Source organism: Paraburkholderia sp. MM5384-R2 (assembly GCF_014201025.1).
Taxonomy (GTDB): Bacteria; Pseudomonadota; Gammaproteobacteria; order Burkholderiales; family Burkholderiaceae; genus Paraburkholderia; species Paraburkholderia tuberum.
Window position 1 is genome coordinate 1 of sequence record NZ_JACHDI010000034.1, and the last position, 57,671, is coordinate 57,671.

Sequence of the window (57,671 nt, forward strand, 5' to 3'; positions counted from 1 at the left end):
CGTCCGCACCGTGCGGCTCTGACAGCAATGCTAACCCGCGTTTGATTCCGTTGCGGCAGGCCAGCCTCTGTCCCGCAGGAAGTCATACTGCCTACAAGGTCTGGCCGGCCAGTTCGATGGCAAAATCCCGGTTTCCTTTTTTCACCGGGGTGTCACTGCTACCGGATCGGTGGTTTCCGGGTCGAGCCGCTTGCCGACTGTTTGCGCCGTCAGCTATTGCGTTCCATTGATCACCGCTGCGACGGCCTCCGATACCAGGTCGATCGTCCGCTTGCCGCTCCGTTCGGTGTTGTGATGCGCTTTCATCCTGAACCCTCCTGAGTAGCAGATAGCCAGCCGGTATTGACCCTGCGGAACGCGGCTGGCGCAGAAGCTGGACTCCCGGCCGGCAACGTGCAGCCGGATCCCGGCAACCTGAGTCGAGTCGACGAGGTGCTTGATCGCAAGTGCGGTATCAGCCGTGCCGTGATTCGTTGCCTGAATCGCGAATTGTATATTCCGCCGACGTGCGCATGGGACAGGAATTCAGGAGCGGGGTGACGTTCTGGAATACGCCGCCAGAATTCTATGGCGTCAAGCAGCATGGCCGGTCGGCCAACGTGATCGTCGCCGTATACGCACTACGCCGCGCGTCGTAGATTACGGCAATGGCGCTGCCTGGAGCATATTGCGGTTATAGACTGGAGTTTGTCGAGGCTGCATTTGCATCCGCCGGTCCGACCGGAAGAGGGGCTAACGTGCGAAGCGACTCGCGAACATTCTGTCCAGCCGTACTTGCACGGTGAACAGTGAAAAGACAGGCGGCGGTCAGTGACGACGCCGACCGCATCCAGTATTTGGAGCGATTGGGTGCAGGCAATTGGGGCATCGGCTAAACGCTCGGAATAGGAACAGGAATTCACGAGTACCAAGAACCGCATCAGGTATCAGGCGAAAGAGGGCGATCGGCCAGGATGGGATCTCTACGCCGAGATTTTTGAGCCGGAGGACGTCGTGTATCTCGAGCTCGACGGTGTAGCCGCTGAAGTCACCATGCTCGGGAACATGGAACGCGGGCCGGGCACGGTGCTGTTGCGCCTGCCGGTCGACACTGCGAAGCAGCTTGGTCTCGTGCCGCCGGACTGGGAAAAGTCGGACTGGGGAAGGGGGTAGGTCATGCGCGAATACCGGGACAGGATGGTGCAGGAGGTCATGGCCTGCACATGCGACCGCTGCGGCCGGCGTATGACGCCCAATGACGACCAGTGGGAGTGGTACGAAAAGGTGTCGCTCGACTGGCGTGGAGGCTTTGGTTCGGTTTTCGGTGACGGCGCCCATATGAGCCTTGACCTTTGCCAGCAGTGTGTCCGCGATACGCTGGGGCCGTGGCTTCGTGTCGATTCGCCGTCCGCACCGGATGGCTCAATTCAAACTCTGAAGGGCGTCGTGTCCCGACCCGATGCGCCGGTATCTGTGGAACAGATGAACCCTTGGGATCTCAACGAGCGCGACTAGAGGCCTTACCGCCTGATGCGGCTCCGCGATCGCACAGGCTGCCGATCATGGATGCCATATGTCACGGGCATGCCGACATCACCGTCGATACGCTGGAGTAGTTTGCTGCCTTCAGTTGAACAAGTCAAATACCACCGGCAAAGCCGGTGGCTTGAATTTGTGAGCGCCTCAAAGGCGCCCATAAAACCGTGAGCCGCCGGTGGCGGCTTACTCCATGACCAGCTTCATCTGGTCGTATCGCTCATCCTCTTCCTCCTGATTGCGGATGTACGCTCGCACCATGTGCTCGTCCAGCCCCACCGTAGAAACGAAGTAGCCTCGGGCCCAAAAGTGTTCGCCGGTAAAATTTCGCTGCCGGGCTCCGTACTTTCGTGCTATCTGAATCGCGCTCTTGCCCTTGATGTAGCCGACCACATTCGATACCGCATACTTCGGCGGAATGCTCAGACACATATGAACGTGGTCTCCCATCAGGTGCCCTTCGACAATCTTCGATTCCTTGTGGGACGCCAGCTCATGAAACATTTCCCCAAGCTGCCGCCGCAACGCCCCGAAAATCCGCTTCTTTCGACGCTTCGGGATAAACACCACGTGGTACTTGCAGTCCCATCGCGTATGGCTCAGGCTTTGATACTCTTTCATCGTGAATCTCCTTCTCTTGGCAGAGATAGGAAATTCGCGCTGACCGTCGTAAAGGTCAAACCTTGGTGAGTCCCCCGGCAAAGCCGGGGGCTTACCTCATTGAGTTATCGTTATTGCTGAATGCGTCTTCTCGACCGCATGGCCGCCGGCCGCGCCGTCGGGAGTTCGAGCGCAGTTAACAGCATGGTTTGGTCACTCATGACGGCGTCTCAGAGACAGCAGTTCGGCCATTGCCGACGGTCGCCGACTCGACGGCGTGCGGCAACTGCGGGTTGCGTTGCTGACATTCGCAGACAGGTACCGGCGAATGTCAACTCTCGTTATTGACGAGTGAGTCTTTCCGACCCACAACTGCCCGTCGCGCCATTGTTGACACTATCCGCTTCGCATAGGCGGATTCAGCCGCTCGTTCAGAAAAGACTTTGAAGGCACTGCGGGGGCGAAACGCCCCCGGGCACTCATACGCACGCGGCGTGTCGCGGATTGATTCAGCCCGGCCGAGGCCGCCGTTCGGGTGCCCTCTGTAGGGAATCCGCGCGGCCGGCTTTGAATGAGTTGCGGCCGATGGACTGTCACCACGGCCGACGCGTTGAATCGGCGGCGGCCGTGGTGACAAAGAAGCCCCCCGGGCAGGCTGAAGGCCATCAAGCGACGGTATGCTGCTCGACCACACTGTCCTTCGTACGCCAATCAGCGAGCCAATGCGACAGACGGTCAAACCACAGGTGCACGACCGGCGTCGTGAACAACGTCAGCATTTGCGAAACAATCAGTCCCCCGACAATCGCTATGCCGAGCGGCACGCGCAATTCGGCACCCGCGCCGTGCCCGAGCGCGAGCGGCAGCGCGCCGAATAGCGCGGCGAGCGTCGTCATCATGATTGGACGGAAGCGCAGCACACAGGCCTGGCGGATCGCTTCGCGCGGCGACAGGCCTTGCTCGCGCTCGGCCACCAGCGCGAAGTCGATCATCATGATCGCGTTCTTCTTGACGATACCAATCAGCAGGATGATGCCAATCATGCCCATGATTGACAGAGCCTGACCGCACAGCATCAATGCGAGCAACGCACCCACACCCGCCGAGGGCAGCGTCGAAATGATGGTGAGCGGATGAATCGCACTTTCGTACAGGATGCCGAGAATCAGATAGACCACCACGAGCGCCGCGGCGATCAGATACGGCTCACTCGCGAGCGACGCCTGGAACGCTTGCGCCGTGCCCTGAAACGAGCCCGTCAGACTATCGGGGGTGCCTGCTGAGACTTCGGCCTGTTGAATCGCCGCCACCGCGTTGCCAAGCGACTGACCCGCCGCCAGATTGAACGAGATCGTCACGGCCGGGAACAGGCCCTGGTGATTCACCGAGATCGGTGACACATTGTTTTCGATCTGGGCGAGCGTGTTGAGCGGCACCAATTCGTTCGTGAGCGGCGAACGCACGTAGAGATGCGCGAGTGCATCCGTCGTCAATTGAAAGCGTGGATCGACTTCTTCGACTACGTGGTACTGATTCAACTGCGTGAAAAGCGTCGCAATCTGCCGCTGGCCGAATGCATCGTAGAGCGTGTCGTCGATGGCTTGGGCCGTGATGCCGAAACGCGAAGCCGTGCTGCGGTCGATCACGAGTGTTGCGCTGGTAGCGGCGGCTTGCTGGTCGGACGTGACGTCGACGAGTTGCGGCAGCTTCGACAGGCGATCGGTCAGCACGCCCGCCCAGTGATTCAGTTCGCTGATGTCGGGGTCCTGCAACGTGTACTGATACTGCGCAGCGCTGATGCGGCCACCCACCTGGATATCCTGGCGAACCTGCATCGACAATGAAATGCCCATCACCTTCGCCAGTTGCGGCTTCAAACGATTGATAACCTGCGCAGCACTGTCCTTGCGCTGCCCAAAGGGCTTCAGGTTGATCATGACGCGCCCCTGGCTCACTGTCGGATTGGCGCCCATCCAGAAGTAGACGTTGTCGACGGCAGGATCGGCTTCGATCAGATGGCCAAGCTGCTGCATCTTCTGCGACATCGAGCGCGGTGAGATATCCGGCGCGGCTTGTGCGACGCCCATGATCAGCCCGGAGTCCTCCTGCGGAAAAAATCCCTTCGGGATTACGACGAACAACGCGCCGGTCGCGACAACCGTCGCCACCGTGACGGCCAGCATCAGCTTCTGGCGGTCCAGTACCCAATCGAGGCCGCGCTCGTAGCGATGCTCCACGGCGGTGAAGACCGCTTCAAGCCCTCCTTCGAGCCTGCGCATCCAGCCGCCGCCATCCGGCTCGGGCAAACGGATCAGCCAGCCACACAGCATCGGCGTGACGGTCAACGATACCAGCGCCGACATCACAATGGCCGCGCTCACCGTCACCGCGAATTCGCGGAACAGCCGGCCGACGATGCCGCCCATCAACAGGATAGGAATGAACACCGCGATCAGCGAGATCGTCATCGAGATGATGGTGAAGCGCACTTCCATCGCGCCGAGCAGCGCGGCCTTCATTCTGGGCACACCTTCTTCGATATGCCGCATCACGTTCTCGATCACCACGATCGCATCGTCCACCACGAAGCCCACCGCAATGGTCAGCCCCATCAGCGACAGATTGTCGAGGCTATAGCCCAGCAGATACATCATGCCGAAGGTGGCGACCAGCGAAAGCGGAATCGTCAGGCTGGGAATGATGGTCGCCCATACGTTGCGCAGGAAGGAGAAGATCACCATGACGACGAGCGCGACCGTCAGCATCAGCGTGAACTGCACGTCGTGCACCGACGCATTGATGGTCTGCGTGCGATCGCCCACCACATGCAGATGCGCCGCCGCGGGCAGCGTCGCTTCGAGTGCGGGCAACTTCGCCTTGATGTTGGCGATCGTCTGCACGACGTTGTAGCCCGGCTGCTTGTGAACATCGAGAATGATCGCGCGTTCGTGCCGGAGCCACGCGGCTTGCTGATTGTCTTCGGCGGCGTTTATCACCGTGCCGAGATCGGAGAGGCGAATCGGCGCGCCGTTCTTGTACGCGACCACCAGATCGCGATACTGCGACGCGGTGGTAATCTGGTCGGTCGCGTTGAAGATCACCGAGCGGTCCGGGCCATTCAGGCTGCCCTTCGGTGCATTGACCGTCTGCAAACCGACGATCGAGCGCACATCTTCGAGTGTCAGGCCGCGTGCGGTGAGCTTGTCCGGATCGAGTTGGATGCGCACCGCGGGACGCTGCTCGCCGTGGAAATCAACCAGACCGACGCCGGGCATCTGCGATATCTGTTGCGCGAGATAGTCTTCGGCGTAGCTATCGAGTTGCGTGAGCGTGAGCGAGGGCGAAGTCAGCGCCAGTGACAGCAACGTGAAGTCGGCGGGGTTGACCTTCTCATAGGTCGGCGGGTTCGGCAGATTCTTCGGCAATGTGCCACCGGCCGCGTTGATCGCGGTCTGCACGTCCTGCGCCGCGCCGTTGATATCGCGCGACAGGTCGAACTGCACGGCGATGCTGGTGGTGCCGAGCGAGCTGGACGACGTCATCTGCGTCACGCCCGCAATCAACGAGAGTTGCCGCTCCAGTGGCGTCGCCACCGAAGTCGCCATGGTCTCCGCGCTCGCGCCGGGCAACTTCGCCACGATCTGGATGGTCGGAAAATCGACCTGCGGCAACGGTGCGACCGGCAGCAGAAAATACGCCACCGCGCCGGCCAGCAGCACCGCGATCGCCAGAAAACTTGTCGCGATGCGCCGTTTGATGAACAATTCCATGAGGCTCATGACGGATTGTCCTTATTAGCCTGGCTGTCTGCCGGGTTGGCATTGGCCGGCGCCTCGGCAACCGCCGCTACAGTGGTCGCCGTCACATGTACGCCCGGGTTCAACCGGCTTTGTCCATCGAACACCACCAGGTCCGTGCGCGCGACGCCGCTGCGGATCTCCGTCATACCGTCGACGGTGACGCCGGTTTGCACCGGGCGCATCTGCGCCGTACCGTTCGCGGTGATCACGTACAGTTGCGTGCCGTTCTGCGTGTTCACCACCGCGCGGCTCGGCACCGCAAGCCGCTTTGCATCGGTACGCATCAGCACACGCGCATTCACCAGTTCGCCGGGCCACAGCTTGCGGTCCGTGTTGGTGAACGAAGCCTTGAGTTTGATCTGGCCGGTCGTGGTATCGACCGTGCTGTCGATGAAGACGAGCGTGCCGTCGGCGAGCGGCGTGCTGCCGGAACGCGTGGTCACGTTCACCGCCAGCGGCGCTTTCGCCTGATTCGCGAGCAGTTCGGGCAGCACGTCCTGCGGCACGGAGAACAGCACGGTGATCGGCTCCATCTGCGTGACGGTGACGATGCCGGTGGTGTCGGCCGGATGCACGATCGCGCCGATATCGGCTTCGCGTGCGCCGACGCGTCCGGTGAACGGCGCGCTCAACGTGGTGAAGCTCAATTGCAGCCGGTCGCTTTGCACCAGCGCGGCGTCCGCAGCGACCGTCGCGGAGAGCGCTTCGACTTGCGCCTTCGCGGTGTCCACCGCCTGAGTCGTCGCCGCGCCGATGCCGACCAGTTGCGAGTAACGAGCGAGATCGAGCCGCGCGTTATCGAGCGATGCCTGGTCTTTGCGCTGCGCCGCTTCCGCTTGATGCAACTGGGCAGTGAGCGGTCCCTGATCGAGTTGCGCCAGCAACTGGCCGGCTTTCACGTCCTGTCCTTCGGTGAAGGCGACGCGCTGCAACTGGCCGTCGACACGTACTTTGACGTCTACGGTATTGAGCGCGAGCACCGTGCCCACCGCGGCGACGCGAATTGGAAAGTCGCGGCTCACGGGATGACCGGCGTTGACCGGCACGGCAGTCGCCGCCTTGACCGCCGGGTGCCGCGGCCAGAACCACACCGCCAGCATCGCGACAAGGACGGCGAACGCCAGAATGAGCGGCGCGCGGCCGCGTCCGCGGGGCGCCTCGTGGTTCGGAAGGTCTGCAGATTTCATGAGCGGGATGACGGAGAGGTGGAGGCGGTGCTGCTATCGCTATCGTCGGTCACGCCGAAACCGCCGCCGAACGCGCGAAACAGGCTCACGGACGCTTGCAGGCGCGCGAGCCGTGCCTGCACCAGCGTGTCTTCGGACTGATACAGCGTGCGTTGCGTATCGAGCACGGTCAGAAAGTCGACGGTGCCGAGCTTGTACTGGGCTTGCGCGAGCGTGGCGGCTTTGCGGGCGGCGTCGGCGGCGTTCTGGTCAGCGACTTCAGCGAGCTGCTGCTGTTGCGCCGCCGTGAGCGAGTCCTCCACGTCCTGCAGCGCGGTTATGACGGATTGGCGGTAATCCGCGACGCCCTTCGCTTCGGCCGCCTGGCTCGCGTGCAACTGGCCACGCAGCGCGCCGCCATCGAAGATTGGCGCCGCCAGCGAGGTGGCGAGACTGGCGAACGGGCTCGACAGGAAATGCGACAGCGACTTGCTGCTCAGCCCGCCGTCCGCGGTCAGTACGATGTTCGGCAGAAATGCCGCGCGAGCCGCGCCGACACTCTGATTCGCCGACTGCAACTGCGCTTCCTTCGAACGGATGTCGGGGCGCGTTTCCAGCAGGCTCGCGGGCAGATTCGGGCGCGGTTGGGGAATCGGGATGTCGGCAAGCGCGGCGTCGCTGACCGTGAATTGTTCAGGCGCGGTGCCCGTCAGCACCGCGAGCGCATGGATGTTGGTATCGAGCTGCTGTTGCAGCGCCGGCACGGCCGCCTGGAAGGTGGCCAGCGCGTTGCGCTGCTGCTGCACCTGCAATTCGGTCGCGACGCCCGCCTGCTGTTGCGCGAGCAGCAGCTGCAGAATGTGCGCGGCATCGTCGGAAATGGAACGCGCAATCGCGAGGCGGCGACGCAGGCTCTGCACCTGAAAATACGTGTCGGTGACCGATGCGGTCAGCGTCAGCGCCACTGTGTCGCGATCGAACCCGGAGGCGCGCGCGAGCAGGTCGGCGGCGCTGGCGTTGGCGGCGTTGAAGCCCCAGAAGTCCACCTCGTAACTGGCTTCGGCGAACAGGCTCTGGGTCTTGGTGGTCGAACCGCGCCCCTGATGACTGCGATCGAAGCTGGCGCCGAGCGATAGCGACGGATACTGCGGCGCGCCGGCTCGCTCGGCGTTGCCGCGCGCCTGTTCGACGCTCGCAATCGCGGACGCCAGCGTGAAGTTGTTGCGCAGGCTGCGATCGATCAGCGCGTCGAGCGCGGGGTCGTGATACTCGCGCCACCAGCCGCTTCTGACTGGCACGGTAGCGGCGAGCGAGCCACCGGCCGCGCCGTCGAAGGATTGCGCCAGCGGCGCGCCCGGCCGTTGATAGGCAGGCACAAGCGAGCAGCCGGCGAGCACCGCGAGGCCGAGCGCACATAAGGCGGCGCGCAGGCACGATACGCGCGCAGCTGGACTGACGGCGCGCGAAAGCGGCGCCCAACGGGACAGTCCTGACATTGGAGAACGCTCCGGCAACTAGAAGTGTCGCCAGATTAGCCAGCGGGTCCTGTCGGCGCTTTCGCCCATTAATTAAAAAAATTTAATGCGGCGCAACATGCCGCGTCGGCGCGCCGAGCCGGGGCTTGCAGGGCGTTCCGCGCGTGTCAGGGCGCCGGGTTCAGCACGTATCCGGCGCCGACTACCGTATGAATCAGCGCCAGCGGGAAGTCGCGGTCCACCTTTGCCCGCAGCCGATGCATGTGCATATCGATGATATTGCCGCGCGGCTCGAAATCGTAATTCCATGCCGCCTCGAGCAGCATGCTGCGCGTCACGACCTGCCCCTCGCGGCGCACCAAACATTCGAGCAGCAGGAATTCGCGGTGCTGCAGGCGCAGATCACGACCGCCGCGGTTTGCGGTCCGCGCCCGCGTGTCGAGTACCAGATCCGCACATTCGAGCCGCTCGCTCATCCTGCTGCGATCGGCGCGCCGCGCCAGCGCCTCGATTCTGGCCAGCGCTTCGACGAACGCATACGGCTTCACGAGATAGTCGTCGCAGCCTGCGCGAATCGCCTCCACGCGTTCGTTCAGGCCGCCGACCGCCGACAGCATCAGCACCGGCGTCGTATCCCCGCCGGCGCGCAACTGCTGGACGAGAGCCAGGCCGTCGAGCGCCGGCAAGCGCCGATCAGTCACAATCACGTCGTAGATGCCCTCGCGCGCATAGGCGAGCCCGGTCGCACCATCGGCCACCGTGTCGACTATCAGACCGCTCTCGCTCAGGCCACGCGCCAGGAACTGGCTGGCGCGCATATCGTCTTCAATCAGCAGGATTCGCATGCGCTGCGGCTTACGTTAAGGGGCTTACATTAAAATTTTTTCATGTTGGCGCGAAACGCCTGTGCAGCTTCGCGCGGCATACTGCGGACATCGTAGATACGAGCCTAGTGTAAATCGGCCGGCTAGCGCAGGTTCGACGCTCGTTCATTTCTGGAAAAAGGCATGACGAACGTATTGGTCGTCGAGGACGACGAGCAGACTCTCGCAGAGATCGTTGAAGCGCTCACCGATCACGGCTGCAAGGTCGAAACCGCGAGCACCGGCCGCGACGGTTTGATGCTCGCGGTCGCCAACAGTTATGACGCGATCGTGCTCGATCGCATGTTGCCGGGCGGCCTCGAAGGGCTAGGCATGCTGTCGGCGTTGCGCAGCGCCGGCGTGCTCACGCCGGTGCTGATCCTGAGCGCGCTGTCCGCGGTCGACGAACGTGTGCGCGGTTTGCGCGCCGGCGGCGACGACTATCTGACCAAGCCGTTCGAGTTCATCGAACTGACCGCGCGGCTCGATGCGTTGATGCGCCGGCGCGAGGCGGCGCCCGCTGTGCAGGAGTACCAGGTCGGCCCGTTACGTCTGGACCCGCTCAAACGCGAAGTGACCTGCGCCGGCCGCCCCGTACCGCTGCTGCCGCGCGAGTACCGGCTGCTCGAATACCTGATGCAGCACCAGGGCCAGGTGGTGAGCCGTACCATGCTGTTCGAAGCGGTATGGGACTACCGGCTCGACGAGCGGACCAACGTGATCGACGTGCACATCAGCCGTCTCAGGAAGAAGCTCGACCCGGACGGCACGGCTCCGATGATCGATACCGTGCGCGGTTCGGGGTACATGCTACATGCGCCTGACTGAACTGCACCGCACCACCGGCTTTCGCCTCGCCACGCTGTTTCTGGTGCTGTTCGGCGTGATCGCGCTGCTGCTGTTCGGTTACCTGTACCGCGAGATCACCGGCTTCGAACAGGAGCGCATCGACGACTGGCTGATTCGCGAGCACGCACAATTGAAACGCGAAGCGCCGGACGAACTGGTCGCGCGATTCGAACATCAGAACCAGTTCGATCCGCGCCGCCAGCGCCCGTTCGGCCTGTTCGAAGCCAGCGGCAAACATCTTGCCGGCGGCTATCCGGGCGATCTGCCGGCCATCCCCGTCTTTGGCAAGCCGTTTTCGATGCGACTCGCAAATCTGCCGGGCCACCCGCCTGGCCGATGCATCGCCGCGCACGTGCCCGATAACCGCATCGCTTTGCAATGCCAGAACACCCTCGAGCTCGACCACTTCGACGACGAACTGCTGCATGCGCTGCTCTCCACTGCGATGATCACGCTCGTGATCGGCCTGATCGGGGCGACCCTGATTGGCATTTCGGCGATGCGGCGGCTCGATGCGGTGACCGCGTCGATCGAGGAGATCGTCGCCGGCAATCTCGGCAGGCGTTTGCCGGTGCATTCGAAACGCGACGACGTGGATCGCCTGGTCGGCGTCGTGAACGGGATGCTCGACGAAATCGAGCGCCTGATGAACGAGGTCAAAGGCGTGTGCGATGCGATTGCGCACGATCTGCGCACGCCGCTTACGCGGGTGCTCGGCGGACTCGAACGTGCCCAACGGCGCGCCAGAACCGAGGCAGAGTATCGCGCGGCCATTGATGAAACCATCGTGGAAACCAGCGGCCTGCTACGCACTTTCAACGCCCTGCTGCGCATTTCGGAAATCGAAAGCGGCGTGCGCCGCGCCGGCTTCACCAGCGTCGATCTGGCCGCGGTGGCCGACGACGTGTTCGAATTCTACGAGCCGACCGCCGAAGACAAGCAGATTGCCTTCGAACTGCAGCGCACCGTGTCCGGGCCGCTGGAGATCCAGGGCGATCCGAATCTGCTGTTCGAGGCACTGGCGAATCTGGTGGAGAATGCCGTCAAGTTCGCACCGCATGGCGGAGCCGTGCGTATCACGCTGTGGCATGACACAAGAGGCGCCGGCGTGACGGTCAAGGACAATGGACCAGGCATCGCACGGGCCGAGCGCGATGCCGTCCTGCGCCGTTTTTATCGTGGCGAGGCGAGCCGTCATACGCCCGGCAGCGGCCTGGGGCTTAGTCTTGCCGCCGCCGTGGCCGGTATGCACGGCATGACGCTGGAGTTCCACGACACGAACGTTGGTTGCGAGATCAGCCTGTTCAAACCCGCCCAACGTACCCAACGTCATATTGCGGATAGCCGATGATCGATAACCTGCCGGTGCATTGACCTCGCTCCGTAAGGTTCTCGGCGGGCCTAAGCTTCTGCTCCGCGTACTGTTTTTTGTTACATAGAGCCTTGCGCGAAAAAAACGCTCAGATTGGCGCCCCGTGCACACGCTCACCTAACCGTCACACGCCAGAGCGCGCAATCGGGAATTCGGCGGGAGGTGCGCTGCGCGAAAGGATTGCTACCCTTTGTCAGATGCGAGGATGATGGGTGTCATCGCCGCGCAGCCGCTTCATAGCCTGCGTCCGACGTGAAATCAGCATTGGTGAATGTCTCGTGCCAGTCGAAAGTGGACGACCAGCGAGCTTCATCAAGTGGCTGAAACTGGCCGAGAGGAGCGGTGTCTCCGACGCGAATGCGGCCGCAGAGACAAACAGCCTGACGTACGGCCGCGGCGTGTTTTTAGATCTCAGTTTGCGCTGAGATCTCGAGCGCATCGTCGACCTCTATGCCGAGGTATCGAACGGTGCTTTCGAGCCTATGTCCCAGCAGAAGTTGGACCGCTCTGAGGTTCTTCGTCCGCTTGTAAATCAAAATAGCCTTCGTCCGACGCATCGAGTGTGCGCCGTAAGCGGTCGGATCAATGCCGATCGCGGCGACCCATTGATGCACCTTCCGGGCGTATTGTCGCGTTGAGATATGAGGCGACCGAGAAAGGCGGCTTGGGAAAAGATACTCGTCGGACCTCAGCTTAGCCTTCTCGATCCATGCAGCGACCGCAGCGCGAGGGGGCTCTGTGACCTCGAACTGCACGGGTCGTTTGGTCTTACGCTGCATTATCATCGCGCGCGGCAGTATCTGATTGCCGTGGGTTACGTCGCGGACATGCAGGTTGACGAGGTCGCACCCGCGCAGCTTGCTGTCGATCGCAAGATTGAATAGCGCTAGATCACGAACCGCGTGCGCGTTCTGGAGGTGAATCCGGATTGCCCAGACGTCTTTGGGCTTCAGCGGCGGCTTCTGACCAACCAACCTGCCTTTGTTCCAGAGCTCCCGGCTTTGATTGCTTCCCATGAGAGACTCCCATTGAGTTGATGGGAGTTACATTGTCTTCCTCCATTCTTTTTCGCCGTCACCGGTCGGAGCAGTCTCTTTGCCCAAGTCGGCCTTTGCCGTCATTCAGGTACCGGCTCTGGTCAGGCAGCAATACGCCGCTTTCCGGACGTTTGCACCTCGACGGTCGCGTGAACGGTCCACATCGGCCCCTCGCTAGTGTAGCGTTCGACTCTTGATTGAACGTAATTAAATGGTATCGCTCCAATGGTCTACTTCAGTTTGGTTTGGAACGAGCAAGTGCGAATTGCCCCGGTCGTTGTACTCAGTGAAGAGCAGGAAGCAGAGCTGACCAGGCTGGTGCGTTCTCAATTGACGAGCGTGCGTCTGTCGCAGCGTGCACGCATCGTGCTGCTTGCCGCGCAGGGCCTTCAGAACAAGGACATTGCCGAGCAGTTGGGCGTGGGCCGGGTACAGGTCGCACGCTAGCGCGAGCGCTATGTTGAGTCAGGCCTCGAAGGCATTGCACGCGACTTGCCGCGCGGGGCGCCGCCGGTGAAGTTGGATGTGCAAATGCTGGTGGAGTTGACCACGCAAACCAAGCCCGCAGCGGCCACGCACTGGAGCACGCGCAAGATGGCCGCGCGATTGGGCGTCGCTCCCAGCACCGTCATGCGGCACTGGCAGGCCAACGGCCTGAAGCCGCACATCGTGCGCGGCTTCAAGGTCTCGCGCGATCCGAAGTTCGTCGAGAAGCTCGAAGCCATCGTGGGCTTGTACATGTCTCCGCCTGAGCACGCCCTGGTGCTTTGCTGCGACGAGAAGAGCCAGGTGCAGGCGCTCGACCGCACGCAGCCGGGCTTGCCGCTGAAGAAGGGCCGCGCGCAGACGATGACGCACGACTACAAGCGGCACGGCACGACCACGCTGTTTGCGGCGCTCAACGTACTCGATGGGCAAGTCATTGGCCAATGCCAGCAGCGTCATACCCATGCCGAGTGGCTGAAGTTCCTGCGCAAGATCGACCGCGAAACGCCCAAAGGCAAGACGCTGCATCTGATCGCCGACAACTACGCCACGCACAAGCATCCGGCGGTGCAGGACTGGCTCGCCAAGCACCCAAGGTTCAACATGCACTTCACGCCAACCTCGGCGTCATGGCTGAATATGGTCGAGCGCTTCTTCCGTGATATCTCCGAGAATCGGCTGCGCCGCGGCGTGTTCACAAGCGTGCCCGAACTCGTGACCGCCATCGATGAATACGTCGCGCATCACAACACCGACCCCAAGCCGTTCATCTGGACCAAGAGCGCGCGCGACATCCTGCAGAAGGTCATTCGTGCCAACTCGCGCTTAAGTTCCAAACAGAACGAAACACTGCACTAGTGCAACGCTCAGACTAGGTCGATGGCGTAGAACGACACCGTCGCAACGGCAGGATGGAAGGTGCTCGCTCAGAAACTCGGCGAGCACCGATTCGTCGATGCGACAAACGTCCACACGACGGCGATGAATCCATTGCGCAAAATGATCGATGCTGCGTACGTAGGTGGCAAAGCTGTTATTGGCGTAACCGCGGTCCGCCAGGTACTGCACGAACGCATCGACATGAGGCGCCAAGGGCCGCTCGTTGAGCCAGTTGGTGAAGTAGCGTTGAGGAAGTCGGACGTTTTTCATGGCGGTCTCCTGAAGTAGGACCACCACTGGACTCCGATGCCGAAACTATGTCTAGAAGATCGCGAACCAGCCCGACGCCAGCCGCGCTGCACCTACATTACGCGAATTCGCAGCCAACAAACTATTCATAGTTGAATTCTATTCATAGGCGCCGAATACGGACGTTCGCAATTCGGTTCCGCAGCAATTGTCGGCGCTCTCCAACGTCGGTCCCGATGGCCACTTTGGCCAGCATCATGCACAAAAGCCGCTGTACTACGCAGAGGATGGCCTGGGGCGTCAACTTCGACCTGGATGATTTGCAGGCGTTTCGAGCCGTCGTATAGTTGGGTGGCTTCCGAAAGGCTACCGATGCGGTCAAGATCTTGTGGTCGGCTCTGAGCCGCCCCATCGACAAGCTCGAGCAGGCAGTCCGCGTGCGGCATTTCGAGCGAACGTCGTTTTCGGAACGATCGATGTCCGCTGGTTATCAATGGACGCGGGCGAAAGCCCGCAACTGCCCTAAAGCACAGCAGCCATGTGGTTGCCCCGCGCCGGTAAGACTCGCGCTCAGGCCACGAAGCGGCACTGGGACGCGGGCGTTCGGGTGTCCATGTTGCGTCCGCGGTTGAGATGATCGTCGATTTCCGCCGCGCAGCCGAGCATGCGCGGATAAAGGAAGATCGTGAACGCGGCGGTCTCCAGATCGGACTCGCTCAATTCACCGCGTCGCAGCGGCTGCCACAGCATCTTCAGCAGCAATGCGGCAATCACCGCATCGACATTGACGCAATAGACGTTGCGCGAGACGCCTGCCTCGAACAACGCCTGCACCAGCTCGCGGTAGTACGCATGGAACACGTTATATTCCCCACGCTTCTCGCTCAAGTCGGCGATGAACACTTCGCGCGGGTCGTGGTTGACCGGTCTGTCCTTGAAGACGGGATGGTTCACGCCCGGCAGCTTCGCGATATCGAGGCTGCCCGCATGCTTCTGCCGCGCCTTGTACTGCGCATAGCGCTCGACGGAGCGCTCGGCGAGCGAGCGCAGGTCCACGCCGTGGCCGGGCTTCGACGGATCGTCCAGCGCGGTTTCCCTGAAAGCATCCATCAGGAACGCGATACCCTCGTACCCGTTCCCGCCGTGCGTGTAGCCGGTATGCGAGAGAAAGCCGACAAGCGCCTTGTTGAGCTGCACGCGCTCGGGGCTTTCCGGGCCGTCGGCGGATACCGCGCCCTTCGCCCCCTGCGCCGAGATCGCACCCGGACCGTTGGTGAGCAGCAGGCCGACGAGCGTCTTGAAGGCGAACAGGTCGTCCGGACCCGGCTTCAGGTTGAGCAGCGCGGCGAAGCCGATTTCGGTGAGACTGCGCTCGTTCAGCAATTCGTCGGTGGAGAAGCCGCAGAAACCGTCCGGGCCATGCCGCGACGCATCGGCCGATGCACCGATGAGCGTCCCAAATAGCATGCTCCACCAGGGCAAACTTTCGGCGGTCACGCGCGAGATGCGCTTGCGCATGAGCGGTCCCCACGCCAGCGTCGTCGTGATCGCGGCCAGCACCGCGTCGCCGGTCGGGTGAGCGGGCTGCGACGTCAGCCAGCGGACGAACGCCGATTTCGCGCCGCGCGCGGCGAGTCCCGCGAGCATTGCTTCGGCGAGCGGATCGCGAGAGTCGCCGAAGAACTGTTCACAGCCGCTTGCGTCGATGCGTGCGACGTCGAAGGTTTCGTTCAGCGCGTCGGCAAGACCAGCGGCCGCAAAACGATCGATCAGCCACTTGGTGACGTCCCGCGCCGCGCGCTGACGATTCGGCCCGACGATCGACGCCGCGGCGGCCAGAACGGCGTTGGGTGCATTGCCGGCCTCGCGTGCGGCTTGCGCTGCCGCGAGTTCCGGCGTTCCGTGCAGATTGACGGACGCAGCGATCGCGACATCGATGAGCTTCTCGTCGTTTTCTCCGCCGAATTCGTGCAGCAGGGCAAGGCCGACGTTCGCTTCGAGCGAACGCGTCGCGGCCTCCAGCATCGACGCGCCGTGCAGGCTGCTCACCTGCGTCTTCGCGTCCATCTGCGATGCGCCCGATGCGTCCTTGAGCGCCTGGCGTGGAGCGATCACGCCGATCTGCCGATTGACCTGATGGACCTGCTCGTTATACGGCGCAACAGCTTTCACGACCGGAATCGCGAGGCCGTCCGGCAGCGCGATGCCCTGATCGGAGCCGAACCACGGCTTGAGGGCGAGACTGCCCTCCGAGTCGAAATCGGGCATCGTCGCGTTGGCGCGCATCACGGCGCTCAGCGCGGCCGGGATGTGCGCGATGTTCGTCACCACGGCACCCTTCGTCGAGCAGCATGGATCATCCGGCGTGAAGAGGCGCTCGACGCCGAACTTCTGCATGAACCAGCGTTCCTTGGCTTGCGCGTCGTCGTTGCCGCCGGCCATCGCGCCGGCGTGGCCGACTGCCCGCGTGAGGCGGCTCTTCCACCGTCCCACGACGCACGCGACGACTGGCTTCGTGAAGACCGCATCGGCCTCGTAGTAGCCACCCGGTTCGCAGTAAAGCACCGCAGCCTTGCTGCGCGCATCGTTGGCGAGTGCGAACGCGAATTCCGGCGCGGCATAGTGGATGTAGACGTCCTTGCCGCTCGAGATGACGGTCGATGTGCCCCAGCCACCCATGCGCAGGTATTGCGCAATCGTCGTGCTGAAGCCACCGGAGTTGGAGAAGATCGCGATCGAGCCCTTGCGCAACGAATCGTCAGGATTGTCGCCGCCGAGCGCTCCGCCGATCCTCACGCGATTCCACGAATCGGCGACGCCGAGGCCGTTCGCGCCGAAGATGTCGATGCCCGCCTGCTGGCCCATCGCGCGGATTTCGCGGGCGTCGTGGACCGCGATCTTCTCGGTGATGATGAAAATCTTCCGCAGCTCGGGATTCACGCGAATCAGTTCAGCGACGCCGTCGCGGGCCGCGGACGGCGGCAGATAGACGACGCCGCAGTTGAACCGGTGTCCCGCCTGCAGCCCCTCACGGACGTTGTTGTACACGGGGATATCGCCGGCCGGCGTCGCGAGCACTTGCCCGCCCTTGCCCGGCGCGGTGCCGAATACGACGTTACCGCCGGAGAATGCGTGACTCACGGGCGTCACGTCCGACGATTCACCGCCCAGGATGTTGAGCACGCACACGCGATCCTCGCGCGTGGCGATCTGTGCGAGTGAGTTGACGCCAACGAAATACCTGAACGTATTGCTGCCTTGCTTGTACATGTCGATCTCCTCAGGCACGAGCCGTTCCGGTTTGCCTCGGTGACGCGCCAATCCTTGCTGCGATCCCGGTGCGGCCGCCGGCGCGCATCCAGGCGTCCGCCTGGCGTGCGTACTGGATCACTTCGCTGATGTCAGAGTCGAAGCCGAACAGCCGGTAGGGCAGGCCCAGCGAGTCGCATGTGTCCCTCAGCGCCGACATGCCGCGCACGAGGTTCGGACCTCCACGGCCCAGCACGACATAGAGCGGCGTCGCTCCGTGCTCGCTGAAGTGCTCGCGCAGGGCGTCGGCCATCGCGCGCAGCGTCTCGTAGATGTCCGTGTTATTGGACTTGCCGCCAATGATGAAGAGCACATTCGACTGCTTGAGCCAGTGTTTGAAGCAGATACGCGCCACTTCCTTCATCTTCGCGTAAGGCGGATTGCCGCCGAAATCCGACGAGATGATCGCGGCGTCGCCGAGCATTTCGGTGACGAGCGAGTTGGCGCCGCCGCCGAAGGTCGGGGCGAGGATCGTTCCCTTCTCGTTGATGACGTACACATCGCTCTGGCCCTGGTGGGTGCGAAGCTGGTTGATCTCCTGCTCAAAATCCGAGTAATCGGCGGCGAACAGATGAGGCGGCAGGCCAAGACGCGCCCAGCGCGGATCGTCGCGATCGAAGCCGCACTTGAAGTCGCAGGCGACGGGTGTGAGTCGTCCGTTCTTGTCCTCGCGCATGCGGATCGGGTTCAACTCGAGCGTCGTCATGCCGAAGTCGTGAAAGAGTTCCCAGAGTTTCGGCAACTGCTGCACGAGCGGCGAAATGATCTCCTTCGGCGCGCCGATCTCGCTCAGTGCATTCGCTACGACGAACGCCTTCAGCCCGGTCAGCGCATCGAACGGCACCATCGCCACCTGTTTCGGGTCGACTTCCTCGATGTCCATGCCGCCCATGTGGGAGAGCGTCATGGTCGGCGCACGAAAGCGGGTGGAATCCGTGATCGAGAAGTAGACTTCGTGCGTGGCCGGCACACCGGCTTCGAAGGTGACGCCATTCGCCTTCGCCTTGATGTGGCCGACGGCATGCTCGGCGAAGTAGAGCCGCTCCTTTTCCGCGAGCGCGGTCTTCAGGTCGGTCGCGCGGCCAAGCAAACCTGCCTTGCCTTTCTTGCCGACTCCGCCCTTGAAGACGGGCTTGATGAAGATCTGGCGATGACGGTCGATCAGCGCCTTGACTTCCTCCTCGCTGGCGCTCGGAGCCAGGATTTCGCTGGCCGGAAATCCGACGAATTGCAGCAGGCGCGCGCCGTGCAACATACCGGTGATTTGCATGGAAACGTCTCCTGAAGTTTAAGCAATGCACTTCGCCTGCTTACAAAACAGCACGTTGCGGGCGGACAGCGGTGAACCCAGTCGCGAGATGCCGGTTGGCCGGGACGCGGCGATCGGCGAGCAAAGGCTGTTGGAACCGAATCATTCGGCGCGGGGCGCATAGGCACTTTTATCCCGCCGCTCTGCGGGCCAGGCGACGAGATGCGTGCCTTGCGCGACTCGTCAGGCGACGGTCGCCGATCGCTCCGCTGCACCGCCTCGTCGATAGAGCACAAGCGTCGCGACGAGGCCACATACGGCTGCGAAACTCAACCAATAACCGGGCGCCGCCTTGTCGCCGGTCACTTGAATGAGACAGGTCGACACGGCGGGAGTAAATCCGCCAAAGACGGCGGTTGCAAGGCTGAAAGCGAGCGAGAAACCAGCGACGCGCACGTTGACCGGCATGACTTCAGTCAGCGCCGCGACCATCGCGCCGTTATACATCCCGAAAAAGAACGACAACCACAGCAGCACCGCGAGCACCCGCACAGTGTCCGAGTGCGTTTCTCAGGTCCCTGCCGCACCAAGAAACAGTCAGCTACGCGATAGTGGTTTCACCCGCGGAGCTGTGGCAAGCACTTACATTCCGGCAGGCGTCTTCGCGCCAGTGCCCGGTAACACATCGAAGCGCAGCAGCCTTCCGCCAGCGCCTGATTCGCCAGGCGAGACCGCGACATACAGGCAGTGGCGCGCAGGCACCAGAAGCGCCGTCTTGGCGCCCTTGGCCGTCGGCACGCGTGCGATTTCCTCGTAATGGCCGGGATCCTTCTGCTGGATCACGCCAAGATAGTCGTCGCCGGCCATGTAGATGCGTTGGTTGACTTCGTCGAAGATCACTTCGTTCGTGCGCTGGGGCGCGTCGAACGTCGCGATCGTGTTGCCGTTCGCGGCATTGAGCACAAGCAGCTTGAACGGCTTGCGCGTGCCGACAAACAGGCGTCGATGCGTCTCGTCGAATGCCATTGGCGCATTCAGCTCCGCGCCATGGATAGGCCAGTTCGCAATCACCTGGCGCGTCGCCTTGTCGACGACGGCAAGCGTGCTCTTGCCCGTCACGTTGACGAAGAGATGGTGGCCGCGCTGCTCGGCCGCCATCGCTTCGGTAAAGTCGGTGTCGAAATTCACGTCGCCGACGTGGCTGCCCGTGCGCGGATCGACCTCCGAGACGATCGTCTGCGTCATCTTCGGCTCGGCGTTTTTACCGCCCGTGACAATGTACATGTGACGGCGCGACGGGTCGTAGCGCATCGAGTCCGCACCGACGGTGAGCTGGATCGAACCGATGACGCGATAGCTCGTTCCGTCGACGATGCGCGTCATGCCGGCGCCGCTGTCGGTGACGATCAGACGGTTCAGGTCCGGCAGGTACAAGATGGCGTGGGGCTGGTCGAAACCCTTGACCGTGCGCAGATGCTTGCCGCTGCCGAGATCGAATACTTCGAGCGTGGCGCCGTCTTCGCCGGCGAGGAACAGCCGCCCGCCGTCAACGTCGGCGGCGAAGTGGTCGAAATCGCCTTTGTAGTCCGGCAGCGCCGTGCTGCCGATCAGCCGCAGAGGTGCGCCCGCCGGGCTGGCTGCATCGACCGAGGGCGCCGCCGCGCAGGCAGTGTGCGGCGGCGTCGCGCACAGGGCCGCGAGCGTCGTCAGAGATACGATCGCGGAAATTCGCAAACGCATGGTCAGACTCCTGAATGGGGATAGCTCGTTGAATACAGCTCGTCCCCGGCGCGCCGGGGACGAGGCATTGCAAGCGCACGGCGGGCCTTACGCGCGGTTACTTCGCGGGCTCGAACAACGCGGCGTAGCTCGGGATCTGCTTCTGCAGCGCGTCACGCAGGCCCGTCGATGCGAGGAAGAAGGCGGTCTCGCCCTTTGCATTGGCGCCGTCGTTCTTGTACGCGAGCACGATCTCGCCGACGTTCTGGCCGCTCGCGTCGCGCAGCGGCAGCATCATCACGAACTTCTTGACCTTGTCATTGGGACGATGCCAGCGCGGGTCGACGATCGTGATGCCCTTTTTCGAGATGTCGATGTCGTCCGGATCGTCGGCATTGCCGATGCGCTCTAGATAGGAACCGGCGAACATCGTGTAGGCATCCTGCATACCCGGAGGAACGCCGTGCAAAGTCACGCTGAGTAACTCGGGATGCTGTTGCATGATTTGCTCGGACAGTTTCTGAGCAAAGATCTTCGCGCTCGGCGGCGTCCAGTTCCTGGCGTGCGGTTCGGGCGCGGCGACGGCGGTGTCAACCGCATACAGCGCGGAAGCCGACAGGAGGCCGAGCGTCGCGGCGAGCAGGGTCTTGGTCAGGATCTTCATGTCTCTCCTCTCTTTGCCCGATGGGCGTCATGGAAGCAGGTGCGAGTCGAGTGTAGGCTCGCCACCTTGAACGAGCGTTAACGCGATCTGAACGCAAATTCAGCCTGAAATGGGGAGGCCGTCGCAACGACCGTTGCCGTCACGACGACTGGCGCCGGTTGCGCGTTCGCGCGTCGCATGGTCACTCCGCCTGATCGAGCTTCGCCAGCTCTGCCTTGACGACGGCCGGTGTCAACGGGATATAGACGCCTTCTTTCGCGACCACGTCCTGTCCCTCGCGGCTCAACACCAGTTTCAGGAATTCCCTGATCTTCGGCTGCAGCGGCTCGCCGGGCTTCTTGTTGACGAAGATGTACACATAGCGCGAGAGCGGATACTTGTGCGTATACACGTTCTGCAGTGTCGGCGCGAGGAACGGTCCGCCTTCGCTGGCTGCCAGCGGCACGACCTTCACGTTCGGCGTGACGTTGGCCAGCAGTGCGTACGTGAGCCCGCCCGGGTGCGTCGCCATGTCCTCGGCGGCCACCGTGAACGCATGCGTGAAGCCCTTGCCCTTGACGAACTGGATGTTGTCCTTGTATTCGCCGCCTTCTAGTAGGTTCAGCTTCAGGAAGTATTCGATGCCGTTGACCGGCTTCAGGCCGTAGAGGTGAATCGGCCGGTCGGCCCATTCGCCGCCGAGCCCCACGTCGCCCCACGTGGTGATCTCGGCGTGGCCGCGATTGCGCGTCTTCGAATAGATCGCGTCGAGCTGGGCCAGCGTCAATCCCTTGATCGGATTGTCCTTGTCGACCAGCACGACCGACGTCGCCGTCTTGCCGAGCGACCCGACACTGCCTGTCGCGACGCGAATGGCGAGCGGCTTGTAGCCGAACTTGTCGACGAAGGCTTGCTCCTCGGCCGGCAGCAATTCGCGCCCGACCGGCGCCAGGTCCGCCGTGCCGTTGGTCAGCGCCGGGCCGCCGGCACCGGACGCCTTGGCTTCCATGGTGACGCTCAGGCGCGGATAGGCCTTGCGATACATCTTGATCCACCCCAGCGTGATTTCATCCATTACGTCAGCGCCGACGAGACGCAGGCCTTCCTCCGGCACGGACTGGACTTCGCCCGGATGCCAGATCGGTATCGACGGGTCGACCTTGAGGTGATGCTCGACGGCCGCGTACTTCAGGGCGAATGCCGGCGGCGACGTCAGCGCGCCCAGCGCCGCGATGCCGATCACTGCCGCGGCCGAAGCCGCCGCAGACCTGCGCAACCCGCCAACCCTCTGCGTCTGTTTCATGTGCGTCTCCTGATTGAAGATGTACTCGTGAGTTCGCCCTCGGCGGGACGATTCGTTGCGTGCTGCGTATCGGGGTGGGTCGGCCCGGCCGACGCGCGTCGTGCATCGGCGATGCTTTCGCCTTGCCACGATGGTGGGCCATGAAGCTGAACCCGACCTGAAGGTATCCTTAATAGATTTTCAGACAGACGACGCCAGTCAGTGCGTGGGTTGAAACAGCGCCGCGAGCGATGGCGTGCTTCCGGCCAGCTCGTCGCGCACCTGCTCGGCCCGGCGCACGATCATGTTGCGATCGACGCCCGGCGCGTAGCGGAATGTCGAGCCGATAACGCCGATCGTCTTGCCGTTGGCGTCGCGCATCGGCAGCTCGACCGACAGATCGCCGGTTTTCGTCACCTCGACGCGGGGCTGGCCGCTGTCGAGCACGGCCAGGTCGTCGGCATCGGCGGACTTGCCGATACGGCCGATGTTCGACGCGATGATGACGTTGTCGCTTCCCGTCGGTGGGGTGACATGCAGCGCGAGGATCGTCAGCTCGGGATGCGCGGCCAGCGTGGTATCGACGAGTTGCTGCGCGTAGGGCGCGGCGGTCGTGGCGGCGTATGCAGACACGACCGAGGCGAGCAAAAGCGCCGCCGTGGCGGCGCGGATGGGTCCGTGCATGTGGACACTCCTGGAATCGGCGCCGCCCGGCGGGAATGCGCGGGACCGGCACGCGGCGCCGGGGTGGCGAGGGGGAGACGAGCGGCGCGCGGTCAGTTGGCGAGCATCGCGCGCGAGCTATCCGCTTGCTGCGCGCGCAGCGGCACGTACATCGCGTGATCGATCACGGCTTGCTGGCCCTGCTTGCTCAGCACGTAGCAGAGAAACTCGGCGATGGCCGGATCGAGCGGCTTGCCGGGCGCCTTGTTGGTGTTGAAATAGATCAGTCGGCTCAGCGGATAGGTCGCCAGCGCGACGTTCTCGTACGTCGGCGCGACGTACGGACCGTTGTCCGATGCGGCAAGCGGCAGCATCTTCACGGGCGCGTCGATATAGGCGATGCCCGAGAATCCGATGCCGTAGCGATCGTCGGCCACGTCTTTCGCGAGCGGGAACACGAGCTTGTCGTAATGGATGTCGTCGCGCCACTCGCCGCGTTGACCGTTGGCGCTCAGCACGCGTTGCCGGATGAACTCCTCGAACCCGTTCCACGGCTTGATCGCGTAGACGTGCACCGGCTTGTCCGCCCATTCCCCGGTGAGACCGAGGTCGCCCCAAGTCTTGATCGGCTTGCCGCCGCGCAGGTGCGTGCGCGAGTAGAGCGCGTCGATCTGGTCGTAGCTGAGCTTTTCCAGTGGGTTGTCCTTGTTGACGAAGAAGCCGATCGCGTCCAGGAAGCCGAAATGCCGGTACGAGCCCCCGGAAATCGGTACGCTGAGCGGGCCGTAGCCGAACTTCGCCTTGAAGTCGGTGACGTCGTCCGGCTTGAGCTCGCGCGAGACGAACACGAAGTCGAGCTTCTCCTTGACCAGCTCCTTCGCGCCGAGGCTGCCCGCGTACGGTGGGGAAATGCGGATGTCGACGTTCGGGTAATACTGCTTGAAGCCTTCGATCCAGCGGTTGACGAGCGACGGCAGCACGTCGGAAGCCGCGCCCCTGAACGTGCCGGCGAGCTTGAGGTCGGTGCGGGGCTGGTAGTCGGGCAGGGCCGAGTCGAGGCGCGGCTGCAGGATCTCCGGCTCGGCCAGCGCGCGTCCGACCTTCATCCCATCATCGGCTTGTTCCTTGGTTTGCGGCGCCACCGTCTTGAGCGCGGGCACAACCCACTCGACCATCGGCGTGGATGGGGTGTCGGCGCCCGCGGCGCCCACGGCCCAGACCGACGCCGCGGCAGTGGCAATGATCAGGCGAGCCGAACGGCGGCGCGGCATGCGCCGGTTCGTCCCGCAACAGGGTTGGTTTCGATTCACGAGATGTCTCCTCCTTTGTTCAAAGCGTGCGTGATTCCACTGCCGCTCCATTTTGAGGCAGGCGGCGCGAAAGTTGAAACGCGGTGATCGCGCCGGCCTGCGCGAGATGCGGCGAACGGCGCAGCGCCCATGCCATGCGTCCAACGATAGTGTCGCCGGATGAACGCAATCTGAAGACATTCTGAAAATCCGTTCATGGAACGCCTTGCCGAGCATGAACGAATTTTCAGCATCGATTCAGGTTGGCTTCAGCGTGCCGCCGTACCGTCGGGGCAGCTTCTCCGGGCGTGATGGCGGGGCGGCGTTCTTGACCGAAAGCCGGGCCGCTGCGCGCCATTCTCCACATCCGGCAGGAGACCCCCGTGCCTGTTTTCGATTCTCCATTGCGGCGCGCATCGCCATCGATGCCGCCCCTGTCATGCTCGTCCCGGCCATTGCGCTCGCAGGATGTATGCGCGCCCGCGGCGCGCCCTCGTCGTACCGGAGCCGGCCTCCTGCTTGCGGCCTGTCTGGCACTCATGCCGCCGTGCATTGCGCAGGCGGCCGATACCGTTGCAGGCTTGCCGGCCTATCGATCGCTCCCGAACCTGAGCGGAACGCTCAGCAGCGTCGGGGACGACGCGATGGGGCCGCTGCTCGACGCGTGGCTGGCCGCCTTCGAGCGACGCCAGCCGGGGATCCATCGCGGGCCGCATTGGCGGCACGCCGGCAGTGCGACCGCATTCGGCGCGCTCATGTTCGGCGACGCCGATATCGCACCGCTCGCGCGGGAGCCGTTACAGACGGAGCTGCAGCCGTACGCGCACCAGTTCGCAGGCGACATGATGAAGTCGCCGCTGTTCGTTCGCGTCGCGAGCCTCGACGGGCAGGCGGCCTATCTCGCCGTGAACCGGCGTCCCGGCGCGCCGCTGCCGCCCAAGGTCAAGGCGTTCGTGGCGTTTGCGCTGAGCGACGAGGGTCAGGCGATCGTCGCCGCGCAGAAACGCTTCGCGCCGCTCACCGCCGCGCAGGCCGCGCGTGAACGCGCGAAGCTCGACGGCTTCCTGCCGCCGCTTGACGCGCAACTGGCCGTCTATCGTCCCGTGGCCGGCCTGCACGGCGAGATCGACAGCGTCGGCAGCGACGGGATGAAGTCGCTGATGGACACGTGGATCGACGGCTTCAAGCACGTACAGCCCGCCGTGCGCAAGGGCGATCGATGGGAACACCTCGGCACGTTGAACGGGTTTCACGCGCTGCTCGCGGGCGACACCGCGATGGCGCCGATGGGCCGCGAACTCTGGCCGGACGAGCGGGCTGCCTGTACGCAGATCCGTCACGCGGCGCCGCTCGAAATCCGCGTCGCGCGCGGCGGTTTCAACACGCCGCAACGGACCACGGCTCAGGCGATCTTCGTGCATCCGGACAATCCGCTCAACGGCGTCACGCTGGCGCAACTGGCGTCGATCCTGCGGCAGAACCCGGGTATCACGCGGTGGGGCCAGCTTGGCCTGACCGGCGAGTGGGCCGACCGTCCGATCACGATCGACATCCCGCCGCACGTCGCGCCGAACGCGATGTCGATGCAGGTCATGGTGCTGGCAGGCGGAGCGTGGAACAGCGCTGTCCACGAGGGATCGATCGACGACACTGCGCGCGCGATCGCTGGGAATCCGGGCGCGATCGGCTTTGGCGGACTCGAGGAAGGCGGCCCCGGACTCAAGACGCTGGCGGTGGCGCGCGGGGACGGCGAGCCGTTCTATGCGCTCGATGCCGAGAATGCGGCGAGCGGCAAGTATCCACTCACACGCTACATGTACATCCGCCTGAACCGTCCGCTGACGCCGCCGGTGAAAGCGTTCCTGCGCTACATCCTGAGCCGCGACGGCCAGGAGCCGGTGCGCTATTCGGCGTACTTCCCGCTGAACGCGGCGGAGGCGCGCGAAGAGCTGGCGAAGTTCAGGTAGGCGCCGCGCGAATCGGTCACGGCGCGCGTCGCGTGCGGCGTCGGCGGTCCCTGAATGGAGATTCATTTTCCGTTCAGCCTGATTTTAAGGTTGCCCCGTATAACTGAAGCCGTTCCGTGAGCCCATCTGTCGCGATCCGGGACACGGCGCTAACGCCACATGGATGGCGGTACGCCATACCTATCGAAACCGGAGGAGCACATCCCATGAAACACACTGTCCTGCGCATGGCTGCCGGCGCGCTGGTGCTCGGCACCCTGGTTCCGGCCGCGCATGCTGCCGAGAAGCTCACCCTGATGGTCGGCGGCATGGAAAAGCAGATTTACCTGCCGGCCAAGCTCGCCGAGCGGCTCGGCTATTTCAAGGAGCAGGGCCTCGACGTCGAACTCATCAACGAGGCAGCGGGCGTCGATGCCGAGAACGAACTGGTCGCCGGCACAGTGCAGGGCGTCGTCGGCTTCTACGACCACACGATCGACCTGCAGTCGAAAGGCAAGTACATCGAGTCCGTCGTACAGTTCAGCCACACGCCTGGCGAAGTCGAATTGATCTCGTCGAAGCTCGCCGGCAAGGTAAAGTCGCCCGCCGACTTCCGCGGCTTGACGCTTGGCGTCACCGGGCTTGGCTCGTCGACCAACTTCCTAACCCAATACCTCGGCGTGTCGCACGGCGTGAAGACGTCGGAGATGACGTCGCTGCCCGTCGGTGCCGGCAACACATTCATCGCCGCGCTCAAGCAGGGCAAGATCGACGGCGGCATGACCACCGAACCGACGGTCTCGCGCCTCGTCAACACCGGTGACGCACAGGTCCTGGTCGATCTGCGCTCGCCCGAGAGCACGCAGAAGTGGCTCGGCGGCCTGTACCCGGCGGCCAGTCTGTACATGCAGAACGACTGGGTACAGTCGCACAAGGCGACGGTGCAGAAACTCGCGAACGCGTTCGTCAAGACGCTGCGCTACATCAATACACACAGCGCGGAGGAGATTACCGCCCAGATGCCCGCCGACTACTACGCTGGGGACCGCGCGTCATACATGAAGGCGCTGGCCAACGGCAAGGTGTCGTTCATCGCCGACGGCCGCATGCCGGAATCGGGGCCGCCCACCGTGCTCAAGGTGCTCGGGTCGTTTGATAGAGCTGTGATGGGGCACAAAATCGACCTGTCGAAGACCTTCACCACCGAGTTCGTCAACGCCGCGCAGGTCAAGTAGCCGCGCCCGCGTGACGGCCCGGCAGCGAGCCGTCGCGGGCGTTTCGTCGAATCCAATCTCCTAAAGGTGGCAATCCAATGACAGCCTCCCAGGCAACCATGCTGTATCCCGCCGCTGCGTCGAACGACGTTCCTGCGATTGAACTCGATCGTGTCAGCCGCCGCTTCGTCAGCCCGGAGGGTAAAGCGATCATGGCGCTGCAGAACTTCAGCATGTGCGTTGCGAAGGGCGAGTTCTGCGCCGTCGTCGGCCCGACCGGCTGCGGCAAGTCCACTACGCTCAGTCTGATCACTGGCCTTGCCGCGCCGAGCGCCGGCGCGGTCAGGATCTGGGGCAAGCCAGTCACCGGCATCGATCCTCGCATCGGTTTCGTGTTCCAGTCCGACGCGGTGTTCCCATGGAAGAGCGTGCTCGATAACATCGCGGCCGGTCCGCTGTACCGCGGCGAGAACAAGGCGCAGGCGTACGAGCGCGCGATGGAATGGATTCGCCGCGTCGGTCTGGTTCGTTTCGAACGCCACTATCCGCACCAGCTCTCCGGCGGCATGCGCAAGCGCGTGGCGCTGGCTCAGACCTTCATCAATGAGCCTGAGATTCTGCTGATGGACGAGCCGTTCTCGGCGCTCGACGTCCAGACACGCATGCTGATGCAGGACGAGTTGCTGCATCTGTGGAGCGTGAATGGCGCATCGGTGGTGTTCGTCACGCACGACATTGAGGAGGCCATCGCGCTCGCGGACAAGGTATTCGTGCTGACGTCCGGACCGGCGACCGTCAAGACGTCGTACGAAATCGACCTGCCGCGCCCGCGTGATGTCGCGGAAGCGCGCTATTCCCCCCGCTTTATCGAACTGTCGCGGCAGATCTGGAACGATCTTCGCGACGAGGTCCACATCTGAGCGCCTGGCGGCGCGCTAAGGAAAAACATGAATACCCCGATGGCAGGAGCCGTATCGAATGAGATCGAGTTGCGGAAGGTGGAAGTCCGCGCCCAGGCAAGCATACGTCGGCGCCAGACGCTGGTGTATGTGCTGCGGCTCGCGGTGCTGGTCGTCACGCTGGGCGGATGGGAACTCGCCGGGCGCGTGGGCTGGATCGATCCTTTCTTCTTCTCGACGCCTTCGCTGATCGCCGTGCAGATCTGGCAGTGGCTCACCGAGGGAACCTCGCAAGGCCCGCTCTGGGTGCAAGTGCTGGTGACGCTGGAGGAAACCGGGCTCGGCTTCCTGATCGGCAGCGTGGCAGGCGTGTTCGCCGGGATCTTACTGGGCCGCAACAAGCTGCTCGCCGACGTTTTCAGCCTCTACATCAAGATCGCGAACTCGATCCCGCGCGTGGTGCTCGGCTCAGTGTTCATCATCGCGCTGGGGCTCGGCATGGCGTCCAAGGTCGCACTGGCCTTCGTCATGGTGTTCTTCGTGGTGTTCTCGAACGCGTTCCAGGGCGTGCGCGAGGCGGACCGCAATCTGATCGCGAACGCGCACATCCTGGGCGCCTCGAAGCACGCCGTGACGCTGACGGTCGTGCTGCCGGCCGCGATGAGCTGGATCCTGGCGAGCCTGCACGTGAGCTTCGGGTTCGCGCTGGTGGGTGCCGTGGTCGGTGAATTTCTCGGCTCGAAGCAAGGGATCGGGCTGCTGATCTCGACCGCGCAGGGCGCGTTCAACGCGGCCGGCGTGTTCGCCGCGATGATCGTGCTCGCCGTCGTCGCGCTGGGTGCGGAGTTCGTGCTCACGCAGCTCGAGAACAAGCTCCTGAAATGGCGACCGCCGCAGTTCTCCGACGCGGGCCACTGATCCCCGCGCGCCGCGCCGGTCCGCGTATCTGGCGGACCGGCGCGGCATCCGCAGTTCGCGCCGGCCGGCCACGCGTCGCCGCGCATCTGCCCGCCCCAACCGTCCTGACCCATCCCGCTCGTGCCTCATGCCGGGCGCTCGCACGCAGCGCCGGCCACCCTTCGATCAGGAGAATCGGCCTCATGTCGTCCACCCGTCATCCGGAGTCGGCCGCGTACCGCGCCCCGTATCATGCGCGATTCGTCAAGGCGGCGCTCGCCTTCGGCGCATGCCTGGTTTGCCATGGCGCGCTTGCCGGCCCGCCGTTCGTGACCGACGATCCGGAACCCGTCGAACGGGGGCATTTCGAGATCGATGCCGCCGCGTCGGGCACCGTGCGCGCCGGCAGTCACAGCGGCACGCTGCCGGGTCTCGAGATCAACTACGGATTGGTGGAGAACCTGCAGATCACCGCGACGGTCGGCATGGCGTTCATGCACGAAACCGGAGATCGCACCCATTACGGATTCGGTGATACCGAACTGGGCGCGAAGTACCGCTTCATCACCGAGGACGAGGCGGGCTGGCGTCCGCAGGTCGCGTTCGCGCCCAGCGTCACACTGCCGTCCGGCAACGACCACCTGAGCCTCGGTGACGGCCACGCGCACGTGCTGCTACCGCTGTGGACGCAGAAGACGATCGGTAACTGGACGACGTTCGGCGGTGGTGGATACGTCGTCAACCGCCATGCGGGACAGAAGGGTTACTGGACCGGCGGTTGGGCCGTCCTGCGCAAGTTCGGCGAACGACTTCAGCTTGGCGGCGAGGTCTTCTACACCGGGGTGGCGACCAAGGACGATCCGTCCGCGATTGGCTTCAACCTCGGCGGCACCTACGGGCTGACGGAGCACGACCGCATCCTGTTCTCCGCCGGGCGCGGCCTCACTCACGTGAGCGACACTAATCGCTTCTCCTATTACGTCGGTTATCAGCTCGACCTGTGACTCGCGCCCGCTGTATGCTCAGGCGGGGTCGGTGGAATGGAGCGGCGCGTTGAAGGGGATATTGCCGGCGGTGTCGGACGGCGTGACGGCGGGAATCTCGAAGACCATCGACAACCCGCGGCCGTCCGGCCCGGCCTCCGCGAAGATGTGGCCGCCGTGCAGCTCGACGATACTGCGGCAGATGGCGAGGCCCAGGCCGCTGCCCTTGTCTTCGTCGCCCGGACGACGGATGCGCACGAAGCGTTCGAAGATGCGCTCGCGCTGTTCGGCGGCTACGCCGGGACCCTCGTCCTCCACGCGGACCTGCCAGCATTGGTTCACCAGCGTGGAACGCAAGGTGACGCGGCTTCCCGGAGGCGAGGCCGCCAGTGCGTTGCTGAGCAGGTTCAGGAGCACCTGGCGGATCCATTTCGACTCGATTGCGGCCTGTCCGCTGCCGTGATGGGTCAGGAAGAAGCGCTGCTCGCGGTGTTCGGCGAGTACGTGGGCGTCCTGCGCGAAGTTCTGCAGGAACAGTTCCGGGTCCTGCGGCCTCAGATCGAGCGAAATCGCGTGTGCGTCGGCACGCGACAGGAACAGCAGGTCCTCGATGATGCGCTGGAGGTGGGCCAGTTCCTTGATCTGAATTTGCACCGCCTGTTCCTGCGCTGGCGTCAACTGACCGTCGACGACCAGTTTCTCGGCTTGCAGGCGCACGAGCGTCAGGGGCGTCTTGAGTTCGTGGGAGGCCTCAGCTGTAAACCGCCGGATCTGGTCGAACGACGCTTCGAGACGGTCGAACATCTGATTGAGCAGGCGCGCCAGGTCCGAAATCTCGTCGCGCGCGCCTGACAACGGAATGCGCTCGCTCAGATTGTCCGAGCGGATGTGGTCGGCCGTGTCCTGGATCAGCCGCAGCGGCCGTAGCGCCATTCGGCTGAAGCCGTAGCCGATCACGCTGCTGACCGCGATCATGACGATCAGCAATCCGTAGAAAGCATGTTCATAGGCGGTCATTACCACGCGTACGTGTTCTTTCGTCGTTGCCACCACGACCGTGTACGGTCCGAGCGCGAACTTGCCCGCGCGCAGTTCACCCAGTCCTTCAACATTCGCATTGAACGCCTGGTGGCGAGGCGACGGAGCGATATCGCGACCGTGAAGGCCCGGGGAGCGAAACACCACCGTCCCAGCCGTCCCGTAAATCTCGGTGAAGAACAGTTCGAGCTTGTCGGACATCATCGCCTGAACACGCTTGCGCAACTCCGCCTCCGACAGCTTCGTACCGAGCGCGGTCTGGCTGGCGCGAATCTGTTCGAACTCAGATTGGTTGAGCAGATCCAGCGCGTGGATCGCGTGATGTTCGATGAAGTATCGTCCGGCAAGAAACAGCGACGCGAACGTGACAGTCGAAGCGAGTACGTAGCAGATGGCGAGCCGCGCGCCGATGGATTTCATAGCAGCTGGTAACCGACGCCGCGCACCGTCTTGAACAGCGGCTTGCCGAGCGGCGCCTCGAACTTGCCGCGCAGCCGGCTCATGTAAACGTCGAGCAGGTTGGTGTCGACGTCGTAATGGGATTCCCAGATCTTCTCCGCGATGAGCGTCCGGGTCAGGATGCGGCCGGGATTCTGCAGGAAGACTTCCAGTAACGCGAACTCGCGGCTGGTGAGATCGATCGGCTTGCCGTTCAGATGGACGGTGTGGCTCAGCAGGTCAAGCTTGATGCCCTCATGCTGAAGCACGGTTTCCTTGACGGACGATTGGCGGCGAAGCAGCGAGCGCATGCGCGCGAGCAGTTCTTCCAGGCTGAACGGCTTAGGCAGGTAGTCATCGGCGCCGACATCGAGGCCCTTGACGCGATCCTCGACGGCGTCGCGCGCGCTGAGGATCAACACCGGCTCATTGAATCCGGCCGCGCGCCATTCGCGAAGCAGCTCCAGGCCATCACCGTCGGGCAAGCCGAGATCGAGCACGATGACGTCATAGCTCGACTCGCATAGCGCTTCGCGCGCCTCGGCGCAACTTTCAACCCACGTCACCGTATACGCGCGTTCGCTTAACGCCTGCTTGAGGTACAGGCCGAGCTTGCGCTGGTCTTCGACGATAAGGATCTTCATGATAAAAGCGCGAACGCGAGGGAATTTCAGGCTAGCGCAAGCGGATGTCCGTGACAAGCGAAGCATGGCCCTGCGGGGGTTTTCCCGATTTTTCTGAACGCAAATTCAGGAAGCGTTCGCGTCTGTTTCAGGTTGGAAGCGCGCATGTGGGTCGTGGGGCGATAAGTCACGCGCAATGAGTTGGGACTTACCCCGACTTTGCGCTGAATTCAGACTTCATTCAGGTTCGCCAACAAAGATGATGGACATCAACAGTCGTCGCCTAGGCAACCCATGAAACCCGCATTCCGTCCGCTCGTCTTGCAGATCCATCGCTGGTGCGGCCTGACCGTCGGGGTCGTGATTCTCCTGATGGCGATCACGGGTGCATCCATCGCATTCCGGCCCAGCCTCGAGCCGGTGCTCAATCGCGATCTGCTGACGGTGCCGACCTGCGCGGCGCGCGTACCGCTTGACACATTGACCGCGAATGCGGCCGCATCCCGGCCGTCGGCGACGCTCGACTACATTCGGCTGGTCGCCGGCAAGCACCATGCGCCGCGCATGCCGTCCGCGATGGTGCGCTTCACCGACCAGGTGTTCGTCTACCTCAATCCTTGCACTGGAGACGTGTTGGGCGAACGCTCGCGCTACGGTGGCCTGCTCGGCACGCTCGAGCAGTTTCATCAGTTCCGCTTCATGAAGCACGGCAACGTGATTACCGGCACGAGCGCGCTCCTGTTCGGCATGCTGATGATCGGTGGCGGCATCGCGCTCTGGTGGCCACGCTCACGTCACGGCTGGCGAGTCGCGTTCACGACCGGACCCGGCGCGCGTGGACAGGCATTCACGTATCGGCTGCATCGGACGATCGGTCTCTATGCCAGCGCGATCCTGCTGCTGACGGTGTTGACCGGGCTGCCGTGGGCGTTCGACTGGTACGCGCACGGCATCTATGCGATCACCGGTTCACCGCAGCCCGCCAGTCCGCCGAAATCGGCCGTGCCCGCGGACGGCGCAAGGCGGCAAACGCTCGAAAGCTCCTGGCGCACCGCACAGGCACTGTCGCCCGACCCGCAGGATGCGCTGCTGCACATCCCCGAGAAATCGCGTGACCCGGTAGAGATGTACCTGATCGATCGCGCAGCGCCGCATCCGAATGCACGCACGATGTTGTTCATCGACGCATACACGGGCAAGGTGCTGCGGTTCGTCCCGTATTCGCGGAGCAGCGTCGGGCACAAGCTGTATTTCTGGGCGTTGTCGTGGCACACCGGCGCGATTGGCGGTGTATTCGGGCAACTGTTGCTGCTGTTCGGCGCGCTGTGCGTTCCGGTACTCGCTTACACCGGCGTCCGGAACGTCCTGCGGCGCAAGTGGCGTCCGGTGGCGAGCGGCGCACGCCTGACCGTGCGCGTCGCGAAGAAAACGGTCGAGGCCGACGGTGTGTGCGCGTTCGAATTGACGGATCCGGCGGGACGCAAACTGCCGCGGTTCGCGGCCGGCGCGCATATCGACGTGCATCTTGGCGACGGTCTCGTGCGCCAGTACTCGCTGTGCGGCGATCCGCGCGAGCGGCGGCGCTACCTGATCGCCGTGCTGCGCGTTGCGGATTCGCGCGGCGGATCGGCGGCCATGCACGAGCGGGTTCACGAAGGCGATCTGCTCGACATTGGTGTGCCGGTCAATCACTTCGCGCTGGACGAGACCGCGCCGCGTTCGCTGCTGCTTGCGGGAGGGATCGGCATCACGCCGATCCTCGGCATGGCGGAACGGCTCGCGCGGCGCCACGCCGATTTCGAGCTGCACTATTGCGCACGCTCGCAGTCGCGCGCGGCGTTCGTGCAGCGGCTCGTGCGGGCGCCGTTCGCCGGCCGGGCCAGGTTCCACTTCAGCGACGAACGCGCGGAGCAACGCTTCGACATCGAGCGCGTGCTCGACAGTCAGTCGCCTCGCACGCATCTGTACATATGCGGACCCGCGAGGTTCATCGATGCGGTGCTGTGCGCCGCACGGAATCGCGGCTGGCCCGAGCGGCAGCTGCACTGCGAGCGCTTCGCGTCGATTGCGCAGAAGCCCACGGCGACGCATGCGTTCGACGTGCAGCTCGTCAGCACGGGCAAGGTGTACCGGATTCCCGAGCACAAATCCGTCGTCGCGTCGCTGGCCGAACACGGCGTCAGGATCCCGACGTCGTGCGAGCAGGGTGTCTGCGGCACCTGCATCACGCGGGTGATCGTCGGCGAAGTCGACCATCTCGACTGCGTGCTGACCGCCGCGCAACGGGAGAGGCACGGACATTTCACACCCTGCTGTTCGCGCGCGAAAGGGGATCTGCTGGTGCTGGACATCTGACCGGCGGGGCAAACGCGGGCATCGTGCCATCGGGCGCGATGCCCGCCGCGGCGGACCGGATCGAAGACCAATAATCCAATCAAGCTGGAGGAGACCGTGGTGATTGGAAGAACGATGGTGGCAATGGCCGTCATGGCGTTGTTTTCGCCGGCGCTCTACGCGCAGGCCGACGGTGGCACGCGCGAGAATGCACTCGCGCCGCGGCCCGGACATGCGAAGCTCTATGCGCAGCAGCTGGTGGACCGCACGGTCGCGCTGCACCCGGAGCTCGTCGAGCTGGATCTTCATATGCGCCCCCCCGGCGGCACGCAAAGCGTCATCGTCGCGGCCAAGTCCGCGAACCGGATCGGCAGGAAGTCGGACCCCGACGATCTCGACGTGGTCAAGACCGGTACGCCGTTCGTGGAAGTGAACAAGCGAGGCGACCAGAACGTCGAGGTGCATCTGCCGCTGCTCGACGTCACGCGCAAAGTGATCGGCGAAGTCGAAGTGACGTTCCCGTATCCGCCGGGGTCGGGGCTCGACAAGGAGGCGTTGATCCGGGCGGGCGCACTCATCCGCGACGAGCTGAGCCGGCAGATCCGCTACGGGAACGAACTCTTCGATCCGGTGCTCCCGACCAAAGGCATTCCGGAGAATCCGTACGCGCAGACGCTCGTCGACGAGGTGATCCGCAAGCGCCGCGACGTGATGGCGCTCGTGATGCACGTGGCGCGCCCGGGCGGGAGCGGCGACTATCCGATCATCGCGTCGAACATCGGGCGCATCGGCAAGCCTGCCGATGCGGACGACCGGCGTGTCATCGAGACCGGCAAGCCGCATGTCGAGGTCGGCCGCGAAGGAGATCGCCTCGAAGTGGAACTGCCGCTGCAGGACGCCGGCGGCGCTACGATCGGCGCGCTCGGCGTGGTGATGCCGTACCGCGTCGGCGAGGACCAGGAGGTGCTCGTGAAGAAGGCCGAGAAGATCCGGGATGAATTGCGAGGGCGGATCCGCGATGCCGCGGAGTTGTACGAACCGAGGCAGCTCGTGCCGGCGACGTCGGTGATTACGGCGCGACTCGACGCGCAGGCGCTCGGCAACACGCAATCGCTGCCGATGACCAAGGAGGTGATGGGCGCCGGCGCGCTGCAGACCGCGACGGAAGGCGTGACCGACGCGGTCAAGAACCAGGCCGGCGTCGCGCCGACCAACTCGTCGGGCAGCCCTGCCGACGCGGCCAGCATTCGCGGCATCAAGGTCAACCTGTTCGCGAACTACCGGCTCAATGGCGGCCTGCCGACCGCGAACGTGATGTCGGTGCCGGCGGAGGACAAGCAGCGCGTGGAGACGCTGAAGGGCGCGAACGCGCTGATGTTCGGCGTTGCAAGCCCCGCGGGCATCCTCAACATGGTGACGAAGCGCGCGCCGATGGACAACGACGTCGCCTCGGTGGCGCTGCTCGGCAACTCGTTCGGGCAGTTCGGCGTCGCGGCCGACGTTAGCCATCGATTCGGCAGCGAAAAGCAGGTCGGCCTCCGCGTGAACGCATCCGATACGCACCTCGAAAATGGTGTGCACGGTGCGAATGGGCGCGGCTGGTTCGGCAGCGTTGGCGCCGACTGGCAGGTCACCAACCGCCTGCATTTCCAGTTCGATGTCGAGACCTATCGGAAGGAGGTCGTCGAGCAGGGCAGCATCAGCCTGCCGACTGCGGTCAACGGACACATCGCGTTGCCGCGCGTGCCCGATCCGAGGAATCTGCTGTCGGGCCCGTGGGCGGTTTTCTCCGCGAAGACGACGAACTTCCAGGGGCGGGTCGACTACGACATTGCGCCCGGCTGGAAGGCGCTCGTCGAAATCGGTCAGTCGGATTCGGATCGCTCGCGCTCGACGACCCGGATCGGCGGATACAACGTGTTCACCGGGGCAGGCGGCATCCCGACCGTCAGTGAGGTGAAGCAGGTCTACTTCAACAAGTACAAGCGGGCAGAACTGCTCGGTCAATTCGCCACGGGTCCGCTCTCGCACGACATCACGTTCGGCGTGTCGCGCAGCGAGCGCATCGCCGAGACACCCAGACAAAACACGATCGTGTTGCCGGTGCGGGTCAACATCTTCGATCCCATCCCGTTGCCCACTCCGGTGCCGACCCATCCCGACACGTCGCTGCCAAAGCAGGTCAACGCGGATACCGGCCTCTATACCTACGACATGATCGGCGTCGGGTCGAAGTGGAAGTTGCTGCTCGGCTTCCGCGAGAGTCGGTCGTCGTCGAACGACGGCGTGGTGTCGTCAGCGACCTGGGTCGGGTCTCCGGCATTCGGGATTCTCTACGACGTGCTGCCGACCACCACGCTGTTCGCCAGCTACATGAAAGGCATCGAGGATGGCGGCGTCGCCCCCGCAAACGCGAAGAACGCCTACCAGGTCCTTGCGCCCGCGGTGTCGACGCAGTACGAGTTCGGCGTGCGCGATCACTACTTCAGGTGGTTGCAGTTCAGTGCGTCCGTGTTCGACATCACGCGCGCGAACGCGGTGACCAATCCGGCTACGCAGATTTTCGCCAACGACGGCACGATCGAATACCGGGGTGCGGAAGCCGTGCTCACGCAGGACATCTCGCGCCAGTGGTCGCTGTCCGAAGCCGTCCAGTACCTGCACGCGGTCCAGAACCCGGAATTCGACATGACGATCAAGGGCCGTACGCCGGAGAATACGCCGAAGTGGATCGGCAACATCGCACTGACGCACCGTCCGCTCTGGCTCCCCGGCCTGTCGCTCACGGTGCGTGCATCGTTCATCACGAAGCGCCCGGTGAACCCGCAGAACCAGGGCTACATCCCCGGTTACACCATCTACTCGCTCGGCGCCAGCTACGCGACCCGGATCGCCGGCAAGCACGTCGACATCAGGGTGGCCGTCGACAACCTGTTCAACAAGCGTTATTGGAACTCGGTGCAGACCGGCACGCTTGGCACAGGAATGGACCGCAGCGTGCGGATGGTGGCCAAGATCGATTTCTGAAAAAACGTGGAGCCCTTTCCATGCCCAACCTTCACCGAATCATCATGAATCTTCTCTCCATTCTGGCCATCGGCCGTGTCTTCGCCATCGCGGTCGTACTGGCGGGCATGCTGCCCCCCAGCGCGGCGCGGGCGACAGAGCCGTCGGATAACGACGCGCTGTCGCTGATCATCACCTACCAGACCTTGCCCGCGAACCGGCCCGCGTTGCGCCACGAGCTGGCGCAGTCGACCGCGCGCGAGCTCGCGCGCTGGAAGCACGACGGGCGAATCAGGCAATACAGCCTGCTGTTCAATCGCTATGCCGATTCGGACAACTGGGACGCAATGGCCTTGCTGACGTTCGCGACGCCCGACGACCTGTACCGCTGGCGTACGCTCGAGCAGGCGCAGCCCGCGGCGCTGTCCGGGAAGGCGCTCGCGGTGACGACTTCAATCCATACGACGCCGGTTGATACCAAACGCGCGGAGGCGCTCGACGCGAAGGCGGCGAATCCGGTCTACGTGGTCATCCCGTACAAGACACTGGTCTCAGCCGGCGACTACGAGAAGTACGCGGACGCCTATGTGATTCCGCAATTCGAGGGATGGATGGACGAGGGCGTCCTGTCGAGCTATTCGCTTTATACGAGCCAGTTTCCGGCCGGCCGCCAGTGGACCGCGATGGTACTCCTGCAGTACAGGGACGAGGCGGCCCTCAGCGCGCGCGAGGCGGTGGTGGACAAAGTCCGCGAGCGCCTGACGCACAACCCTGAATGGAAAGCGATCAGCGACAGCAAGAAGAACGTGCGCACCGAAGAACAGGTGGTGATCGCCGATCCCATCGCCGTAAGTCAATGAGCTCTCTGCTCGCAAGGAAGATCCGATGAAAAAAATCGCACTTACGCTCGTTGCCGCTTGCATGGTCGGTGGGCAGGCAAGCGCCGCCGAACCGGTCACGCCCGCTGCCGATGCGGCGCCGCAACGCATCGTCCTGCTCGTCGACGAGATTAAGGCCATCCGCAATTTCCCTGTGGTGCTGGCGGAGCGTCTCGGCTATCTGAACGACGGCAAGATGGCCGTGACTGTCATGAACATCCGCGACGACGTGTCGACGGCCGACATGCTGAATGACGGACGGGTCGACGCGGTGGTCGCCTACTACCATCACAACGTGGTTAACCAGGCGCGCGGCATCGATACGCAGGCCGTTGTCACGCTCGGCGTGACGCCGGGCGCGAAGGTGCTCGTCGCGAACCAGGCAAGGGAGAAATACCAGAGCGTGACTGACCTCAAGGGCGCGCGTTTCATTGCGGGCGGCGCTGGGTCGTCGAAGAGCACGGTCGCGAACGCGCTCGTGCTGGCGGGCGGTCACGGCATCGGCGATTACACGCGGCTCGGAACCGACGGCAAGGAGAAGAATGTCGACGCGCTGCGTGACGGAAGCGCCGATTTCGTCATAGCGCCGACGCCCGACGGGGATCTCTACGAGTCGAAAGGCGTGGCCACGGTGTTCGCGGACCTGACGTCGGTCGACGGCACGCGCCGGAGTCTGGGCACGCTGTTTCCGTCGAGCACGGTTTACATGTCGGGCGCACGCGTTCGGGCGCATCCGGAGATTGCGCGGCACCTGGCCGGCGCGTTCGTGCGCACGCTGCAGTACATCAATTCCCATTCCCCCGAGCAGCTCCTGGCTGTCATTCCGCCGGAGATCAGCGGCAAGGACCGCGTGGCTTATCTAAAGGTGTTGAAGGAGGAGATCCCGATGTTCGCGAACGACGGACGCATGCCGGACGACGGCGCGACGAAGGAGTGGCAGGTGCTCGCCGCGGCGAATCCGGCTTACGGGTCGGTGAAGGTCGATCGGACCTACACCAATGCGTTCGTCGACGAAGCGCTGCGTACGCTGCACTGAGCAGAAGTGTTTTATTCGCGCGGGGGCGGCCGGCGTGCGGCTGCGATCCGCCCGCGCGGCGCATACAGCGTGATGCTGCAGCCGGTCGCGACGTCGTTGAAGCGTAGCGCCGACCCGTGCATCGTCGCGACGGCGGCGGCGAGGCTGAGCCCCAAGGCCGCTGCCGGCTGTATGCCTGCTCGTCTCCGCGCGATAGAACCGCCGCAGCACCGCCTGCCGCTCCTCGGGCGGGAGCCAGGGGCCGTCGTCGGCGATCGTGATGCCGATGCCCGTCGCGTCGCGAAACGGCTGGATCGATACATGGCCGCCTTCCGGCGCGAACTTGATCGCATTGTCGATGAGATTGGCCAGCGCTTCGAACAGGAGGTCACGGTCTCCATGCAGTTCGAGCGGACCGTCCGGCGCGCGGTGGTAGTCGAGCGTGACGCGCTTGTCTTCGGCGGTGGGTTCGTAGTACTCGACGACGTCGTTGGTGACCGTGGCGAGATCCACGAGGGCGAAACTCTGCTGGCGGCGTGGGACTCGATCTCGGAAATGCGCAGCAGCGCATTGAATGTGTGCAGGATGCTGCCCGTCTCGACGATCGTGTCGTCGATGGCCGCACGATAGTCCGCCTCGGTCCGTGCGCGCCTCTGGGCTCGCTCGAGCCCCGCGAGCAGGCGGGTGAGCGGCGTGCGCAAGTCGTGCGCGATCGCGTCGCATACGCCCTTGACCTCGTGCATCAGCCGCTCGATCTCGTCGACCGTGCCGTTGACGACGTGCACGAGCCGTCCGACGTCGTCGTGTTGCGTATGCACCGGCAGGCGCCGGCTCAGGTTGCCGGACACGATCTCCTCGATCGAGTGCGTGACGGGAATTGAAGGCGGGCACTGGCGTCTCGCTGCAAAAAGCAATGCGATGCGCGGCGGTCTCGCGAGCACCTGGAACGGGTCGCTCGGATAGGTTGGAGGCACAGTACGGCTGCGCATTAAAGGCAACCCTAAGAATTCCTTAAATTTTTTAATGCAGATTTCAGATTGTGTTTATCCGGCGTCGCTATTGTTGGATCGTGGTCAGCAGTTCGGATCTTTGCCGTGCAAGCGCTCCCGCACCATCAGGAGCGTTCGCTGCCACGGGGTCAAGGCACGGTATTTCCATTGCAGCCGAAGGAGAGCAGTCATGCGCGCCGCCGATAACTCCCTGCACTCGCTGGTCGACAAGTGGCTTGGCCTGGGACTGGCGAACCCCGTCCGCGTCATGCGCTTCGGGCACACGCCGGCGAACCGGCGGCGCTATGCACTGGTGCAGACACGGCGCCCGACCGGCATGCTTTCGATGTTTTTCTTCCGCCATGACAATGGTGGGTGGTGCGTATTCCCGCCCACCGAAGCGAGTCCAGCGATGCGCTTCGCCGCGCTGTGCATGCCGCAGAGCTGCGATTGTAATGGATGATGGCGAGTCTCACTGCAACGGCTGATCTGCGAAAAGTGTGCCGATCCAGGTGAGGATCGCAGTGACTGCGAGTCACGCCGGAACGACGCTAGTTCATGATTTGCGCCGCCGGTCTCACAATCGAGCTATACGGTGCTTCGGTTGGCAGTAAAAAAACAGGAAGGAGACCGCTTGTGAACGAGATCGGATCGAGTGTCATGATTAGCAGGTCCCGGGGTGGACTGCTACCGCGCCACATCTCGATATAGGTAGCCTGTCCTGCCTTCCGTGATACTGGTCACAGCTGGCACGTAGTTGCCGACGAAGGCGGGGCACGCACCCGTGGGTTACGAATAGCATCTCGCAACGTTTCGGACTCTACCGCAAGTACGCATCCGCTTGCAGTGAGAACCGACATTCGCAACTGCCGAGGGGCGAATGTCGGGAAAGCAACATGCAGCCGACTCACAGATTTCCATATCTGAATGTCGGGTACGGCCGAATTTTTGTCATTAAAGTGGCGGTACCTGGCGACTGCCGGACTCTGATACCCGGTGCCTGATCTCCGGCGTCCCGAGCGGCCGCAGTGGGTCCGGCATCTGCCTGATCAGTCGGGAGAAGAGGGGGATGCCCCCGTCGCCCCGCGCCGACGCCCGGCCAACAAAAAAAGGCCCGCGCGCGGCGGGCCGGAATCCATGTGGAGACATGGAGGAGACGGATTCAGTATAAACCCTGGTGCGATCCTGTGCACGCCCGACGCGGGAAGCCGCACACCGGACCCGGCCGGCGGCGTCACGGCCGGGCAGAGCGGCGCAACGAAGGGAGAACGGGGGAGAGTCCCTGCTGCCAGCGCGGCCTGGCCGTGATAAGCGGCGTTATCGCGGCCAGCGTCGTTGCTAATCGTGACAGCGGGAGCGCCCGGCAGCCTCTGTCCACTGTCGTCGCGTCGTCACTCAGCGAGCCTGTGGATAACTCTCCCCCTGCACCCCCCAAAAACCCGGAGAGGTAAAGGTTTACGAAACCGCAAAACCATTATGAAGTGCATGAACCCGCGATGCGGGTTCAAGGTAACAAAATCACTGAAACCCAAAGCCTCGTCCAATACGAATAGTATTAGACGAGGCTAAAACCCAATGTTCACGGCAGTCTCAGAGTTAGATCTAGTAAAGCGCCGGCTATAACTGGCATTCCAATACGTGCACGGCAAGTTCGAGCCCGGATTTGCAGACCTGAATATCACTGGATCAACAGGAGTAAGCCACCATGACCCGCATCGAAGAAGTGCTGTACACCGGCAAAACCCATACGACCGGCGGCCGCGAAGGCGCCGCGCGCAGCTCGGACGGCCGTCTCGACATCAAGCTGTCGCCGCCCGGCACCTCGGGGGGTGGAACGAATCCCGAGCAGTTGCTCGGCGCGGGCTGGTCGGCGTGTTTCATCGGCGCACTCGGGCTGGCGGCGCGCGCGTTGCACCTGTCGTTGCCGGCCGATACCAGCGTCGATGCGGAGATCGATCTCGGCACCACCGATGGCGCTTATTTCCTTCAGGCGCGTCTGTTCGTCAGTCTTCCCGGTGTCGAGCGTGACGTGGCGCACGGGTTGATCGAGCGAGCGCATCTGACCTGCCCGTATTCGAAGGCGTTGCGCGGTAATGTGGATGTGCAGACTTCGCTCGTTTGAGCGTCGCTGAGGGTGGTGGCGGGGCCGCGCCGAAGCATCGCGCGGCCCCGCGTATCTGCCATGCCAGCAGCTTCGAAAGCTACGCGGTGTCGGGTTCGTGCGGCCCGCTACGCCGCAGGCGCAACCGACGCTCCCGCGATCTTGTGCCGCGCGAGCGATTGCGCCACCAAGCCCGAGGCCTTCATCTCTTCGACAAACGAACGCAGCGCGTGAGCCGCCGCTTCGCCGCGGCTCTTCGGCACACCCATCGCCTGCCGGATCACCATGAAGCGCTCGTCTAGCAGCCGCAGACCGGGAGTTTGCTTCGCATCGGCCTCGAGTTGCTGCTTCACGCCTGCCGCCACTTCCAGATGCTGCTCGATAAACGTCGGCACGACGCTCGGCGAGCTCGGCGCGCGCACGATTTGCGCGGATTTCAGCTCGCGCGTCAGAAACAGATCGTACGCACTGCCTTTGCCGACGACGACCCGGTTGTGCGCGTGATCCACATCCTGATTCGAGCGTACCGGCGAGTCGTCGCGCACCAGGTAGAAGCCTTCGATCAACACATACGGCGCTGTGAACGCGATCGTCTCGCCGCGCAACGGATCGATCGCGAAGAAGCCGAAATCCGCGCGCTCCTCGCCGACGGCCTGCACCGATTTGCCGGCCGTATCGAAGACGACCAGCTCCAGTTCGACGCCCAGTTTCGCGGCGAACGCGCGCGCGAGATCGATCGATACGCCGAACGGCTCGCCGGAGTCGGCGTGACGATTGGCGAGGATTGGATTGCCGAGATTGATCGACGCGCGCAGCTTGCCCGTGGGCGTGAATGCGGCGACGACGGAGGGATCGATGGTCATAACGGCTCTCGTGGCGATGGCGTTGGGGCGAGCGAAGTCTCAGGGTCCAAGGATTTCGCTGATGCGGGATAGCGCGTTGAGAGTATGCAGCAGATGCTCGCGCGTTGCTTCTGACACTTCTTCGTTGCGCTCGCGCTCCAAGAGTTCGGCAGGAAGCATCATTGCAAGGGCGGGGGACGCCAGTTATCCGTGCCACGTCCCCTCGCACTATCACCCGCCAGCGGCACTTCAATCGCGCAACTTGACCGCCGTCATCCGCGGCATCAACAGATGAATGATGCCCAGCGCAACCAGATACGCCGACGCGCCGACCGTAAAGAGCGCCCAATACTGCCCCGTGCGCTGCAAGGTCTCGCCGATCACGCCGGAAAAGAAGAACGAGCCGACCATCCCCGCCACGCCGCCGATACCGACCACCGTGCCGACCAGCCGCTTCGGAAACACGTCGCCGACGGTCGTGACGAGGTTCGCCGACCAGCCCTGGTGCGCCGCTGCCGCGAGACCAACGGCGAAGACCGCCCACCACAGGCTCTGGAAATACGACAACGTTGCGATCGGCACCACGCACAATGCACAAATGAGCATCGTGAGCTTGCGCGCGAAATTCGGCCTGTTGGTGCGGGCCATCAAACGCGACGACAGCCAGCCACCCGCCACGCTGCCGACCGATGACATCGTATAGATAGCGATCAGCGGCAGGCCCATGTTGCCGATGTCGATATGGCGCGACTCATTGAGCCACTTGGGCAGCCAGAACAGATAGAACCACCACACCGGATCGGTCAGCAGCTTGCCGAAGACAAACGCCCACGTTTCGCGGTACTTGAGCACCGACAACCAGCCGACTTTCTGCTCGACGACTTCCTCGCGATCCGCATTGATGTAGTCGAGTTCTTCCTTCGACACCGACGGATGCTCCGACGGCTGCCGATAAACGAGCATCCACACAGCCAGCCAGATGAAACCGGTCGCGCCGCCCGCGATGAACGTCGCGCGCCAGCCCCACATCACGGCAGCGATCGGCACGAAGGCCGGCGCCACGATGCCGCCGATCGTCGCGCCCATGTTCCAGAAGCCCGTCGCTAGCGCGCGTTCCTTCTTCGGAAACCACGTGGCGGTAGTGCGGATCGCAACCGGAAAATTGGCCGCCTCGCTGAAGCCGAGCAGACCGCGCACGGCCGCGAAGCCCGGCACGGTCGATGCCACCGCGTGGAGCATCGCCGCGAGACTCCACAGCGCCATCGCGCTGCCGTAGACCTTCCTCGTGCTGACGCGATCCGCGATGCGGCCGAAGATCGCGAGACCCACCGCATAGGCGACCGTAAACACCATCACGGTCTGCGCGTACTGCACCTGGCTCCAGCCGATATCCTTTTGCAGCAGCGGCGCGAGCAGCCCGAGCATCTGACGATCCATGTAGTTGATCGTCGTCGCGGCGAAGATCATCGCGCAGATGGTCCATCGGTATCGTCCGACGGCCGTGCGTGCGGCGGCCGTCGTCGCTTCTATCGTTTTCATCGTGTCTCCTTGAGGTTTCTGCAAATGGTGTCTATACGGTTGTTCGATGCAGTCAATGCGCGGAGGTGGGCACTCCTTCGCGCGGGCTCATGCGGGAGAAGAACACGACCCCGGCGGCCACCACCGACATCACCGCGAGTCCAGTGAGGCCGCCCTCGATCGAGCCGGTCTTCTGTTCGAGGAAGCCGAAGGCCGCTGGCGCGACGAAGCCGCCGAGGTTGCCGATCGAGTTGATCAGCGCCAGCACCGCGGCGGAAATCCGCGCGTCGAGATAGCCCTGCGGGATCACCCAGAACAGTGACGAGGCGGCCTTGAAGCCGATCGCCGCAAAGCAGATCGCGACGAACGAAAACACCGGGCCGCCCTGGCCGGCCGCATACATGCCGAGCGCGGCGATCAGCAGCACGCACGCGACCCACGCCTGCTGGAACTTGAAGCGCGCCGCGAGCATCGCGAACAGATACATCGCCGAGATCGAGATCAGCCACGGAATCGAGTTGTACAGGCCGACCTGGAAATCGTTGAAATGGCCCATCTTGCGGATGATGCTGGGCAGCCAGAAGGTCGCGCCGTAGATGGTCAGCGATACCGCGAAGTAGATCAGGCAAAAGATCAGGATTTGCGGATCGCGCAGCAGCGCTCCTATCGACGGCTTGACCGGGTGCGCGGCGGCGCGCTGGCGTTGCTCTTCGTCGACCGCATCGAGCAAGGCGTCCTGCTCGGCGCGGGTGAGCCAGGCGGCGTCGCGCGGCTTCGAGTCGAGCCACAGCAGGATGAAGCCCGCGAGCACGACCGAGAACATGCCTTCGATGATGAACATCCACTGCCAGCCGCGCAGCCCCGCGCCTTCGATCAGCATCAGTCCGCCGGAGATCGGCCCGGACAGCACCGACGCGAGCGCCGAGCCGCTCAGGAAGATCGCCATCGCCTTGCCGCGCTCGTTGCTCGGCAGCCATTGCGTGAAGTAGTAGATGACGCCGGGAAAGAAGCCCGCTTCGGCCGCGCCGAGCAGGAGCCGCATCACATAGAACGACGTCTCGCCGCGCACGAACGCCATGCCGGCCGCGGCCAGCCCCCACGTGAGCATGATGCGCGCGAGCCACAGCTTCGCGCCGTAGCGCTGCAGCAGGATGTTCGACGGCACTTCGAAGATCGCGTAGCTGATGAAGAAGAGCCCCGCGCCGAGCCCATAGGCCGCCGCCCCGATGCCCAGATCGGCGCTCAGATGCTGGCGCACGAAGCCGATGTTCACGCGGTCGATGTAGTTGACGATGAACATCACGACGAACAGCGGCAGCACGCGCAATTTGATCTTGCGCACCGCGCTCGCCAGCGCGCCGGCGCGCTCGGGCCGCGCCGTGTCGGCAATCGGGTTACTCATGGGGTTGTCTCCTTCGATGGCGACGCGCGTTGCGCGTCGCGGGCCTCGTAGGCGCGGATTGGAAGCGGGAGTTAAAAGCGCGGATTCTTGCCGGTGAAGCCCGGCTCGTACTTGCGCATCTGCGAGAGGTCATCGCGATTGCGCACGCCGCACGACAGATATTGCGCATGCAGTTCGGCGAGCCGCTCGCGGTCGAGCTCGACGCCGAGGCCCGGCGTGGTGGGCACGCGCACCGAGCCGTCGTCGAACGTCACGCGGCCGCCCTTGATGACTTCTTCCTCCTGCCACGGATAATGCGTGTCGCACGCATAGGTCAGGTTGGGGATGCTTGCCGCGACGTGCGTCATCGCCATCAGGCTGATGCCGAGGTGCGAGTTCGAGTGCATCGACATGCCGAGATCCCACAGCTTGCACATGCGCGCGAGCGTCTGCGTCGCGCGCAGGCCGCCCCAGTAGTGGTGATCCGACAGCAAGACCTTGACCGAACCCATCTTGGCGCCGCGCCGGAAATCTTCCATCGTCGTGATGACCATGTTGGTCGCGAGCGGCAGGCGCGTGTGCTTCGCCAGTTCGGCCATTCCTTCGAGACCCGGGCACGGGTCTTCGTAGTACTCGAGCAGCTCGTCGAGTTCGGGGGCGGCGGCGATGCTCGTTTCGAGCGTCCAGTTGGCGTTCGGGTCGAGGCGCAGCGGCACGCCGGGGAACGCCTGATGCAGCGCGCGCATGCACGCGATTTCGTGTGCCGGTTCGAACACGCCGCCCTTCAGCTTGATGCTCTGGAAGCCATACAGCTCGATCATTCGACGCGCCTGCGCGACGATCTGCCCGGGGCTCAGGCCTTCGCCCCAGGCATCGGGCGCATAGGGCTTGTCGACGTGCTCGGCGTACTTGAAGAACAGATAGGCGCTGTAGGGCACGGCGTCGCGCACCTTGCCGCCGAGCAGGTCGACGACCGGCGCGCCGACGATCTGCCCTTGCAGATCGAGCATCGCGACTTCGAGCGTGCTGATGACTTTCGGCGCGTTCTTCGCCGAGTGCGAGCCGGGCGCGAGTTCGAATTCGACCGCGCCCGGGCTCGCCTTGATCGACGCTCGCACGCGCTCTTCCATCCGATTGAGGTCGAATGGCGACAGGCCGGTCACCAGCGACTTCGCCTGTTCGAGCACGCGCAGCATCGGTTCGTCGCCATAGGTCTCGGAGATGCCGACGCGGCCGTCGCTCGTCTCCAGCTCGACGATGGCGCGCAGCGCCCAAGGTTCGTGGATTCCGGCGGCGTTGAGCAGCGGGCCGTCGCGGAAGGCGATCGGGGTGATGCGCACCTGCGTGATGGTGATGTCGCGAGTCATGATGGCATTCGGCATAAGAAGAGTTTGATGGGACGGATGGTAAAGCACTAATGTATTAGTGCGTTACTGGGGTAAGTACCATGTGCACTGTTCGCGGAATTCCGCTCGCAAGCCCGCTGGAAGGGGCGCGCGTCGGCTATAGTACTAGTGCCTCAGCGGACCGCCATGCCGGGTCACGCCTGCTTCCATGCTTCAGTTTCTGCCATGAAAAACCACGCTCATTCGTCGACGGTAACCCGGCTCGACCGCTCCCGCCACGCCGCGCCGCAAGTATTCGAACGACTGCGCGAAATGATCCTTTCCCTCGAACTCACGCCGGGTACGGTGCTGTCGCGCACCGAGCTGGCGAACCGCTACGGGCTCAGCCAGACGCCCGTGCGCGACGCGCTGATGAAGCTCGGCGAGGAAGGTCTCGTCGACATCTATCCGCAGCACGCGACGGTCGTCAGTCAGATCAACGTGACGTCCGCGCTGCAGGCGCATTTCCTGCGCCGCTCGATTGAACTCGAAGTGGTGCGCACGCTCGCGGAGCAGCGCGACGCCACGCTGATCGCTGAACTGCGCCTGACGATCGCGCGGCAAACGGAAGTGCTCGACCTGAAGAACTACGAGCAGTTCTCGCTGCTCGATCAGGCGTTTCATCGGCAGATGTACGAGGCGGCCGGCGTGCCGCAGCTATGGGATCTGGTGCGTAGGTTGAGCGGCCATATCGACCGGCTGCGGCGCCTGAATCTGCCGGTGGAGGGCAAGACGATAGCGGTCGTGCGCGATCACACCGAGATCGTCGATGCGATCGGCAAAGGCGATGTCGAGGCGGCGCAGGCAGCGCTACGCAAGCATCTGTCGGGGACGCTGAGTCAGATCGATCAGATCCGCACAAGTCATCCGAATTTTTTGGCGGACGAGTGAGCGTTCGCTGATTCGCTGGCTACGGCTGGTTCACGGTCATTCTGAATGGACCGCCGTTCGCGGCCGCGCGGGGTACCGCTTCGTTGAGCGGACCGCAACATCCTCGTTTTCAGGTTCATCGAACCGGAAGCGCGGCGGCTGGTGGATCGCGCACGACGCGACGGCCCTAAGACCTTGGTCCGATTGACGCGACAGCCACGCGTGGCACCCTGTACAAAGCCGAAATACTCATATTCAACCTGTCAGGGAGGTCGCCATGTTTTCATGGAGCCGGGAGTTCGCGGTCGCGGTCACGGCTGTGTCCGTGATGGCTTGCGCGGGAAGCTCCTGGGCAACCGAACAGGCTCAGCAGCGTCGCTGCCGGACGTGACGTTCGCCAGGAGACACGCCAGGGTTCCCGCCACACGAAGCAGGAGTGCCGGGCCACGGACCAGAAGAGCAATTCGCAATGCCGGCGGGACAAGCGGCAAACCAAGCAGAACGGCCGTGCGGCGGCCAGGAATATCAAGTATTGAGCGTTTGCGTTCGCGTGCGCCGGCTGGGCACTGAACCAGCGACAGCACGGGATGGCAGACACCACGTCCACCAGATCAAGCGGGGAAGCTGATGCGAGCCTGCCGATATGTAGCGCTTTGCACCTTGCCGTTCATGATCGTCGGCTGTAACACGCCTCCGATCGCACCGGGCAAGCCGGTCGATATCCCGACTGCCCTCGAGCAGGTTCTCCAGGGTCTGTGCAATTTCCGCAAAGATCAGGCCGGCCGGAAGCAGGATCTCGGCGCTGCAATCGACTCGATCACCGTGGAACTCGACCTGACCGTCGACGGAGCGAGAAATCCCCCGGTGGCGGTGGCGCCGGATATCCAGTTCATTCCCACCGTTAGCTATGGTCAGATCATGACGGCAAACAGGGGTAGCAGACTCGTGCTTACGCTGAAAAACACCGGCAGCGGTGCCCACGGCGGCGACTGCGATGTCACCGCGCCGGCCAGGTAGAGACCACTTTCGCTCGCCATAGTGTATGGCTTTGCGAAAGCGGACGACTGGGCACTTGCCGCGCGTTGAACAGCGCGGATCGCGCCAGCGTTGCACTTCAACCTTGGGCGATGCTCTCCCACGCGCCCGATTGAGCCGAGCGGAACACGGCATCGATCACCCGCATATTCGCGCGCGCATCTTCTAGCGAAATAGCCTGCGGGCTCCCACTCAGGATCGCCTCCGCGAACGTGGCGGCGGCTACGCCATATTGATCGCACACCGCAAGCTCCAGCCAGCGATCAGTCGCGACAGCGTCGCTATTGTGCTCACTGATTAGCAGGCGCGTCGGTCGATCGTTTGGTGCATTGAATGGAATTTCGACTTCGATTCGCCCCTTGGTACCGTGAAATTGCATCCGCTGGTACGGATAGGTCTGAGTCGAGTAAAAGAAACTCGCCTGCACGCCATCGAAGTCCATCAGCACGGAGCCGAGCCGGTCCACTTTGAAGGTCGGATCCTGCTCCACCAGCGCAACTACGCGCCGTGGCTCACGCCCGATAGTGAAGCGCGACGTCGTGATCGGATAACAACCAATATCGAGCAGACCGCCGCCACCTAGCTCGCTCTTGTTGCGGATATTGTGTTCGTTCGTGTTGTGATAGGTGAAACCGCCGGTCACTGCCCGCAATTCGCCGATCGCGCCTTCGTCGATCAAGGTCCGCACCTTCAACCATTGCGGATGCGTGCGAACCATGAACGCTTCCTGGATGTATCGGCCGTTCTTGTCGCGCGCGGCGATCAGCCGTTCAACCTGTTGAGCGTCCAGGCTGATCGGCTTCTCACACAGGACGTGCTTGCCCGCCTCGACCGATTTGATCGTCCATTCCACGTGGAGATGATTGGGTAATGGAATATAGACCGCGTCGATTTCCGGGTCCGCGAGGAGCGCCTCGTAACTATCGTATGCGACAGCCAGACCATACCTGGCCGCGGCTTCCCGCGCCTTCTCCGGAGAGCGTGACGCGATGCCTTTCACCCGACACTTCGGCTCGTTGTGCATGGGCACGACCACCTTGTCGTTGATCTTTGCGGCGCCCAAAATTCCCCAGACTATTTCATCCTTTGCCATGACATCCCTTTATTCGATTGCGTATCCGATGAGTCGAGCAGGCTGAACATTCGCGTGAGTCGACAAGTCGCGTGAGTCCGCGAACGACCAGAAGCACGCGATCGTATCAGTTTAACCGTCTCGCCCCGCGATACCCGATACCCGCTCCGGCCGAAGACACGATCGCGATTCGTCAGCTAGACCTCGGTCCGCCTGAGCAGATAGCCGAGGCCGCCCACCCGATACCATCGGTAGCCGAACGGCTCGAGCACCACCGCGTGGCGGCCGCCGTCGTCGGACTCGCTGTGGTCGTCGGACAGAAGATTGATCAGCGACTGTCTACCCGGTTCGTCGGAGCTTAGGCGGAATTCGACGGTACACGCTTCGGCGCGGAAATTATGCAGAAACAGCACGGAGTTGTTACGCCACTGATAACTGAGCGCGAGCACATTGTTTCGCGAGGTAGGCAGTACTTCGAAGTCCCCCCAGCTGATTTCCGGCACTTCCTTGCGCATGCGAATCATCCGCTCCGTCCAGTTGAGAAACGAATCGGGATCGCGTCGCTGCTTCGCCACGTTGACCCGCTCGAAGCCATAAGCTCCGCCGCAGATCGTCGGGACGGGCGGGTTTGCATGACTGGTGAAGCCGCCTTGCGGCTCGCCCGACCATTGCATCGGCGTGCGCGCACATTGGCGCTCGGGCCGGCGCAGGTCGTCGCCCATGCCGATTTCATCGCCGTACCGGAACACGGGCGTGCCGGGCAAACTCAACATCAGGCTGTAGGCAAGTTCAAGGCGGCGTCGGTCGCCCGACAGCATCGGCGCAAGTCTGCGGCGGATGCCGCGCCCATACAGCTGCATGTCGGGGTCCGGAGCGAACGCGGCGAACACTGCCGCGCGCTGAACGGGCGTCAGCCGGCCCAGATCGAGTTCGTCGTGATTGCGCAGAAACACTCCCCATTGCGCGCTCGGCGGCCGTGGCTTCGTCGCAAGGAGCGCGTCCTTCAACGGCTTCGTGTTGCCCGTCGCGAGCGTGTAGAACGTGTTTTGATTGACCCGGAAGTTGAACATCATCGGCAGGCGCTCGCCCTCGTCGCCGAAGTACTGGAGGTCGGTTTTGGGCGGCACGTTGGCTTCGGCCAGAATGATCGCGTCGCCCTCGCGCCACTGCAGAAACTCGCGAAACGTTCGCAACATGTCATATTGCTCGACGGGGCGGCGCACCTTCGGGCCCTTCGTCGCGATGACGAAGGGCACCGCATCCATGCGGAATCCGGAAACCCCCAGTTGGATCCAGAAGCCCATGATCTTCAGCAATTCCGCCTGCACATGCGGATTCGATGTATTGAGGTCCGGTTGAAAATCATAGAAACGATGGAAGTACCAGCGTCTCGCCCGCTTGTCGAAACTCCAGGTCGACTTCTGCACGCCCGGAAACGCGACGCCACGTTGCGCATCGGGCGGTTTGTCGTCCGACCAGACATACCAGTCGCGATACTTCGAAGCGGGATCGCTGCGTGCTTCCAGGAACCACGGATGCTGGTCGGACGTGTGATTGACCACCAGATCGATGATGACGCGCAAGCCCCGCTCGGCGCACGCATGCGTAAACTCGGCGAAATCGCCGAGCGTGCCGTACTTCGGGTCGACGTTGTAATAGTCGCTAACGTCGTAACCGTTGTCGCGTCCGGGCGAGGGGTGGAAGGGCATCAGCCAGATCGTCGTCATGCCAAGCCCTTGCAGGTAATCGAGCCTGCGCATCAGACCCTGGAAGTCGCCGACGCCGTCGCCATTCGCATCCATGAAGGTGCCTACCGAGAGGCAATAAATTATTGCGTTCTTGTACCAGAGGTCATTGAGCATAGGTTCCGCGCGTAGCGCCAAAACGATCGATCGCCAAGAGGATTTGCAATGTCGGAGCTTGCGTGGTGGCAACGCGGCGTGATCTATCAGATCTATCCGCGCTCGTTTCAGGACAGTAACGGCGATGGCATCGGCGATCTATCCGGCATCAGCGCGCGGCTTGAATATGTCGCGGCGCTAGGCGTCGATGCGGTGTGGATCTCCCCCATCTACCCGTCGCCCATGGCCGACTTTGGCTATGACGTCGCGGACTACTGCAACATCGATCCGATATTCGGCACTCTGGACGGGTTCCAGCAATTGATGGGCCACGCACATCGGCTTGGGCTCAAGGTGCTGCTCGATTTCGTGCCGAACCATTCGTCGAGCCGGCATCCGTGGTTCGAGGAAAGCCGCTCGTCACGGGACGATCCGAAACGGGACTGGTATCTGTGGCGCGATCCCGCGCCCGATGGCGGGCCGCCGAACAACTGGTTGAGCCGCATGGGCGGCTCGGCGTGGGAGTGGGACGAGGTGACGGGGCAGTACTACTATCACGCGTTTCTGCGCGAGCAGCCTGATCTGAACTGGAGAAACCCGCAAGTACGCCAAGCGATGGATCAAGTGCTGCGATTCTGGCTGGAACGCGGCGTGGACGGCTTCCGCGTGGACGTGCTGTGGCTGTTGATCAAGGACGCGCAGTTTCGCGACAATCCGCCCAATCCCGGCTATCGGCCCGGCGAGCCGGAACATCATCGGCTCTTGCAAAGTTACACGGAGGATCAGCCGGAAGTGCATGAAATCGTCCGCTCGATGCGAGCCACCCTGGACGAGTACGGCGAGCGCGTGCTGATCGGCGAAATCTACCTGACTGTCCCGAGACTGGTGAAGTATTACGGCGTGAACGGCGAAGGTGTGCACATGCCGTTCAATTTCCAGCTGCTCAACGCGAGATGGGACGCGCAGAACATCGCCCGCATGATCCGGGATTACGACATCGCGTTGCCCGAATACGGGTGGCCGAACTGGGTGCTGGGAAACCACGACAATCCGCGCGTTGCATCGCGCGTCGGCGCGGCGCAGGCGCGGGTGGCCGCTGTGCTGCTGTTGACGCTCCGAGGGACACCGACGCTCTACTACGGCGATGAGATCGGCATGCCGGATGGCTATATCGCGTCAGATGAGATCCAGGACCCGGCGGAACTCCGGCAACCGGGCATTTGCCAGGGGCGCGATCCCGAGCGCACGCCTATGCAATGGGATGGCTCGCTGCCGAATGCGGGCTTTACGGACGGCAAACCGTGGTTGCCGATTGCGACGGCGACGAGCGTGCGCGAACAGGACGGCGACACGTCGAGCATGTTGTCGCTCTATCGGCGCCTGCTGAGCCTGCGCCGCAGCAACGCCGCGCTTGTGCAGGGCACGATCGAGAACGTCGCTGCTGACGGCGACGTGCTGACCTATGAGCGGCGATACGGCAATCAACGCCTTTTCATCGCGCTGAACATGGGCGTCGAAGATGCCACCGTGCAATCGCGCCCGGGCATGGTGTTGCTATCGACGGTGAGTACGCGCATCGGCGAAACCTTCGTGGAGGGCGCCAACTTGCTTGCCGCCAGCGAGGCGGTCATCGTGATTCTTACGCGAAGCTTGTCCGATGCCGTGCGGCCAATTAACGGGCCGAACGATGCAGTTCGATAGTCGTCCCCCACGGTGCTTCAACCTGATTGATTTCCACGAGCACTTGCGGACTCGCCTGAGTGCGATCCGGCGGCCGCGCTCGCGCTCGAGCGTCGAAGCCGATTACGCAGCGGTCAACGGCGCGGCGCTGGCACTCTTATCCATCGACGAAACAGTACTGCGGATGCGCGCGGCGATTCGCGCGTCGAGCGGCGTGTACACGAGCATGCTCAGGTCTGGCCGACCATCGACGGCGAACAGCGAATACTCCATTTCGATGGTCCCGAACGCAGGATGCAGCAGGCGCTTAACGTGCTGTCCTTCGCTGTGGCCGAATACCTGGTTTTCGCGCCACATGCGTTCGAAGTCCGGGCTCGCGCGACACAGATCGTCGACCAGATCGCCCACCTCGGAAGCGAGCCCCGCGCGAGCAACGTCCGCTCGGAACGTCCCCACGACGAAGCGCGCGACACTCTCCCAATCGTGCTGTTTTGCCCGGACGGCCGGATCGCCGAACAGGAAGCGCAGGATGTTGCGCTGGCCCGGCGGCAGCGCGCTGTAGTCGGTCAGCACGACGGCTGCGGCGCGATTCCACGCGACGACGTCCCACGTCGCGGTCTTGATGATCGACGGGCTGGCATCGAGTGAATCGAGCACGCGCTGCAAGCGCGGGTCCACTGCGTCGGTGGACCGGTAGCGCACTTCCGGGGGGCGTCCGAGGCCCAGCATGAAAAGATGTTCGCGCTCGGTATTCGTCAGCATCAGCGCCGCGCAGATCCGCTCAAGCACCGCGGCGGACGGCGCGCCGCCGCGGCCCTGCTCGAGCCACGTGTACCACGTCGAGCTGATATTCGCGCGCTGCGCCACTTCTTCCCGGCGCAATCCGGGCGTGCGCCTGCGGCCCGAGAAGCCGAAGCTGGCCGGATCGAGCCGCGTGCGGCGGCTGCGCAGAAAGTCCCCGAGGGTTTGGGCGGTGTTCACTGGGATGATTAACCTGTTAGTCGCTTTACCGGGATAAGCTCACTACTTCAATAGCATAGTGAATGATCGCATAGTGCGTCGGTGGCTATTCTGGAGACTTGACCATGCGAATTTTTCTGACGGGCGCAACCGGGTTTATCGGCGCGGCTTTGGTGCCCGAACTTATCGAAGCCGGGCATCAGGTTGTCGGCATGACCCGGTCCGAGCAGGGCGCGCAGGCTCTCGGCGCAGCCGGTGCGGAGGTCCATCGCGGCACGCTCGAAGACACCGACAGCCTGCGCAGCGGCGCCGCGAAGGCGGACGCCGTCATACACCTTGCTTTCGACCACGATTTCTCGCACTTCGTGGAGAACTGCGAGAAGGACAAGCGCGCTATCGCTGCACTGGGCTCGGCGCTGGCCGGCTCGGATCGGCCGCTTCTGATCACGTCGGGCACGGGCGTCGGCAGCCGCGATAACGGGCAGCCGGCCACCGAAGACGTGTTCAACACCAGTCACCCGAACCCGCGCATCGGCTCGGAGCTGGCCGGCAACGTGCAGCTGGAGGCGGGCGTCAATGTGTCGGTGATGCGCTTGCCGCAAGTGCATAACCCGTACCGGCAAGGCCTCATCACGCCGCTCATCCAGATCGCGCGGGACAAAGGCGTGTGCGCATACGTGGAGGAGGGACGCAACCGCTGGCCGGCGGGGCATCTGTCGGATGTCGTGCGGCTGTACCGGCTCGCGATCGAGAAGGGCGAACGCGGTGCGCGCTATCATGCGGTCGGCGAAGAAGGCGTTAGCGCCCGCGAGATCGCCGAGGCGCTCGGACACGGCCTGAAGTTGCCGGTCGTCTCGATCGCGCGCGACGAGGCGCAGGCGTACTTCGGATGGATGGCGATGTTCGCCGCGCTCGATATGCCGGCATCGAGCGCGCAGACGCAGGCGCGTTTGGGCTGGCGACCGACAGGTCCGACGCTTCTCGCGGATCTGAACGAAGCGCGCTACGTTCAGGTGTCCACGTAGCTTTTGCTGTCGCTGTCAGCCGCCGTCGCACGAGAACAAACCTGGCGCAACCATCGCCGCCATCATAGGTGTTTCATTACGCCACTCGCGAGCTTGCGCAGTTCGTCGAACTGCGTGACGAGCTGGAGGCACAGAATAAAGGCCAGCGTCGCAGCGGGCGCCGGGTGGCGTTCGGTCCATCGCAGTACCTGCGTCGCGTAGCGTACGCGGATCGCATCGCGCGTCATCACCAATGTAATCACGATTCCCACCGCGGCGCCCACCAGCAAATCGGTCGGATAGTGAAAGCCGAGATAGGCGCGCGGAAGGCAAATGAACAGCGCAGTATAGAGAAGCGCCAGCACGCCGACGCGCCGCGACATGAGGAAGATGCCGGTGGCGACCGCCATCCATAGCATCGCGTGATCGCTTGGGAAGGAACTCCAGTTGGTCAGCACTGCGTCCTTGATTTCGCCGCTGGCAAAGCGCAGATGCAGTTCGGTGTTGTAGACGGGGCGCACCCTGAATGGCAACCAGTGAGTCAGCAGTCTTCCGACGAAGAGCGCCACGATGCCGCTGACAAGCGTCGCGAGAACCATTTCTCGCCGCCATTCTCGGCACTCGTCTTGCTGAAACCACATCCACCAAAGCACGGGAATGAGTACGAGGCCTTTGAAGGTGTACAGGTTGTCGATGGCCTGGATGGATAGATTCGCGAACTCGCCGAGGTGTATGTTGGAGAGATACGTTTCGATGGACAAATCGAGGCTATTCATTGTTTTCTAAAGGAATTGAGCCGGTCGCGGATGAGGGTCAGCATAATTCATCGCGTGCACGGCATTGTTTGGCGCTTACTTTCACTGACAATTTTTACCGCGCAATTTCATCGCTAACTTTCAGTGACCCTGTGGACGCTCATAACAAGGGGCGGCGTGTGATTGAAATGCGCCCGTCCTGTCCAGCGCTGATTCACCGCGCAGGTTGCGGCGATACACTGTAGCCGGATCTTTCAAGGAGGCCGTCATGAAACTGGTCGACTGGAACATTCAGTGGGGATGCGGCGTCGACGGCCGCGTCGACCTCGGACGGATCGTGCGGGAAGCGCGCGCGTTGTGCGACTTCGACGTCCTGTGTCTGCAGGAAGTCACGCGCGGCTTCAACGAAGAACCGGTGGCCGGCGGACTGAAAGGCGCGCCTTCGTCCGATCAGTTCGCCGAACTTGCCGCTCTGCTGCCGGAGATGACCGTGCTCGATGCGATCGGCTCCGATCTGCCCTC

General features: G+C 63.4%; 44 protein-coding genes and 6 pseudogenes (1 of these 50 running past the window's edge). 23 read left to right on the forward strand and 27 right to left on the reverse strand.

The features are described from left to right. The first annotated feature begins 993 nt into the window (after positions 1–993). Both HDG37_RS39770 and HDG37_RS33715 read left to right on the forward strand, forming a co-directional pair. On the forward strand, positions 994–1,152 hold the full coding sequence (locus tag HDG37_RS39770; RefSeq protein ID WP_260335199.1) for a hypothetical protein: 159 nt from the start codon (positions 994–996) through the stop codon (positions 1,150–1,152). 3 nt (positions 1,153–1,155) lie between these two features. Then, positions 1,156–1,494: a hypothetical protein gene (locus HDG37_RS33715; RefSeq protein ID WP_260335200.1), complete on the forward strand. Its 339-nt coding sequence runs from the start codon at positions 1,156–1,158 to the stop codon at positions 1,492–1,494. 207 nt (positions 1,495–1,701) lie between these two features. On the opposite strand, the gene tnpA is transcribed toward HDG37_RS33715, so the two are convergent. From tnpA to HDG37_RS33740, 5 genes are all read right to left on the reverse strand, one after another. After that, complete coding sequence (tnpA, locus tag HDG37_RS33720; RefSeq protein WP_184055212.1) at positions 1,702–2,136, reverse strand: IS200/IS605 family transposase; 435 nt, start codon at positions 2,134–2,136, stop codon at positions 1,702–1,704. A 644-nt stretch (positions 2,137–2,780) separates the two neighbouring features. After that, the gene (locus HDG37_RS33725) at positions 2,781–5,894 is read right to left on the reverse strand and encodes an efflux RND transporter permease subunit (RefSeq protein ID WP_184055214.1); all 3,114 of its coding nucleotides are present in this window, start codon (positions 5,892–5,894) and stop codon (positions 2,781–2,783) included. After that, positions 5,891–7,102, reverse strand: coding sequence for an efflux RND transporter periplasmic adaptor subunit (locus HDG37_RS33730; RefSeq protein ID WP_184055216.1), 1,212 nt, complete (start codon positions 7,100–7,102; stop codon positions 5,891–5,893). Before HDG37_RS33730 ends, HDG37_RS33725 begins: the two co-directional genes overlap by 4 nt. After that, the gene (locus tag HDG37_RS33735) at positions 7,099–8,577 is read right to left on the reverse strand and encodes an efflux transporter outer membrane subunit (protein WP_184055218.1); all 1,479 of its coding nucleotides are present in this window, start codon (positions 8,575–8,577) and stop codon (positions 7,099–7,101) included. The genes HDG37_RS33730 and HDG37_RS33735 overlap by 4 nt, the downstream gene beginning before the upstream one ends. 146 nt (positions 8,578–8,723) lie before the next feature. Next, positions 8,724–9,401: a response regulator transcription factor gene (locus HDG37_RS33740; protein ID WP_184012715.1), complete on the reverse strand. Its 678-nt coding sequence runs from the start codon at positions 9,399–9,401 to the stop codon at positions 8,724–8,726. A 162-nt stretch (positions 9,402–9,563) separates the two neighbouring features. Here HDG37_RS33740 and HDG37_RS33745 point away from each other — a divergent pair, with 162 nt between their 5' ends. Together HDG37_RS33745 and HDG37_RS33750 are read left to right on the forward strand one after the other, a co-directional pair. Further along, on the forward strand, positions 9,564–10,247 hold the full coding sequence (locus HDG37_RS33745; RefSeq protein ID WP_184055220.1) for a response regulator transcription factor: 684 nt from the start codon (positions 9,564–9,566) through the stop codon (positions 10,245–10,247). Then, complete coding sequence (locus HDG37_RS33750) at positions 10,234–11,619, forward strand: HAMP domain-containing sensor histidine kinase (protein ID WP_184055222.1); 1,386 nt, start codon at positions 10,234–10,236, stop codon at positions 11,617–11,619. Before HDG37_RS33745 ends, HDG37_RS33750 begins: the two co-directional genes overlap by 14 nt. 425 nt (positions 11,620–12,044) lie before the next feature. On the opposite strand, the gene HDG37_RS33755 is transcribed toward HDG37_RS33750, so the two are convergent. Continuing rightward, entirely contained in the window at positions 12,045–12,656 is a 612-nt protein-coding gene (locus HDG37_RS33755; RefSeq protein ID WP_184055224.1) for a tyrosine-type recombinase/integrase, read from the reverse strand. Positions 12,657–12,902: 246 nt separating this feature from the next. Here HDG37_RS33755 and HDG37_RS33760 point away from each other — a divergent pair. Next, positions 12,903–14,021: pseudogene (locus HDG37_RS33760) on the forward strand (IS630 family transposase). Here the strand turns inward: HDG37_RS33760 and HDG37_RS33765 are convergent. After that, positions 13,989–14,312 carry a site-specific integrase gene (locus tag HDG37_RS33765; RefSeq protein WP_184055226.1) on the reverse strand — a complete coding sequence of 108 codons (324 nt, stop codon included), beginning with the start codon at positions 14,310–14,312 and terminating at the stop codon, positions 13,989–13,991. The pseudogene HDG37_RS33760 and the gene HDG37_RS33765 overlap by 33 nt on opposite strands. 326 nt (positions 14,313–14,638) lie before the next feature. Between HDG37_RS33765 and HDG37_RS39775 the strand changes: the two are divergent. Further along, positions 14,639–14,779, forward strand: a pseudogene (locus HDG37_RS39775) (LysR family transcriptional regulator); the annotation flags it as partial. A gap of 82 nt (positions 14,780–14,861) precedes the next feature. On the opposite strand, the gene HDG37_RS33770 reads toward HDG37_RS39775, so the two are convergent. The 8 genes and pseudogenes from HDG37_RS33770 to HDG37_RS33805 all read right to left on the reverse strand — a co-directional run bounded on the left by HDG37_RS33770 (position 14,862) and on the right by HDG37_RS33805 (position 24,427). Beyond that, a complete protein-coding gene (locus HDG37_RS33770; RefSeq protein ID WP_184055228.1) occupies positions 14,862–17,561 on the reverse strand; it encodes a CoA-binding protein in 2,700 nt (899 codons plus the stop codon). Between the two features lie 10 nt (positions 17,562–17,571). Continuing rightward, positions 17,572–18,870: an ATP citrate lyase citrate-binding domain-containing protein gene (locus HDG37_RS33775; protein ID WP_184055230.1), complete on the reverse strand. Its 1,299-nt coding sequence runs from the start codon at positions 18,868–18,870 to the stop codon at positions 17,572–17,574. A 222-nt stretch (positions 18,871–19,092) separates the two neighbouring features. Further along, positions 19,093–19,398, reverse strand: a pseudogene (locus tag HDG37_RS33780) (citrate-proton symporter); the annotation flags it as partial. A gap of 93 nt (positions 19,399–19,491) precedes the next feature. Continuing rightward, a complete protein-coding gene (locus tag HDG37_RS33785) occupies positions 19,492–20,589 on the reverse strand; it encodes a YncE family protein (protein ID WP_184055232.1) in 1,098 nt (365 codons plus the stop codon). Positions 20,590–20,686: 97 nt separating this feature from the next. Further along, complete coding sequence (locus tag HDG37_RS33790) at positions 20,687–21,232, reverse strand: hypothetical protein (protein ID WP_184055234.1); 546 nt, start codon at positions 21,230–21,232, stop codon at positions 20,687–20,689. A 181-nt stretch (positions 21,233–21,413) separates the two neighbouring features. After that, entirely contained in the window at positions 21,414–22,514 is a 1,101-nt protein-coding gene (locus tag HDG37_RS33795) for a PstS family phosphate ABC transporter substrate-binding protein (RefSeq protein ID WP_184055236.1), read from the reverse strand. A 198-nt stretch (positions 22,515–22,712) separates the two neighbouring features. Continuing rightward, the gene (locus HDG37_RS33800; protein ID WP_184055238.1) at positions 22,713–23,141 is read right to left on the reverse strand and encodes a hypothetical protein; all 429 of its coding nucleotides are present in this window, start codon (positions 23,139–23,141) and stop codon (positions 22,713–22,715) included. 128 nt (positions 23,142–23,269) lie between these two features. Continuing rightward, positions 23,270–24,427, reverse strand: coding sequence for a PstS family phosphate ABC transporter substrate-binding protein (locus tag HDG37_RS33805; protein ID WP_184055240.1), 1,158 nt, complete (start codon positions 24,425–24,427; stop codon positions 23,270–23,272). A 557-nt stretch (positions 24,428–24,984) separates the two neighbouring features. On the opposite strand from HDG37_RS33805, the gene HDG37_RS33810 reads away from it, so the two are divergent. The 5 genes from HDG37_RS33810 (at position 24,985) to HDG37_RS33830 (ending at position 30,405) form a co-directional block, all read left to right on the forward strand. Beyond that, positions 24,985–26,412, forward strand: a complete 1,428-nt coding sequence (locus HDG37_RS33810) for a substrate-binding domain-containing protein (RefSeq protein ID WP_184055242.1) — start codon at positions 24,985–24,987, stop codon at positions 26,410–26,412. Positions 26,413–26,618: 206 nt separating this feature from the next. Beyond that, positions 26,619–27,626, forward strand: a complete 1,008-nt coding sequence (locus tag HDG37_RS33815) for an ABC transporter substrate-binding protein (RefSeq protein ID WP_184055244.1) — start codon at positions 26,619–26,621, stop codon at positions 27,624–27,626. Positions 27,627–27,703: 77 nt separating this feature from the next. Next, positions 27,704–28,525 (forward strand): ABC transporter ATP-binding protein, encoded by an 822-nt coding sequence (locus HDG37_RS33820; RefSeq protein WP_409260264.1) that lies wholly within the window; start codon positions 27,704–27,706, stop codon positions 28,523–28,525. Positions 28,526–28,552: 27 nt separating this feature from the next. Next, positions 28,553–29,422 (forward strand): ABC transporter permease, encoded by an 870-nt coding sequence (locus tag HDG37_RS33825; protein ID WP_184055245.1) that lies wholly within the window; start codon positions 28,553–28,555, stop codon positions 29,420–29,422. After that, entirely contained in the window at positions 29,386–30,405 is a 1,020-nt protein-coding gene (locus HDG37_RS33830) for a hypothetical protein (protein WP_184055247.1), read from the forward strand. Before HDG37_RS33825 ends, HDG37_RS33830 begins: the two co-directional genes overlap by 37 nt. 18 nt (positions 30,406–30,423) lie before the next feature. On the opposite strand, the gene HDG37_RS33835 is transcribed toward HDG37_RS33830, so the two are convergent. Further along, positions 30,424–31,623, reverse strand: a complete 1,200-nt coding sequence (locus HDG37_RS33835) for an ATP-binding protein (protein WP_221312236.1) — start codon at positions 31,621–31,623, stop codon at positions 30,424–30,426. Between the two features lie 215 nt (positions 31,624–31,838). Next, the gene (locus tag HDG37_RS33840) at positions 31,839–32,504 is read right to left on the reverse strand and encodes a response regulator transcription factor (RefSeq protein ID WP_018423281.1); all 666 of its coding nucleotides are present in this window, start codon (positions 32,502–32,504) and stop codon (positions 31,839–31,841) included. 273 nt (positions 32,505–32,777) lie between these two features. Between HDG37_RS33840 and HDG37_RS40140 the strand changes: the two genes are divergently transcribed. The 4 genes from HDG37_RS40140 (at position 32,778) to HDG37_RS33860 (ending at position 39,737) form a co-directional block, all read left to right on the forward strand. Further along, the gene (locus tag HDG37_RS40140; protein WP_184055251.1) at positions 32,778–34,838 is read left to right on the forward strand and encodes a PepSY domain-containing protein; all 2,061 of its coding nucleotides are present in this window, start codon (positions 32,778–32,780) and stop codon (positions 34,836–34,838) included. A 96-nt stretch (positions 34,839–34,934) separates the two neighbouring features. Continuing rightward, complete coding sequence (locus HDG37_RS33850) at positions 34,935–37,844, forward strand: TonB-dependent siderophore receptor (RefSeq protein ID WP_311541743.1); 2,910 nt, start codon at positions 34,935–34,937, stop codon at positions 37,842–37,844. A gap of 44 nt (positions 37,845–37,888) precedes the next feature. Continuing rightward, a complete protein-coding gene (locus HDG37_RS33855) occupies positions 37,889–38,683 on the forward strand; it encodes a hypothetical protein (RefSeq protein ID WP_184055253.1) in 795 nt (264 codons plus the stop codon). A 25-nt stretch (positions 38,684–38,708) separates the two neighbouring features. Then, positions 38,709–39,737: an ABC transporter substrate-binding protein gene (locus tag HDG37_RS33860; protein WP_184055255.1), complete on the forward strand. Its 1,029-nt coding sequence runs from the start codon at positions 38,709–38,711 to the stop codon at positions 39,735–39,737. 192 nt (positions 39,738–39,929) lie between these two features. On the opposite strand, the pseudogene HDG37_RS40145 reads toward HDG37_RS33860, so the two are convergent. Together HDG37_RS40145 and HDG37_RS39795 are read right to left on the reverse strand one after the other, a co-directional pair. Further along, positions 39,930–40,229, reverse strand: a pseudogene (locus HDG37_RS40145) (sensor histidine kinase); the annotation flags it as partial. An 86-nt stretch (positions 40,230–40,315) separates the two neighbouring features. After that, positions 40,316–40,705 (reverse strand): annotated as a pseudogene (locus HDG37_RS39795) (HAMP domain-containing protein); the annotation flags it as partial. 190 nt (positions 40,706–40,895) lie between these two features. On the opposite strand from HDG37_RS39795, the gene HDG37_RS33870 reads away from it, so the two are divergent. Both HDG37_RS33870 and HDG37_RS33875 read left to right on the forward strand, forming a co-directional pair. Then, positions 40,896–41,168 carry a hypothetical protein gene (locus HDG37_RS33870; RefSeq protein ID WP_121317629.1) on the forward strand — a complete coding sequence of 91 codons (273 nt, stop codon included), beginning with the start codon at positions 40,896–40,898 and terminating at the stop codon, positions 41,166–41,168. 1,242 nt (positions 41,169–42,410) lie between these two features. Then, on the forward strand, positions 42,411–42,827 hold the full coding sequence (locus tag HDG37_RS33875; RefSeq protein ID WP_184055257.1) for an organic hydroperoxide resistance protein: 417 nt from the start codon (positions 42,411–42,413) through the stop codon (positions 42,825–42,827). Between the two features lie 107 nt (positions 42,828–42,934). Here HDG37_RS33875 and HDG37_RS33880 read toward each other — a convergent pair whose 3' ends face one another. The 4 genes from HDG37_RS33880 to HDG37_RS33895 form a co-directional block, all read right to left on the reverse strand. Next, positions 42,935–43,669: an ABC transporter substrate-binding protein gene (locus HDG37_RS33880; RefSeq protein WP_184055259.1), complete on the reverse strand. Its 735-nt coding sequence runs from the start codon at positions 43,667–43,669 to the stop codon at positions 42,935–42,937. Between the two features lie 228 nt (positions 43,670–43,897). After that, positions 43,898–45,187 (reverse strand): MFS transporter, encoded by a 1,290-nt coding sequence (locus HDG37_RS33885; protein WP_184055261.1) that lies wholly within the window; start codon positions 45,185–45,187, stop codon positions 43,898–43,900. A 52-nt stretch (positions 45,188–45,239) separates the two neighbouring features. Further along, on the reverse strand, positions 45,240–46,568 hold the full coding sequence (locus HDG37_RS33890; RefSeq protein ID WP_184055263.1) for an MFS transporter: 1,329 nt from the start codon (positions 46,566–46,568) through the stop codon (positions 45,240–45,242). Between the two features lie 71 nt (positions 46,569–46,639). Beyond that, on the reverse strand, positions 46,640–47,914 hold the full coding sequence (locus HDG37_RS33895) for a glucarate dehydratase family protein (RefSeq protein WP_184055265.1): 1,275 nt from the start codon (positions 47,912–47,914) through the stop codon (positions 46,640–46,642). Positions 47,915–48,118: 204 nt separating this feature from the next. Here HDG37_RS33895 and HDG37_RS33900 point away from each other — a divergent pair, with 204 nt between their 5' ends. The 3 genes and pseudogenes from HDG37_RS33900 to HDG37_RS33905 all read left to right on the forward strand — a co-directional run bounded on the left by HDG37_RS33900 (position 48,119) and on the right by HDG37_RS33905 (position 49,819). Continuing rightward, positions 48,119–48,823, forward strand: a complete 705-nt coding sequence (locus tag HDG37_RS33900) for a GntR family transcriptional regulator (protein ID WP_184055267.1) — start codon at positions 48,119–48,121, stop codon at positions 48,821–48,823. A 256-nt stretch (positions 48,824–49,079) separates the two neighbouring features. Beyond that, a pseudogene (locus HDG37_RS39805) lies at positions 49,080–49,338 on the forward strand (hypothetical protein). Positions 49,339–49,471: 133 nt separating this feature from the next. Next, a complete protein-coding gene (locus tag HDG37_RS33905) occupies positions 49,472–49,819 on the forward strand; it encodes a hypothetical protein (RefSeq protein WP_084754269.1) in 348 nt (115 codons plus the stop codon). 97 nt (positions 49,820–49,916) lie between these two features. On the opposite strand, the gene HDG37_RS33910 is transcribed toward HDG37_RS33905, so the two are convergent. Both HDG37_RS33910 and HDG37_RS33915 read right to left on the reverse strand, forming a co-directional pair. Next, positions 49,917–50,930 (reverse strand): Gfo/Idh/MocA family protein, encoded by a 1,014-nt coding sequence (locus HDG37_RS33910; RefSeq protein WP_184055269.1) that lies wholly within the window; start codon positions 50,928–50,930, stop codon positions 49,917–49,919. A 176-nt stretch (positions 50,931–51,106) separates the two neighbouring features. Beyond that, complete coding sequence (locus HDG37_RS33915; protein WP_184055271.1) at positions 51,107–52,771, reverse strand: alpha-amylase family protein; 1,665 nt, start codon at positions 52,769–52,771, stop codon at positions 51,107–51,109. A gap of 48 nt (positions 52,772–52,819) precedes the next feature. On the opposite strand from HDG37_RS33915, the gene HDG37_RS33920 reads away from it, so the two are divergent. Then, the gene (locus HDG37_RS33920; protein ID WP_184055273.1) at positions 52,820–54,451 is read left to right on the forward strand and encodes an alpha-amylase family glycosyl hydrolase; all 1,632 of its coding nucleotides are present in this window, start codon (positions 52,820–52,822) and stop codon (positions 54,449–54,451) included. Positions 54,452–54,553: 102 nt separating this feature from the next. Here HDG37_RS33920 and HDG37_RS33925 read toward each other — a convergent pair whose 3' ends face one another. Then, positions 54,554–55,411, reverse strand: a complete 858-nt coding sequence (locus HDG37_RS33925) for a helix-turn-helix domain-containing protein (protein WP_184055275.1) — start codon at positions 55,409–55,411, stop codon at positions 54,554–54,556. A 104-nt stretch (positions 55,412–55,515) separates the two neighbouring features. Between HDG37_RS33925 and HDG37_RS33930 the strand changes: the two genes are divergently transcribed. Further along, the gene (locus HDG37_RS33930; protein WP_184055277.1) at positions 55,516–56,415 is read left to right on the forward strand and encodes an SDR family oxidoreductase; all 900 of its coding nucleotides are present in this window, start codon (positions 55,516–55,518) and stop codon (positions 56,413–56,415) included. A 62-nt stretch (positions 56,416–56,477) separates the two neighbouring features. Here the strand turns inward: HDG37_RS33930 and HDG37_RS33935 are convergent, their stop codons facing one another. Beyond that, positions 56,478–57,170, reverse strand: coding sequence for a phosphatase PAP2 family protein (locus HDG37_RS33935; protein WP_184055279.1), 693 nt, complete (start codon positions 57,168–57,170; stop codon positions 56,478–56,480). Positions 57,171–57,417: 247 nt separating this feature from the next. On the opposite strand from HDG37_RS33935, the gene HDG37_RS33940 reads away from it, so the two are divergent. After that, positions 57,418–57,671: the 5' portion of an endonuclease/exonuclease/phosphatase family protein gene (locus HDG37_RS33940; RefSeq protein WP_184055281.1), read on the forward strand. 619 nt of this gene lie beyond the right edge of the window; only the first 254 of its 873 coding nucleotides appear in the window; it begins with the start codon at positions 57,418–57,420; its stop codon lies off the right edge, out of view.

Bases quoted from the DNA above. Each gene is read 5' to 3' on its own strand.
- HDG37_RS33795 (WP_184055236.1), bottom strand. From the start codon at position 22,514: ATGAAACAGACGCAGAGGGTTGGCGGGTTGCGCAGGTCTGCGGCGGCT.
- HDG37_RS33900 (WP_184055267.1), top strand. From the start codon at position 48,119: ATGAAAAACCACGCTCATTCGTCGACGGTAACCCGGCTCGACCGCTCC.
- HDG37_RS33885 (WP_184055261.1), bottom strand. From the start codon at position 45,187: ATGAAAACGATAGAAGCGACGACGGCCGCCGCACGCACGGCCGTCGGA.
- HDG37_RS33755 (WP_184055224.1), bottom strand. From the start codon at position 12,656: ATGGGAAGCAATCAAAGCCGGGAGCTCTGGAACAAAGGCAGGTTGGTT.
- HDG37_RS33735 (WP_184055218.1), bottom strand. From the start codon at position 8,577: ATGTCAGGACTGTCCCGTTGGGCGCCGCTTTCGCGCGCCGTCAGTCCA.
- HDG37_RS33730 (WP_184055216.1), bottom strand. From the start codon at position 7,102: ATGAAATCTGCAGACCTTCCGAACCACGAGGCGCCCCGCGGACGCGGC.
- HDG37_RS33810 (WP_184055242.1), top strand. From the start codon at position 24,985: ATGCCGCCGTGCATTGCGCAGGCGGCCGATACCGTTGCAGGCTTGCCG.
- HDG37_RS33830 (WP_184055247.1), top strand. From the start codon at position 29,386: ATGGCGACCGCCGCAGTTCTCCGACGCGGGCCACTGATCCCCGCGCGC.
- HDG37_RS33890 (WP_184055263.1), bottom strand. From the start codon at position 46,568: ATGAGTAACCCGATTGCCGACACGGCGCGGCCCGAGCGCGCCGGCGCG.
- HDG37_RS33785 (WP_184055232.1), bottom strand. From the start codon at position 20,589: ATGCGTTTGCGAATTTCCGCGATCGTATCTCTGACGACGCTCGCGGCC.
- HDG37_RS33820 (WP_409260264.1), top strand. From the start codon at position 27,704: ATGACAGCCTCCCAGGCAACCATGCTGTATCCCGCCGCTGCGTCGAAC.
- HDG37_RS33875 (WP_184055257.1), top strand. From the start codon at position 42,411: ATGACCCGCATCGAAGAAGTGCTGTACACCGGCAAAACCCATACGACC.
- HDG37_RS33910 (WP_184055269.1), bottom strand. From the start codon at position 50,930: ATGGCAAAGGATGAAATAGTCTGGGGAATTTTGGGCGCCGCAAAGATC.
- HDG37_RS33835 (WP_221312236.1), bottom strand. From the start codon at position 31,623: ATGTCCGACAAGCTCGAACTGTTCTTCACCGAGATTTACGGGACGGCT.
- HDG37_RS33770 (WP_184055228.1), bottom strand. From the start codon at position 17,561: ATGTACAAGCAAGGCAGCAATACGTTCAGGTATTTCGTTGGCGTCAAC.
- HDG37_RS33860 (WP_184055255.1), top strand. From the start codon at position 38,709: ATGAAAAAAATCGCACTTACGCTCGTTGCCGCTTGCATGGTCGGTGGG.
- HDG37_RS33715 (WP_260335200.1), top strand. From the start codon at position 1,156: ATGCGCGAATACCGGGACAGGATGGTGCAGGAGGTCATGGCCTGCACA.
- HDG37_RS33935 (WP_184055279.1), bottom strand. From the start codon at position 57,170: ATGAATAGCCTCGATTTGTCCATCGAAACGTATCTCTCCAACATACAC.
- HDG37_RS33840 (WP_018423281.1), bottom strand. From the start codon at position 32,504: ATGAAGATCCTTATCGTCGAAGACCAGCGCAAGCTCGGCCTGTACCTC.
- HDG37_RS33915 (WP_184055271.1), bottom strand. From the start codon at position 52,771: ATGCTCAATGACCTCTGGTACAAGAACGCAATAATTTATTGCCTCTCG.
- HDG37_RS33750 (WP_184055222.1), top strand. From the start codon at position 10,234: ATGCGCCTGACTGAACTGCACCGCACCACCGGCTTTCGCCTCGCCACG.
- HDG37_RS33725 (WP_184055214.1), bottom strand. From the start codon at position 5,894: ATGAGCCTCATGGAATTGTTCATCAAACGGCGCATCGCGACAAGTTTT.
- HDG37_RS33745 (WP_184055220.1), top strand. From the start codon at position 9,564: ATGACGAACGTATTGGTCGTCGAGGACGACGAGCAGACTCTCGCAGAG.
- HDG37_RS33880 (WP_184055259.1), bottom strand. From the start codon at position 43,669: ATGACCATCGATCCCTCCGTCGTCGCCGCATTCACGCCCACGGGCAAG.
- HDG37_RS33825 (WP_184055245.1), top strand. From the start codon at position 28,553: ATGAATACCCCGATGGCAGGAGCCGTATCGAATGAGATCGAGTTGCGG.
- HDG37_RS33805 (WP_184055240.1), bottom strand. From the start codon at position 24,427: ATGCCGCGCCGCCGTTCGGCTCGCCTGATCATTGCCACTGCCGCGGCG.
- HDG37_RS33740 (WP_184012715.1), bottom strand. From the start codon at position 9,401: ATGCGAATCCTGCTGATTGAAGACGATATGCGCGCCAGCCAGTTCCTG.
- HDG37_RS33855 (WP_184055253.1), top strand. From the start codon at position 37,889: ATGAATCTTCTCTCCATTCTGGCCATCGGCCGTGTCTTCGCCATCGCG.
- HDG37_RS33895 (WP_184055265.1), bottom strand. From the start codon at position 47,914: ATGACTCGCGACATCACCATCACGCAGGTGCGCATCACCCCGATCGCC.
- HDG37_RS33870 (WP_121317629.1), top strand. From the start codon at position 40,896: ATGCGCGCCGCCGATAACTCCCTGCACTCGCTGGTCGACAAGTGGCTT.
- HDG37_RS33920 (WP_184055273.1), top strand. From the start codon at position 52,820: ATGTCGGAGCTTGCGTGGTGGCAACGCGGCGTGATCTATCAGATCTAT.
- HDG37_RS33765 (WP_184055226.1), bottom strand. From the start codon at position 14,312: ATGAAAAACGTCCGACTTCCTCAACGCTACTTCACCAACTGGCTCAAC.
- HDG37_RS33930 (WP_184055277.1), top strand. From the start codon at position 55,516: ATGCGAATTTTTCTGACGGGCGCAACCGGGTTTATCGGCGCGGCTTTG.
- HDG37_RS33790 (WP_184055234.1), bottom strand. From the start codon at position 21,232: ATGAAGATCCTGACCAAGACCCTGCTCGCCGCGACGCTCGGCCTCCTG.
- HDG37_RS40140 (WP_184055251.1), top strand. From the start codon at position 32,778: ATGAAACCCGCATTCCGTCCGCTCGTCTTGCAGATCCATCGCTGGTGC.
- HDG37_RS33775 (WP_184055230.1), bottom strand. From the start codon at position 18,870: ATGCAAATCACCGGTATGTTGCACGGCGCGCGCCTGCTGCAATTCGTC.
- HDG37_RS33815 (WP_184055244.1), top strand. From the start codon at position 26,619: ATGAAACACACTGTCCTGCGCATGGCTGCCGGCGCGCTGGTGCTCGGC.
- tnpA (WP_184055212.1), bottom strand. From the start codon at position 2,136: ATGAAAGAGTATCAAAGCCTGAGCCATACGCGATGGGACTGCAAGTAC.
- HDG37_RS33905 (WP_084754269.1), top strand. From the start codon at position 49,472: ATGATCGTCGGCTGTAACACGCCTCCGATCGCACCGGGCAAGCCGGTC.